Here is a 56,168-nt window from a genome sequence, read left to right as displayed (position 1 = left end):
GAGTGGGGAGAGAATGTGGAGCCGGAAAGCTGAGCAGTGTTCACATTCTGGCCCCGGAAGACGGCACGCTTCAACGCTTCCGCCACATCTGACACGCGAGTAACGCGTATATGGATGACGGAAGTTGAGGGTTGTGCAGGTCAGGAGGGCATCAGCCGGGCAGTCGGGACAGCGAGTTCCCGCCGGCCCGCACGATCGCCTTCGCGATCTTCTCGGCGTCCATCGCGACCTCGCGCAGGGTGCCGCTGATGGGTGTGGTGAACCCGGTGAAGTGCAGGCCGGGCGCCTGTTGCGGGGCGCGGGCGCCGTGCGCCACCGGTCTGCCCCGCTCGTCCAGCACGCCGAGATGGCCGACCAGGCCCTCCAGCGCGCGGACGTACCCCGTGGCGGCGACCACGGCCTCCGGGGAGACGAGGGTGCCGTCGGCGAGAACCACCTTGCCGCTCTCGAAGCCGTCGACGGCGGCCACGACCTCGACCTTCCCCTTGCGCACGGCGTCGATCAGACCGACGTCCTGCACGGGGATGGCGCCCTCCCTGGCGCGGCTGTAGAGCCCGGTGTCCGGGCGGGCCAGCCCCTGCGCGGACAGGTCCGGCACGCTGAGCTTCGCCATCGGCCGGGCCAGCCGGTCCACCAGCCCGACCGGCAGCCGCCGTACCAGGACACCCGTGTACTGGGCGGCCCAGCCCGCGGTGGAGCGGCGGACGATGTGCGGGGTCGTGCGCACGGACAGCCGTACCCGCGCGGCGCCGCCCTCGACCAGGTCCACGGCGATCTCCGCGCCGGTGTTGCCGACGCCCACGACCAGGACGTCCCGGCCGGCGTACGGCTCGGGGTTGCGGTAGTCGCCGGCGTGCACGAAGTCGCCGGTGTACTGGCCGAGTCCGGGCCACTCGGGCACGTACGGCGTGTGGTTGTACCCGGTGGCGACGACCACGGCGGCGCCGGTCAGCTCACGGCCGCCGGTGGCGTGCAGCAGCCAGCCCGTGCCGTCGGGGGTGCGCTCGATCCGGGACACCTCGACACCGGTGACGATCTCCAGCTCGTGCACCTCGGCGTACTTCTCCAGGTAGCGCACGACGTCGTCCCGGGCGACCCAGCGGCCGAAACGGCGCGGTATCGGCAGTCCGGGAAGGGCGGACAGCCGGCGGGTGGTGTGCAGGTGCAGCCGGTCGTAGTGGCGCCGCCAGGCCGCGCCCACCTGGTCCGACTTCTCCAGGACCACCGCACGGATCCCCTTGGCCCGCAGCGCGTACGCGACGGAGAGCCCCGCGGGTCCGCCGCCGACGACGTAGACGGGACGGTCCGAAGGGATCGGGGAGGGTGTGGAGTCGGCCATGAGCGCGAGCGTAATCACCAACCAGGTTGATGGGTCTCGGTCAAGACCGGAATTGGTTGCGGATTGATCACGCCTGTAGGAGGAGTGGGTGGGGCTTGTGGCGTAGGACACCTGGTTGTGGTCGTACGGCGATCGGCCCGGCCCCCGGCCCGGATCCGTGCGGCTCCCGGGTTCCGGGATCATCCCACCTGACGTACCGTCAGATGCATGACCCGTCACGATCTCCCGGAGGCCGACGCCTTCACGCGGACGTACTGGGACGCGGCGGCCGAGGGGCGGCTGCTGGTCCGGCGGTGCGGGGCGTGCGGGCGGGCACACCACTACCCGCGGGAGTTCTGCCCGCACTGCTGGAGCGAGGACGTGGCCTGGGAGCCGGCGAGCGGCCGGGCCGCGCTCTACACGTGGTCCGTCGTCCACCGCAACGACCTGCCGCCCTTCGGCGAGCGCACCCCGTACGTCGCCGCCGTCGTCGACCTCGTGGAGGGGCCGAGGATGATGACGGAGATCGTGGAGTGCGCGGCGGAGCGGCTGCGGGCCGGGATGGAGCTGGAGGCCGTGTTCCGGGAGGGGGTGCCGGTATTCCGGCCGCGTGGCTGAGGCGGGCGCGTTTGAATGGGCGCATGACCGGCATACACGAACCCACCCTCGCCCTGGAATCCACCGAAGTGCTCGGACACGGACTGCGGCTGCGCCCGTGGGAGGCGGACTCCGGCGCCGACGTCGAGACCTTCTTCCGGGGCTGCGCGGACCCGGAGTTCCTGCGCTGGAACACACCGCTCACGCCGGTCACCGACCTCGCCGTGGCCCGCGCCTCGATCGCCGCGAAGACGCAGGACGCGCGGACGGGGACGGGAGTGGCGTTCTGCGTCGAGGACGCGGGCGACGGTACGAGGCTGGGCCACATCAGCGTCAACGACATCCACACCCTCCTCAGTCACGCCCGCATCGGCTACTGGGTCCTCCCCGAGGCCCGTGGCCGGGGCGTCGCCACCCGCGCCCTCGCCCTCGCCGCGCACTGGGCCCACACCGGCCTCCGGCTGCACCGCCTGGAACTGGGCCACGCGGTCGGCCACGAGATCTCCTGCAAGGTGGCCGAACGCTGCGGCTTCCGCTACGAGGGCACCATGCGCGGCCAGATGTTCGAAGCAGACCGCCAGGACGCCTTCCGGGACGCCCACCTCCACGCCCGCCTGGCCACGGATCCGGAGCCACGGCTGGAAATGTGAGCATTCCGATGTGAGGAGCGGAGGGGACACGCTGGGCTGTATCGGAGTCATGAAGGCCATCACGCATCGCGAGTTCCGGAACAACTCCGCCGCTGTCATGGACGCGATAGAGGCTGGCGAGATCTTTCGCATCACGCGGAACGGTATGGAAGTCGCCGAACTGCGCCCACTGGCACGCCGACGCAGGCTGACCGCCGAAGAGCTGGTGGCGCGGCACCGGTTGCTTCCTCGCGTGGACCATGCGGAGATGCGTACGGAGGTGGACGAGTACTTCGGGGACGAGGAGGGGGCGGACGGCGGCCCGTGGGAGCGCTGACCATCCCGGCCAACCGGGATCCCCGCCCGCGCCGAATGGACCTGATGATCGCCGACGCCCCCGTAATTCGGAGGCGCCCCCGGGGGCCTGCACGGCAGCATGAGGTATGGGATCCGATGACTGGTACCGCATCGACGACCTGGGCGTCTTCCTTTCCCGTGCCGGGGACTTCCTGCGCTCCCGGCCCGCCCCGCACACCCTTGCGCTGACCGTGACCGAGCAGTTGCGGACCCGGGGGACGGGGGTCTACGGGGACGAGGCGCCGTACTTCGGAGTGCTGGAGCGGCGGGGGGCGGTCCGGGCGGTGTACTTCCGTACGCCTCCCCACCGCCTCAACGTCACCTCCCTCACCCCCGAGGAGGCCGGCGCCCTCGCCGCGCACCTGGCCGCCGACGGCCGTCCGCTGCCCGGCGTCTCCGGCGAGCGGGCCTCCGTCGGCGAGCTGGCCCGGGCCTGGGAGCGGCGCACGGGCGCGAGGGCGGCGGTGCGCCAGCGCCAGCGGCTGTACCGGCTCGACACCCTGACCGCGCCGGGCCCGGTGCCGAAGGGCCGGGCGCGGGTCGCGGGGGAGGCGGACCGGGAGCAACTGGTGTGCTGGTACGGGGAGTTCATGGCGGCCGTCGGCGAGGGCGCCGGGCAGCGCGCTGAGGGCTGGGCCGACGCGCGCATCTCCTACGGTGGCGTCACGTTCTGGGAGGGCACCGACGGCACCCCGCTCGCCATGGCCGGCGCCACCCCGATGGTCGCCGGGCAGGTGCGGGTGGCGCCCGTCTACACCCCGGCGGAACTGCGCGGCCGGGGCTACGCGGGCGCGGTCACCGCCGAGGTCAGCCGGGCGGCGCGTGCGGCGGGCGCCGACGAGGTCCTGCTCTTCACGGACCTGGGCAACCCGACCAGCAACGCCCTTTACCAGCGCATCGGGTATCGCCCGGTGGCCGATTTCGACCTGTACGACTTCCAGTGGTGAGGCGCGTCAAGGCCGCGGCAGCTCATTGGCTCGTGTCGACCCGCGTGAGTCGCATGCGGCGCACGTGGGCTGCGGTCCGGTTCTGGAAGAGCTGGCGCCTCGCTCCGATAGTGTGAAGAGCTCTGTCGAGACTGGTTGTTGGGAGTGCCGATGGGCAAGGGCGGCCAGGATATGCCCCTTGAGGTTCAGCACATCAAGAGGGCGTTGCTGCGGGAGTTCCAGGACCGGATCTCTATGGACGACTTCGAGAAGAAGGATCCCAAGGAGCGCGAGACGGCCTTGCTGTCGAGAGCCGTGTCCGCGAAGGCCGCCCGTATCCTCGCGGACTGCACTTCGGACGAGGCGGCGGCCTGGGTGATCGATGGCCGGGACGACTTCGGCATCGACTGCGTCGCGTTCTCTGCCTCGGGATCCGAACTCTGGCTGATCCAGGCCAAGTGGAAGGACAAGGGGACGGCCGGCTTCGACACGGAGGCGGCGCTCAAGCTCGTACACGGACTGAAGAAGCTCGACAACCGCGATCTCGACCACTTCAATGAGCGGTTGCAGCTGCTCGCGGACCGTGTGCACGGAATCCTTCGACTTCCCACCTGCAAGGTGAACCTGGTCGTCGCTCTCATGGGAGACGGCCGTCTCTCCTCCGAAACCCGCAACATCCTGGACGAAGCCGCCAACGAGTTCGGCGGACACGGACGGACTGTGGAGTACAGGATCCTGGGCCAGGAGGACTTCCACCGGGCTATCCGGGAGGATCTGGAGCCGCAGCCGATCACCCTCAAGGCGACCATGGACCGGGAGTGGTATAGCCGCGAGACACCGTACAAGGCGGTGATCGGCGAGATCAGCGCCGACCAACTGGCCCGCTGGTACGGCGGCAAGGGCGACGACGAGGGCCACGACAAGGGGCACGGCGAGCGCCTCTACGACCGCAACGTCCGCAAGTCGCTGGGGTTGACCGGGGTCAACCAGACCATGGTCGAGTCGATGCTGGAGGACCCCGAAGGATTCCTCTACCGCCACAACGGCATCACCGTGCAATGCGACACGATCGAACAGGACTGGCATGCCAAGAGAGCGGTCGGCCAGCCCATCACCCTCACCCTGCACAATGCCAGTGTGGTCAACGGCGCCCAGACGGTGTCCTCCGCTTTCCGGGCGTACGAGAGGGACCCCGAGGCCGTTGCGGACGCGTACGTCCTGGTACGGATCATCTCCCTGAAGGGTGCGCCGGAAGGCTTCGGGCGTTCCATCACCAAGGCCACCAACACGCAAAACCACATGGAGCGGCGGGACTTCATCGCCATCGACACCGTCCAGAGCGAGATCCAGAAGGACTTCCGCCTCTCCCTCGACAAGGAGTACGTCTTCCGGCGGGGTGAACTGGACCCGGCTCCCGAGTCGGGCTGCTCGGTCACCGAAGCGGCTACGGCCCTGGCCTGTATGCACCGGGACTCGTCGCTCGCCGTGCGGGTCAAGGGCTCCACGAACGCGCTGTGGGAAGAGGGGCGCGGGGGTGCCTACACCAGGCTGTTTGGTCAGCAGCCGACCGCACAGCAGATCTGGCGCGCGGTTCAGGTGTTCCGGCTGGTCCGGGACCAACTGACGGAAGTGAGGGCTAAGTTCACCGGCCGCCCGGCCGCCGTCGTGGACAGCGGTGGTCTGCTGGTGGCTCACTTGGTGTTCCAGCGCATCGGGAGGGACCGGTTCGATGAGCCGGACGACGAGTGGGCCGCCGTACTCGCCGAAGTGCCCGGTCAGGTCAGCACCGTACTTCTCTGCCTCATCACCATGGTCGACACCCTCTTCACGAAGAAGAGTTACGTCACCAGCACGTTCGCCAACGAGGAGCGCTGCGCGCAACTGGTCTCCGCGGTCCTGGGGGTGCTCGAACGAGGTACTGGTCCGGATTCCCCCATGAACCTCAAGGCTCTCATGTCGGACACCGGGCCGAAGCGGCAGCGGCGGCCTCAGACGGTCCGCCTGCTCGTCGACCATGACGCCATCAGCGAGGGCACCCCGCTCGTCTACGCCCCCAGCGCTGTCGAGGAACTGGCCATCGGCGCCTGGCTCGACGAGGACCCCCGGCGCCGCAGGGCGAGTTGGGTGAACGACCGGAAGACCCCCATCCTCTGGGAGGCAGACGGCAAGCGCTACTCCCCGACCGGACTGGTCTCCCAGATGTGGAACGCGGCCGACTGGAAGGAGCAGTGGAGCGCGGTCCAGGGACCCAAGCAGTGGAAGGTTCCGGGGGAGGGGACGTTGGTGGAGATTGCCGAGCGGCTCTGGCAGGAGATCGCGGGAGCGGGAGTGGGAGAGTCGGAGGAGGAGAGTCCGGCGTAGTCCACGGCTCCGGCTCCGCTGGCCGCCGTCGAGCCGTGGTCAGGCAAGGCTCTCTGCTTCCCTCAGCGCAGGTGGTGGACGAAGGCGGTCCATGCGTTGGGGGAGAAGGCGAGCACGGGGCCGGTGGGGCGCTTGCTGTCGCGGACGGGGATGAGGGTGGGGAGGTTGTCGGCGACTTCGACGCAGTTGCCCTGCCCGCCGCTGTAGCTGCTGGCACGCCACGTTGCTCCCGGGTATACGGGATGTATGTCGTGATCCTGGCTCATGCGAGGTACTCCTTGGCGGTGCGGCGGATCAGCCTGAGGGATTCCGTCGGAGGCAGCGCGGTGGTGCGGGCATCGTCGAACAGGGCGCGGTAGTACGCGACCTCCGGTTCACGCTCCATCCAGATGTTGCCGGTCGGGGTCTCCGTCAGTACGAGGTCGAGCGATGTCACCTGGGGAAAGCTCAACAGCAGGTACGGGCCGAACATACCCGAGTGGGCACCGCGTGAGAACGGCAGTACCTGGACGGTGATGTTGGGGAGCTCCGCCATCGTGGCGAGATGCTCCAGTTGCGCCTGCATCACTGCGGGCCCGCCTACGTGCTGTCGGAGGACTCCTTCTGCCAGTACTGCCCAGAGCGACATGGGGCCCTCGGATGTGAGCCGCTGCTGTCGGGCGAGCCGCACCTGGACGAACTGATCGATCTCCTCCGGCGTCTTCCAGGCCCTGGACGCGACCGTCACCGCGCGGCCGTACTCGGCGGTCTGGAGGAGTCCCGGGACCAGCTGTACCTCGTACGTTCGAACACTGTCACAGATGGCCTCAAGCTCGATCTGATCGCGGTACGAATCACCCAGAACGGAGCTGTACTGATGCCACCACCCCTCCCGGCGGCGGCGGTTGGCTCGCTGTGCCATGGCGGCAAGGCGGTTGCGCGTCTCCGGGTCCTCGACCCGATAGGCGTGCATGAGTGCGTTCAGATCCGGGATGCGGACGGGTACGTGCCCGTTCTCCATCCGGCTGATCTTTCCCTTGGTGCAGTCGAGCAACTCGGCTGCTTCCGCCATGGAGACACCCGTGGCCTCACGGAACTTGCGTAGTTCGTCGCCGAGTTGGCGCCCGAGCACGGTGGACGGTTTGACAGTAGGCATGTGGGACTCCTACCAGAGGCCGGAGGTGTGGAGCGTGGCTCCTACTCAAAAGAGTGAAGCAGGGCCGACAGGCTCCGTGCAATATTGCGCCGATCCATATGCTGCGGAACGCCGTGAGTGGTCGTTCGGCACCTCGCAGCGGCGACTCGGCAACTTGATCAGCGGCTATCGACCCTCAGGGGGCGTCATGGCAGAGAGCCTCAGCTTGGACGAAGTCACCTTCCGGCTGTCCCGGTCTCCTCGAAGCGTGCCGCGGTCCCGGGCCGCCTTACACGCTGTACTGGGTGGTTGGCGAGCTGATCAAGACCTCCTGGAAGCAGCGGAGTTGGTGCTCTCCGAGCTAGTGACCAACGCGCTGCGTGTGCCAGTGCCGAGGGACCGCCAGGTGGGTGTCCGGATCGCGCGCTCGCCGTCGGACGGCCTGCTGCGGCTGGAGGTCAGCGACGCGGGTTCCGGCACTCCGAAGGTACGTGCTCCCGGCGACGAGGAGACGGGCGGGCGCGGTCTGTTGCTCGTGGAGGCGATGGCTCACCGATGGGGCGTCGAGGAGCGCGCGAACGGGATCGGAAAGACGGTGTGGGCCGAGTTGAAAGCGCCAGACATTGTGGCTGAGCCCGTCGGGAGGGAGGTCGCGGCGGCCGTCGTGCGGCCTGGACAGCACGTGCGGGTGTGGGGTGACTGGCGCGTTGTCCATACGGTGCGCACCGAGCCGTACGCGGCGGGTGGTCTCGCCGTCGTACTCGGACTGGACGAGGGCCCGGCGCTACGGGTGCCCGCGGCGGAGCCACTAGCCGTACGGGATGGTGGGCCGCTGTGATCACCGGGTACGGGCAGCCCGACTGGTGAGACGCGGCATCAGCGTAGTCGCAGTACTCCCGTGAGCGGTTCGTTGATCGCTGAAGCCCTGCCCCGATCTCTGTCGTACAGTGAAAACCATGTCGCGTGAGTATTGAGACGCTTCCCGCTGGAGCTTCAGCCAGGCAACGAGAGAGGTGGCACCTTGGGCACCCCGGCTCACCACCCCATTCCCGTCCGTCGTGGGCACCTGCGCGAGGCCGCAGAGAGCATCGAGCAAGCCACGGGCATGAGTGTTGAGATCATCGGAGGAACACTCGTGATGTCCCCCAGCCCGAGCGGCAGGCACGCCGGGATCATCATCGACCTGCGTGACGCCATCCGCCCCGGGCTCTCGGCCCCGTACGAGGCGTTCGAGAACGTGTCCGTCCCGATGCCCGGTGATCCAGACGACTACGCGACCCCGGATCTGACCATCGGCCCACGTGCGTTCAAGGACGACGACGGCTGGCTTCTGGACGCCGACGCGGTCGAGCTGGCCGTGGAGGTCATCTCTCCGACCGAGCGGCTCAAGGGCATCAACGAGAAGACCGCGTGGTACGCGGCGGCGGGCGTCGCTCTCCTCTTGCAGGTCGACCCGCGGACGGGTATGTGGTCGCTGTTCGGCCGCCCCGGGGAAGGCGAGTACAGGAGCGTCGTCCACGGCAAGTACGGCGAAGAGGTACCGTTGCCCCCCGAGCTCGGTGGCGACCTGTCCACGGCTGGCCTGGGCCTGTACGGGACGCGACCGGGTCGCTGAGCGCAGCGTGCCCTCCCCGCGAGAAGTCTGGGAAGGGCACGCCAGGGTGATCAGTCCTTGGCTGGGCCGTTGGGTGCGTGGGTCGTTGTCGACCGGACCGAGTCTTACCGGCGACGCCGCTCTTCTCTTCGGATCACTGTCCCGGCAACGCCTCAGCTACCTGGCGGAAATGGGCGGCTGCCTCGTCGAGGAGGTCCGCCACCTGGAAGGCGATCTCCTTGGGGGAGCCGAAGTCGCCCGGTTCCGGAGCCAGATGGGCCTTGAGGTCGAGGCTCGTCTTCGGGCGGGCTAGGAGGTCCTCCACCGGGTAACGGCGAAAACGTTTCGACTCGGTCCGTGCGGCGAAGCCCTCCTCGGGGAGGCAGGAGGCGACGAAGTCCTCGAAGTCGGCCTCGGTGACCGGGTTTCCGGTGTCGGTGTGGTGGTTGCCCGTCCGGGCGTCGTACACCCAGAGGTCCTTCGTGGCGGGCTCGCCGTTCGGCCTGGGGGCGGACTTCGTGAAGAAGAGGATGTTGGACTTCACGCCCTTGCGGTGGAACAGCCCGGTCGGGAGCCGCAGAAGCGTGTGCACATCGCAGTTCCTCAGCAGGTTCTGACGTACGGTGGCCGCCGCGCCGCCGCCGAAGAGGACTCCGTCCGGGACGAACACGGCCGCCCGCGCGCCCTGGGGCAGGGTGATCGCCAGGTGCTGGAGGAAGTTGGTGGGAAAGTCCCCGTAGGCCCAGAAGTCGTCGCGCATGGTGGCGTCGGGCTGGACACCGTTGCTCTTGAACGGCGGGTTGCAGATGGCCACGGTGGGCACGACACCGGACACGGAACGGACCACCGGGGTCTTGCGCTTGAGCGTGTCCGCGAGCCGGATGGGAGCGGGGTCGGCGAACGGACGGCCGGTGTGCAGAAGAATGTTGAGCATGGCCAGTCGGCACATCTGCGCGTCGAGGTCGGCGCCGGCGAGAGCGGTCGGCACCAACTGACGGTTCGCCGCGAGCATGGCGTTGTACGCGGCGATGAGCGTCGTGCCCGTACCACACGCCGGATCGATGACGATGTCCTCGGGGCCCACGCCGAGCACCTTCGTGATGGCGTTCAGGATGGGGAGAGGCGTGAGGGTCTGGCCAGTGTCGATCTTGAGGTCGATGTCGTCGCGGCAGTCGCGCAGCATCCGGGAGAAGGCACGGCCCAACTCGGCCTGGGGGACCGACAACCACCGGTAGGGGTCGATCTGCTCGACGATCAGTTTGTTCAGCTCGGCCATCCGGTCGAGGTCCCACGGCTGGGCGTCGCGGAAGACGACGCTCGCGGTCTGCCGGTCGGGACGGTCGGAGAGGTTCTGGTCGCCGAGGTCGTCCATGATCTCGGACAGTCCGGTGTGCAGGGCGTCTCCGCTGAGCAGGGCCAGGTGCGGCCAGGCGTCGACGGGGGCGACGGGCGGGTGCGCGAACCGGGCCGAGCGCTGGGCGCGCTCGTGGTCCAGCTTGAGGAACAGCAGGTAGCCGACGTGCTCCAGGAACTGGAGGCGCGTGATGGCGCGGGTACTGGTCTCCTCCCGGTAGAACTTCCAGAAGCGGTCCGCTATCGCGTCGCCCTTCCAGAGCCTCTCCGGCTGTACGCCTGCCGCCGCTGCGCCGTTGCCTCGGCCGAGCCCGTTGGCCATGTGTCACCCAGTCCCTGTGTGAAGTCCCTGGCGGGCCATCGGTGTCCGTACCGTCCGCACGGATACAGAGGCCACGCCTCCCGTTGCCAGGAGCGGGCTCCGGCAGCCCCTCGGGGCACCGGAGCCCGTGGGGGCTTGGCGGGAGGGAGACCGGGTTACCGCTCCTGGGTCGTGCTGTCGTCCGTGGTGCCGTCTTCGGAAGCGTTGGTGGTGGTGCCGGTGGAGCCGTCGGTCGCCCTGGTGTTCGCGGCCTTCTTCAACGCCTGTGCTACGGCGGTAAATTCGGCCAGCGCCGTCTCCAGGTCCTCCACGATCTCCTGCGCGATCACGTCCGGGGGCGCGAGCGTCGCGGCGGAAGCGGAGGCGGACTGAAGCACCGTCAGGTCGAGGTTAACCTTGTCACGGGCGATCAGTTCATCGTACTCGTACGACTGGAAGCGCTCACTTGGCTTTCGGGCCGAGTAGTCCGTGCCGCCGGAGTGGAAGGCGGCCACGAAATCGTCGAGGTGTTCGCGGCGCAGGGCACGTTGCTTGAGCGTGAAGCGCTGGTCGGTGCGGAAGTCGTAGACCCAGAGCCGCTTCGTCGCGGGCTTGCCGCCGGGGCGGGGCGGGCGCTTGTCGAAGAACAGGACGTTCGCCTTGACGCCGTTGGCGTAGAAGATGCCGGTGGGCAGGCGCAGCAGGGTGTGGACGTCGGTGAGGTCCAGGAGGCGGCGGCGGATCTCCGCGCCGGCGCCGCCCTCGAACAGCACGTTGTCCGGCAGGACCAGGGCGGCCCGGCCGTTCGTCTTCAGCAGGGTGTAGATGTGCTGGACGAAGTTGAGCTGCTTGTTCGTGGTCTGCGTCCAGAAGTCCTTGCGGGAGGTGTATGCCTCGCCGGTGACGGAGCCCACGCCGAAGGGCGGGTTGGCGAGCACGATGTCGTAGAACTTGTGCGGCGACTTCGCCAGGGAGTCCTGGATGGTGATCAGAGGACGGGCCTCGGACGTGCCGATGCCGTGCAGCAGCATGTTCATTAGGGCCAGCCGGGCCGTCTCGCGGACCAGTTCGTAGCCGGTGATGGCTCCCGTCTGGAGCTTGCGCGCCTCGTCGCCGTACAGCTGCTCCTCGTAGCGCTCGACGATGTGGGCGTGCGCGGCGATGAGGAAGCCGCCGGTGCCGCAAGCCGGATCCGTGATCGACTCACCGGGGCGCGGCTGCACGCAGTCGACCATGGCGTCGATGAGCGGGCGGGGGGTGAAGTACTGGCCGGCGCCCGTCTTGCGGTCCTCGGCGCCCCGCTGGAGCAGGCCTTCGTACGCGTCGCCCTTGAGGTCCAGGTTCGCTCGGGTCCAGGTGTAGGGGTCGATCAGGTCCTTGATGAGGCGTTCCAGGACGGCGGGCTCGTGGATCTTGTTCTGTGCCTTGGTGAACACCTCACCGAGCATTGTGCCGCCCTTGCGGCCGAGCTCCCGCAGGATGTGCTCGTAGTGGTCCACCAGATCCTCGGCGGACCGGCTCATGAGACTCGACCAGTCCAGGCCCGACGGGACGAGCGGCTCCTCTGGCAGGTTATTGCGGAACCGGGCGGGCCGGGTCGCGCGCTCGTCCGCCATCTTCAGGAAGAGGAGGTACGTCAGCTGCTCGACGTAGTCGAGGGTGGAGACGCCGGAGTGGCGCAGCAGCTCACAGTACGACCAGAGCCGGTTGACGAGCGTGGACGTCGTGTCGCCTGCGGAGCGGCGGGGGCTGGGAGTGGTAGCGCTGTTCATGAGGGAGTGGGTGGTACTCACTGGGGCAGTTCTTCCTGACCGGGTGGGGAGGGACGCGGCCTTCGAGGGGCACGCTTGCGCGGGGCCCTCTTGGCAGTCATGCGGCCGGCGCGGATCCGGTCGAGTAGGACGGAGGCGGGCTCGTCGGCGGGGTCCTGGGGGGCGAGGGCGCCGGTGAAGGCGGCGTTGAGGAGGGTGGCGCGGAGGTCTTGAGCCCGACTGGCCTGCTCCATGAGTGGTGCGCGGAATTCTTCCACCAGTTCGAGGCGGGAGTTTATCATATCCGCGATTTCTTTTTGTTCCGTATTACTTTCAGGAATGGGGATTCTGGCCTGTCGAACGACTTTTTGTGAGATGTTGCGCATTGAGTCGCTCGTGCCAGTGGCCGCTTCCGAGTACTGGGCTCGGACGGGCGGCGAAGCGAGAACATGAATAAGCCAATTAGGGTCCACGGTTCGCTTTGGGATGAGGCGCAAGCTTTTGTCACTTAGGAGTAGCTTACCCCGCGTTGGTCCGACCAGTACGGGGGCGCCCACGTAGTCAACAGTATTGGCTCGGCTGATCAGGATGTTGCCGCTGTGAATTTCGTGATCAGGGTTCGGCTCCCTTTCCGGTGGGATCGCCTTGTTTTCTTCGGGCCGGAACTCCCCCCAAGTCATCGCGCTAACCTTGATGATGCCCCACTCATCAGGATCTGCGGGGCGGGGAAGGCAGGTGAATGACTTTCCCGCTTCGATGTCTTCAAGGACATCGCCGACAGTTCCCCATGACCAGCCCGTTGGAAGGACGGAATTCCTTGGCCAAAGCGCGTCTGCCCGAATCGCCTGAATCAGCCTTGTAATTCGCTCGCACGCCTCGCGGACGGCGTCTTCGCCCGCCTCGATGTGGCTGATCTGCTGCTCAATCTCGGTAACGATGCGGCGCTGCTCCGCAAGTGGTGGGACCACGATCTCCGTGTCAAGTAGTACTTTACTGGCCACGCTTGCCTGGTTAACGTGATTGTTGAGTACAGTCTTAAAATAGCCAACAGCCCATAGGTGGTGGAGTTGAGTCGCCAGAAACTTTCCGTCAAGTCCCTCTGGCGTGCGCAACCGCGTCATGTGATTCGAGTAAGCGACAGGCTCAAGTGAATTGACCCATGCCGTCTTCCCTACCAATGTCGGGCTGTTTGTGTTATTGAAGAGAACATCGCCGTACTCGACTCGCCGGTCTGACTCGTCATTCACATACCGCGCGTCTGACAGATCGATTACGCCGCTGCGCGTGATGTTCATCGGCCGAAGGTGTACGACGCCGTCGCCATCGCGATTGTGCTTGCCGCTTGCAAAGCCCGGCTGTACTTCCACGCCGAGTTCTCCTAGCGTCGCCCGAGCCCACCCCCCAGGCAGCCTCCCGCTGGACCCGCCCGGAAGCTCCCCCCGGCCGTTACCGGAATCCGCACCCAGTCCCAGACCCAGCGTCACGCGCCCAGCTCCCTGTCCAGTTCGTCGAGGATTTCTTCCGCCCTTTCCTCGCCGAATTCGGCGAGGAATCCATCCGTGCCGTTCATCTTCGTGAACGGGGCGTAGTCAAGGTCGGCGGTGTCGAAGCGTACACGCTGGATCGTGGCCTCGGCGATGCGGTCGAGCCACCAGCGTTCGGTGTTGGTGAAGGTCACACCCACCTGCTCCTGCCCGGCCAGCCAGGCCGCGTACCGCTCGCGGACCGCTTCCTCGTGCGGGCGCGGCGGAGTCGCACCCGCTTCCGCGCCGCCCGCCAACTCGTAGCGCATCAGGGCCAGCAGATCAGCCGCGGTGCGTGCGGCGGAGCGGTTCGCTGCCACGGCCTCGCCGAGCTGTTCGTAGGAGCGCCACAACTTCTCCGGCGTCCAGGCACGTGGTGGTCGGGCCACGGCCCGCGCGAGGTCCTTCAGCTGCCGTAGGGCGTCGCGGGGCGACACCCGCGAGTCCACCGAGAACGAGAGGGCGAGAGCCGCCATCTCGTCGCGGTGCTCCTTGATGTACTTCTGCCACTCGCGAACGGTCTCGCGCGCCGTCGACTCGTCCTCCGGGACGGCGCCGGCCGACACGAGGGCGTCGCGGCTGGTCTCGTCGTACAGGATGTCCTTCGCGCGACGCATCTCCAGCAGCCTGGTGCGCAGCTCGGGGTTGGAGGCCAGCGGACGCAGCGCGCGCTCGGTCACGTCCCGTACGGCCTGGTCGGGGTCGAGGCCGAGGCGTTCGGCGGCCTCGCGGGTCTTGCCCTGTTCGTCGATCGAGACGGCGTCGACCATGTTGTGCAGGATGTGCTTCAGCGGTACGCCCCCGGTGAGGCCCTCGATCTCGGCGCGCTCGTCGTCGGTCATCTGGAGGTCGAGCTTGGCCAGACGCGAGGCCAGCGTCGAGACGTGCGTGTCCTCCGCGACTCCCCGGGCGGTCAGGCGGAGGAGCTTCTCAAGGCTGAGGTCCTTCTCCGTGTGCTGCTCCAGCGGACCGGCGTCCACCTTCGGTTTCCGGGTCACGCCCACCGCGTCGACGATCACGAAGTGCGTCTTGGGTCCGACTCCCGGGGTGACGCGCTCGAACTCGGTCAGGGAGAGGGTGCGGGCGCCGCGGCCCTTCATCTGCTCGAAGTAGGCCCAGCTCTTGACGTCCCGCAGAAAAAGGAGGCATTCGAGCGGCTTCACGTCGGTGCCGGTGGCGATCATGTCGACGGTGACGGCGATGCGTAGTTGCGGCAGGTTGCGGAAGTCGGAGAGCCGCTCGGCAGGCTTCTTCGCCGCATGGGTGATCTTCGCGCAGAAGTCGTTGCCTTTGCCGAAGACGTCACGGATGACCTCGACGATCTCCTCGGCGTGGTTGTCGTTCTTGGCGAAGACGAGGGTCTTGGGGACGTACATCTCGTCCCACAGCAGCTCGCCGGTCTCCTTGTCGCGCTTCGCGCGCTCCGGGAAGATCTCCGTGAACAGGCGCTCGCGGAAGGTGCGGACGACCGTGCGGAGCTGGTCCTTGCTGATCACTCCGACGCCGACCTCCGTGGCGCCGTAGGAGACGTCCTCGTCGAAGTCCTCGTAGCGCTGGCGGCGGGTGCGGCGGTCGCGGACGGGAATCGTGCCCCGCGCGATGACGCCCCCTTCGCCCGTTATGCGCGTCAGGATCTCGTACACCTGGAAGTCGACGTTGACGCCGTCGGCGACCGCCTCCGGGTAGGTGTACTCGCTGACCAGGTTGCCGTTGAAGTACCCGAAGGTCTGGGCGACGGGCGTCGCTGTGAGGCCGACGACCGGCGCGTCGAAGTACTCCAGCACGGAACGCCACTTGCCGTAGATGGAGCGGTGGCACTCGTCGACGATGATCAGGTCGAAGGACTCGGGCGGGATGCCGGGGTTGTAGCCGACGCGGATGTCCCCGGCCACCTCGTACGAGTACTCCTCCTCGCCGTCCTCTTCCCGCGTGGCGGGGACGGTGGCGCCCGTCAGCTCCATGTAGAGGCGCTGCACCGTGGAGACGACGACTTTCGCGGAGGCGTTCATGCCCTCGGCGCCCAGGCGCTGCACGTTGAACAGGTCGGCGAAGGTGCGGTTGGTGTCAGGAGTGGTGAAGTTCTCGAACTCGTTCTGCGCCTGGGCGCCCAGGTTGTTGCGGTCCACCAGGAACAGGACCCGCTCGGCCTGGGCGTACTTGAGCATCCGATACGCGAACGTGACTGCCGTGTACGTCTTGCCGGCGCCGGTCGCCATCTGCACGAGGGAGCGGGACTGGCCGGTGCCCTGCTGGCCCTTGCCCAGCGCGACGGACTCCTCCACCCCACGTACCGCCGTGATCTGAGCGGGGCGCAGCGGCCGCTCGTCCAGGTCGGGCATACGCAGGCGCAGCCGGGCACGGTAGGAGGGCGCCTGGGGATCCTGCTCAGCTTGCCGGATCCAGCGTGCCAGCGTGCGGGGCTGGTGGAAGGAGAAGATCCGCCTGCTGCGTGAGTCGGGGTCGAGAGTGTTGCGGAACCGGGTCTCGCCGCCGTCCGAGACGTAGCGGAACGGCAGGGGGGTGCGCCAGGCGATCAGGCGCTGCTGTGCCTCGGTGGGGTGGTCGGCGTATCGGTCGGCCTGTGCCTCGGCTGCTGTGAGATCAGCTCCTTCCCGTTTGGCCTCGATCACGCCGACGAGCTTGCGCTCCACGTACAGGGCATAGTCGGCGCGTCCGGTGGCCGTGGTCGTCTCGCGGACGGCCACACCGCTGCCGCGCCGGTCGCCCTGCACGTACAGGTTGAGGTTGCCGCCCGCGTCCTGGACGCTCCAGCCCGCCTCGGTGAGCATCTCGTCGAGGCGGGTGCGCACCTGAGCCTCGGTGAGCGGCTCGCGGGCCGCCTGCTCGGCGTTCTCCAGGAGACGGGCACGCTCGGCCACGGCCTCGGAGGCGGCGGCGGGGCTTGTGACCTGAAAGCGCAGCAGTTGGGCGTCGGCCGCGGACTGGGCCTGTTGGAGCGCCGCGAGCTGGTCCTGCATGGCGGCAACCTGGCGGGCAAGATCCGCACGCTCTGCAGCCGCGTCGGCGAGCTCCTGTTCCGCTGCGAGGCGGGCGGCTTGCTCCGCCTGAGCCTGGGACGCCTGGCCCTCGTAGGTGAGGCGGGCCTCCTGCAGAGCACGCCGGGTCTCCTCCACCTGCGCGCGCAGGGCCGTGTTCTGGGCGGCCGGGGTGCGGGCCGGGTCCGGCGGAACGAAAGTTCGCTGTTCGCGGGAACCGGTGATCAGGCGGTGGTACCAGACGCCGAGCCGGTGACAGGTCCGCAGAGCCCGGAAGGCGTCGTCAGGGTCGTCGTAGTCGTCGTGGTTGGCCTTGTTGCCGAGCACACGGACCTCATGGAAGGCGGGCCCCACGTCGCCGTGCAGATAACCCTCTCTGTCGAGGGCGGCCAGGCGCTCGATCTGCTTGCTGCCGGTGAACTGGACACGGCCCCGGCGCACCAGGTCGGAAGCGAGGGCCTCACCGAACTGTCGGGACTTGATCAGCGAGGTGTTCGGGTCGGTGAAGACGTTGGCCTCGGCGCCCGAGCCGTAGGCAACGAGCAGCGGCAGATAGTCGTATAGAAATCCGAAGTTGCGTGAGGTGCGGGCGAGTTCCGCCAGTCTCGGGTCCGGCGTCTGCGACGCGCCACCTGCGCTCATCGGAGGGTTACCGCTCTTCCTTGGGTGCATCGAAGGGATCATCGAGCCTAACGCCGGTGGTGTTCGGGCGCCAGGACTTTCGCCGTCACTGGCGGGGGGACGATTTCAGGGGCTTCGATCCGCCCGGGCAGCAGCGCTCCCGCCTTGGCCGGCCCAGCGAGTCAGGACGAGAGAGCCGAGCTGAGCGGCGTCCCTCGGCAACCACAGGGTCTGGATGGTCTCCGAGCCTTGGCGCCTATGTGGAGTTGTTCCCGCTGGATAAACAGTCTCACGGCCACAGCAGCTCGCGTTCCCAACCCGCCCCCTCCCGGCGGTAGTTCAGCCGTACGTGCCGGCGTTGCTCGTCGCCCTGGAAGAACTCCGCCTCTTCGGGGCGCAGTCGGTACAGCGTCCAGGTCGGTACGGGTGCGTCCGGTTCCCGCTGGGCCCGTTCCCAGGCGGCCTGTGAGACCTGCGCCAACTCCTCAAGGGAGCCCAGGGCCTCGCTCTGCCGGCCGGTGAGCGCGGCGGCGAGGGCGCCGGTGGAGCGGGCGTGCAGATCGCCCTGGGACGCGGCGGCCGGCGCGGCGGTGACGGTCCCGCGCAGCCGCACCTGGCGGCCGAGGGCGGCCCAGTAGAAGCAGAGGGCCGCCTGCGGGCGCTGTGCAAGCTGCCGGCCCTTGCGGCTGCTCGCGTGCGTCGCGAAGGTCCAGCCCTCGGCGTCCGCGCCGTGCAGCATCACGATCCGTACGTCGGGCCGCCCGTCCGCGTCGGCCGTGGCGAGGGACATGGTGTGCGGCTCGCGCTGCCCGGCCGCGACCGCCTCCACGAACCACGCCGTGAACAGGTCGAGGGGGTCGGCCGGCGCGGCTGCGGGGTCGAAGGGGCGCAGTTCGGTGACCGCCGGGTCCCACACCCGCAGTGACCTCAGCACCTCGTGAAGATCCGTTCCCATGCCTCAGACGGTACCGAGGTCCGAGGACAGCCACCGTTCGGGCCGCATCCGCAGCAACACCTGCTCGCCGTGGTTCTTCCAGGCGAAGTCGACGTACTCGTCCACCTTCTCGGCCGGCAGATACCGCGCGCTCATCTCCCGCAGCCGCTCGATCGTGCCGGGCGCGGTCTCGATCACCGGGCCCTCCACCGACACGTACCTGATGGTGGGCTCCAGCCGGTCGACCATCAGGGAGAAGCGGCCTGCGGCCTGGATCAGCTCGTTCTTGCGGGAGGTGAGCCCGGTCAGGATCCACACGGTCCCGTCGGCGTCGTCGTACTGGTACCAGATCGGCAGCGTGAGCGGCGCGCGTCCCTCACCCGCGTCCACCGACAGGGCGGCGATGTGGGGCTCGGCCAGGAACTGTGCGCGCTCTTCACGGGTCAGGGCCATACGGGTCTCCTCCGGTGTCTGGACGGTGCGCTGCGGGCCGGGAAGGGGCTCCCGTTGCAGCGTACGACCGCCGTCGCGAAGTCACCCCGGTTCACTCCCGCCCGAGCACCACCGTCCCGGCGGAGCAGAACCACCCGCCGGTCCCGGACGCCACCCCCAGCCGGGGCAACTCCCCGTCCCTCGCGCGTACTTGCCGGGCCCCCGCCTCCCCGCGCAGCTGCCGTACCGCCTCCACCAGCAGGAACAGCCCCCGCATCCCGGGGTGTTGGGCCGACAGCCCGCCCCCGTCCGTGTTCACCGGCAGCTCCCCGCCCTCGACCCGCAGCCGCCCCTTCTCCACGAACGCCCCGCCCTCGCCCTTCTCGCAGAACCCGAGGTCCTCCAGGGTCACCAGCGTCATGTACGTGAACGCGTCGTAGATCTGCGCGAAGTCCATCTCCGCCGGCCGCACCCCGGCCCGCTCGAAGGCCAGCCGTCCGCTCACCGCGGCCGGGGACACCGTGAAGTCCGGCCACTCGGACATCGCCGCGTGCGAGACGTGCTCCCCGGTGCCGAGCACCCAGACGGGGGCGGTACGGCAGTCCCGTACGTACTCCTCCGCGGCCAGCAGCACCGCCGCGCCGCCGTCGGAGCGGATGCAGCAGTGCAGCTTGGTGAACGGGTCGGCGATCATCGGGCCGGACAGGACGTCGTCCACGGTGACCGGGTCGCGGAACATCGCCTCCGGGTTCAGGGCGGCGTTCGCCCGTGCCTGCACCGCCACCTCCGCCAACTGCTCGACGGTCGTACCGTGTTCGATCATGTGACGGCGGGCCGCCATCGCGTACTTGGCGATCAGGGTGTGGCCATAGGGCACCTCGAACTGCAGCGGGCCGCGCGCGCCGAAGGAGAGGTCGCCGGTGCGCCGGCCGGCCCTGATGTCGGCGCGGGCCGTGGAGCCGTAGACCAGGAGCACCGCGTTCGCGTGGCCGGCCGCTATCGCGTCCGCCGCGTGGGCGGCCATGACCTCCCAGGTGGAGCCGCCGACCGAGGTGGAGTCGACCCAGGTGGGGCGCAGGCCGAGGTACTCGGCGACCTCGACGGGGGCGAGCGTGCCGAGACCGGCCGAGGCGAAGCCGTCGACGAGCCCGCGGCCGAGACCCGCGTCCGCGAGGGCGCGGCGGGCCGCCTGGGCGTGCAGGGCGTACGGGGTCGCGTCGTCGACGCGGCCGCAGTCGGACAGGGACACCCCGACCACGGCCACTTTTCGGCTCCCGCGCGTCATGAGAGGCCACCTTCCCCTGGGCATATCGTTCCCGGACTCCTAATATGACGGCCCGTCAGATCCGGAGGGAAGAGCCATGGACGCCCGCTTCACCGCCGAACAGGACGAGATCCGCCGTACCCTGCGCGAACTGCTCACCAAGCGCTGCGGCCCGCGGGAGCTGCGGGCCGCCCTCGACACCCCCGAAGGGCACGACCCCGTCCTGTGGACCGCGCTCGCCGACCAGCTCGGCCTGCCGGGGCTCGCCCTGCCCGAGGCGTACGGCGGTGTCGGCTGTTCGGCGACCGAGCTGGCCCTGGCCTGCGAGGAGACGGGACGGGCGCTGGCCCCCTCGCCGCTGCTCGCCACCGCCGTCCTCGCGGGGCCCCTGATCCTCGCCCTGGGTTCGGACGCCCAGCGCGCCTCGCTGCTGCCCCGTCTGGCCTCCGGCGCCCCCACCGCCGCCCTCGCCGTGCCCGGCACCGCCCTGGCCACCGCCCTCGCCCTGACCGGTGACAACGGCGGGGAGTGGGCCGGTGGCGGACGGGCCGGGGGCGTGCAGGCCAGACGGGCGGGTGAGGGGTGGCGGCTGTACGGGCAGGCCGAGCAGGTGCTCGACGGGCACAGCGCGGGGGTGCTGCTCGTCGCCGCGCACACCGGGGGGTTCGCCCGCTCCCGGACGCTGCTCTTCCTGGTGCCGGCGGACGCGCAGGGGGTGGTGCGGGTGCGGCAGACCGCGCTGGACGCCACCCGGCCGCAGGCCCGCGTCCAGCTGCGGCACGTCGAGGCCGAGTTGCTGGGGGACGAGGGCGGCGACGTACTGGGCGCCCTCGCCGCGCTCGGGGACACCGTCGCCGCCGTGCTGGCCTGTGAGGCCGTCGGGGCCGCGGACCGGGCGCTGGAGCTGACGGTGGAGTACGTGGGACAGCGGGAGCAGTTCGGGCGGGCGATCGGCTCCTTCCAGGCGGTCAAGCACCGGCTGGCGGACGTGTACGTGCAGGTGCAGGCGGCGCGGTCGGCGGCCTACTACGCGGCCTGGGCGACCGCGAAGGGGGAGCGGGCCGGCGGGCTCGCGCTCGCGCAGGCCCTGGAGGCCCTGCGGGTGGCGTCCGCCGAGGGCGTCCAGCTGCACGGGGGCATCGGTTTCACCTGGGAACACCAGGCGCATCTGTACTTCAAGCGCGCATCGGGCGACGAACTGCTCTTCGGGCCGGTGCATCGGTTGCGGGCGCGTGCCGCTCAGACGGCGCGGCTCTTCGAGGGCCGGGAGGTGGCGGTGTGATCGGCGAACGTGTCGTGCAGCGGGTGTCGTCGACGCGGGGTTTCGCGAAGGTGGCCCCGCATGTGATTCCGGCGCTGGACCGCGCCGTCCACCGGCTCACCCGGGGGAAGGTGCTGCTGAGCGCGCAGATGCTGCCGGGGGTGATCCTGACGTCGACCGGGGCGAGGAGCGGGCAGCAGCGCCGTACGCCGCTCGCGTGCATGCCGGAGGAGGGCAGCCGCAGCTGGCTCCTGATCGGCTCGAACTTCGGCCGCACCGACCACCCGGCCTGGACCCACAACCTGCTCGCCCACCCGGACGCGGAGGTCAGCTGGAAGGGCGCGGACATCCCCGTCCGGGCCCACCTGCTGGAGGGCGAGGAGCGGACGGCGGCCTGGAAGGCACTGCTGGCCTTCTGGCCGCCGTACGCCACCTATCAGGCGCGGGTCGAGAGGGAGATCCGGGTCTTCCGGATCACCCGTCGTGATCAGTGAGTCGAGACCTGGGTGCAGGCCACGTCGTACTGGGAGACCGAGGCCGGGTTCTTGGAGTTCTGGGGCTGGGAACCGGCGTACTTGCCACCGGCGACACCGCCCGGGTCCTCGTTGAACGCGGAACCGGGGGCGCTCGAGGCGTGGCCGGGGCTCGCGGGCTCGGCCTGGCAGGACTGGTTGGGCTGACCCGTCGCGAAGGCGGGCCCGGCGGCGATCCCCGCGACGCCGGTGACCAGGGCGACCGAGGCCACGGCGACGGCCGCTCGCTTGAGGAGGATCATGAGCGCGTCCCCTTTCGTGGAGTACCTCCCCATATGTACGTAATCCGGCCAGGCGATGTTCAGCGGGTGCGAGGTCGGGGGCCGGGCGGCGTCCGCACAGCGGAGCAGGCGGTGATCCACGGGAGTCGTCCGTGAACCACCGCCTGCAGACAGGACTTGGGGGGCCTGGAAAAGGGGGCGGGTTACTTCGTCGGTTTCTTGCCCGTCACGCCCAGGTGCACCAACAGCGCCAGGTTCGGCTTGAGTTCGGCCTGTTTGACGCCCCAGGTCTGGAAGCCCTTCTGGTGCGAGGCCACCGCCGCGAGCATCGCGACCAGCGAACCGGCGACCGCGGCCGGGTTCACGTCCTTGTCGACCCTGCCCTTGGACTGCAACTCGGCGACGGAGTCCGCCAGGGAGTTGTTGACCGAGTTCAGGATCTTCATGCGGATCTTGTAGAAGCGTTTGTCGCCCTCGGCGGCCCCGAGATCGACCACGCGCAGGATCGCGTCGTTCTTCCGCCAGAACTCCAGGAACCCGTCCACGAGTTCCTGCGCGGTCTGCCAGCCGGCCTTGCCGACCCATGAGCGGCCCTCGAGCAGTGCGGTCAACTGCCCGCCCTCGGTGGCCATTTGCTCGGCGATCTCCAGGACGGCGCCCTCGACGTCCGGGAAGTACTGGTAGAAGGTCGCGGGCGAAGTGCCCGCCTTCCGGGCGACATCGATGACTTTGACGTCCCGGTACGGGGAGGAGCTGAGCATCTCGCTGAGGCAGTCGAGCAGCTTCTGCCGGGTCGCCTGCCCACGCCGACCCGCCACACGGCCGTCGACGGTACGCACTTGTCCTGTCATGCCGTCAGCTTACCGAGGGGTGATCGGAGCGCGATTCGGCCGACTGCAAATGGGGTGCATGGGGGTGCGGGGACAGGTGTGCCTGGTCCTGCGGGGTGCGCGAGGCGCCGTTAGTTTGGCGGTATGGCCGAAAACAGGGCATCCGCGTACGGAGAGGGCGTCCCCTGCTGGGTGGACGCGCAGCTTCCCGACGTCGAGGCGGGCAAGCGGTTCTACGGTGAGCTCTTCGGGTGGGACTTCGAGGACGCGTACGGGGGATCCGTCTGGGCGCGCAAGGACGGCGAGCCGGTCGCCGCGCTCGCCCGCAAGACGGACGGGCGGCTGCCCACCGTGTGGACCGTGTATTTCGCCACCCCGGACGCGGAGTCCCTGGCCGACCGGGTCTGGGCGGCCGGCGGACAGGTCGTCACCGCGCCCGTCCCGCTCGGTGACCTGGGGACGACCGCGCTGGTCACCGACACCGAGGGAGCCGTTTTCGGCCTGTGGGAGCCCGGCTCCCACCCCGGCTTCGGCAAGCGGCACGAGCCGGGCACCTTCGGCTGGGCCGAGTTGTACGCCCGTGACGCCGAGGCCGCCAACATCTTCTACGGCGAGCTCTTCCACGACGCCCTGTTCGGACCGGACGCCCGACCCGACTTCGGCCGCGCGCCGGTCTCCGAGGTTTTTCCGGCCGAGATGCCGCCCCATTTCCTCGTCCACTTCGCCGTCGAGGACTGCGAGGCGGTCCTGGGGACGGTGAGCCGGCTCGATGGCCGTATTCAGGCACCACCATTCGAGACGTCGTACGGAAAGGTGGCGGTCGTCACAGACAATCAAGGGGCGTCGTTCGCCGTACTGGAGCGGCCCGAGCCCTGAGTCATGCGGTGAAACGCCCCGGTTTGCGGGGAGACACCCCGATTCGGGCCCGGGTTCGCAACCGGTGCTCCGGCCAGGAAGAATCGGGGTGCGTGCCGCCATGGCGGTGCGGTGGTGAGACGCTGCACTTCGGTCGCGTACATATGTGGGTGGCGCGGCTTGTACGGGGAGGTGGCAGGCAAGTGGTGGATCAGCTGACGCAGCACGATCCGCGGCGGATCGGGCCGTTCGAGGTGCTGGGACGGCTGGGTGCCGGCGGCATGGGGCTGGTCTATCTCGCGCGCTCGGCGTCCGGCCGGCGCGTGGCGATCAAGACGGTCCGGACCGAGCTGGCCGAGGACCAGCTCTTCCGCGTCCGTTTCACTCGTGAGGTGGAGGCGGCCCGGGCGGTCTCCGGCTTCTACACGGCGGCCGTCGTCGACGCCGACCCGCGCGCGGCGGTGCCGTGGCTGGCCACCGCGTACGTGCCCGCGCCCTCGCTCGAGGAGATAGTGAACGAGTGCGGGCCGCTGCCGGCCCAGGCCGTGCGCTGGCTCGCGGCGGGCGTGGCGGAGGCGCTGCAGTCGATCCACGGCGCCGGGCTGGTCCACCGCGACCTCAAGCCCTCGAACGTGCTGGTGGTCGAGGACGGCCCCCGGGTGATCGACTTCGGTATCGCCTCCGGCGTCTCGAACACCCGTCTGACCATGACGAACGTGGCCGTCGGCACCCCCGCCTACATGTCGCCCGAGCAGGCCAAGGACTCGCGGTCGGTCACGGGCGCGAGCGACGTCTTCTCGCTCGGCTCGATGCTGGTCTTCGCCGCCACCGGCCACCCGCCCTTCCACGGCGCCAACCCGGTCGAGACGGTCTTCATGCTGCTTCGGGAGGGCCCGGACCTGGAGGGCCTGCCGGACGAGCTGCGCCCGCTGATCGAGTCCTGTATGCAGATGGAGGCCACGGCCCGCCCCAACCCGGCCGACCTCCAGGCCAACCTGGCCCCGCACCTCTTCGGTTCCGGCTCCGACGACAGCGGTACGGCCTCGGCGTGGCTGCCCGAGCGGGCGGTGAGCCTGATCGAGGCGCGCCGCAACGGCCGCCCGGCGGCCAAGCCCGGCCAGCAGGGCGGCGCCCGCAGCGGCGGGGGCCGCCCGCCCCTGCCGCCCCCGCCCTCGCACGACCCGGTGATCCCCACGGCGCCTCCGGTGCCCGTCGGCGCCCCCGACACCGGCCCGGTCCGCCTCGCCGGCGCCCAGGTGCCCATCGGCCCCGGCCCCCGGGTCGCCGACGTGCGCGCCGCCGCCGTGAAGGCGCCCCCGCCGGAGGCCGCCCTGGCCGCCTCCTGGGCCAAGCCCCGCCCCGGCGTCAACGGCGCCGATCCGGCCGTGCCGGCGCCCCCCGCCCCCGCCCCGGAGGCGGCCGGCTGGCGCCCGTGGCGCTTCCGCATGTCCAACGACGTGTGGGGCACCCCCTCCGTCTTCGGCGACCTCGTCTACGTGACCTCCTTCGAGGTGCACGCCCTGGACGTGGCCACCGGGCGGCGGCGCTTCAAGACACGGGACGTGGCCTGGTCGATGGCGGTCGCCGACGGCCGTATCCACGCCTCCGACGGGCCCACGCTGTTCGCCCTGGACTGCCGTGAGGGCGCCGACCTGTGGCGGCTGAACACCGACTCCTGGGTGTACTCCCTGCACGCCGACCGGGGCACGGTCGTCACCGGCACCCGCGGCGGCGGCGTCCAGGCCTGGGAGGCCGCGAACGGGCGGAAGCTGTGGGAGCTCACCGGCGCCCAGACCGACTTCGAGTCGCCGGAGGCCGGGCCCGCCGTGCACGAGGGCACGGTGTACGTCTGGCAGGACGCCCGGCTGCGCGCCCTGGACGCCCGTACGGGTGACGAGCGCTGGTCCTACCCGATCGGCGACGCCGCCTCCTGCGGCGGTGTGCCGATCCGGCTGACGCACGCCCCGGACGGCTACGTCTACGTCTCCGCCGGCACCCGTGTGCTGGCCCTCGACGTCGCCGGCGGCCACGTCAGGTGGCACTTCGAGGCACCGGCGGTGTTCCTCTCCCCGCCCACCTTCGCGCCGGGCCCGGCCGTCACCGGCGGCGGCATCTACCTCGCCGACTACCTCGGCACGGTCTACGCCCTCGACGCCACCGACGGCCGCGACCGCTGGCGCATCGCCACCGAGTCCCGGGCGTCCGTCGACCCGGTCCTGGTGGCCGCGGGCCATGTCCACGTCGGCAGCGGCAAGGGCCTCTACACCCTGGACGCGGTCACGGGCACGCCCAAGTGGCGCTTCCAGGCGGGCGGCGACATCGTGGGGGCGCCGGCCGTGGCGGAGGGCCGTATCCACTTCGGCTCCACCGACCACCTGCTGTACACCCTGAAGGCCGACGACGGCCGGCTGCGCTGGAAGCTGGCGACCGGCGGCGAGATCACCGGGGCGCCGGTGGTCAGGGACGGGGTCGTGTACGCGTGCAGCAAGGACCGCTGCGTGTACGCCCTGGACGCGGAGAAGGGCACGGGCACCGCGCGCACCACCTGAGAGCGAGCGGGGGGACGGCCGTCGTACCAGCTGCACGGAAGGGTGTGGACGGCGGCCGCCCGTGCCGACGCTACGCCCGCTGGGCGATGACCGCCATGCGGTGACCCGATCGGCTCAGCGGGTGCGGTAGGTGCCGCCGCGCCGCGCGAACAGCTCCGCCTGGCGTTCGCCCGGCAGATTCCCGAGCGCGACCAGATGGGCGGCTTGCGCGAACCCGGCGGCCACGGCGCCCTCCCGGGCCGCCCACAGCGCCCGCACGGTGCCCTGGACGCCCTCCGGCGGATACCCGGCGAGCACGGCCGCGCACTCCGTGGCCGCCGCCAACGCCCCTCCCGGTTCGGTGAGTTCGGAGACCAGGCCGATCTCGTGGGCGCGTCTCGCCGAGATCCGTTCCGCCGTGCCCATCAGCATCATCCGCGCGACCTCCCCGTACGGCATTCGCTGGGCCAGCAGCACCGACTCGTAGGCGCTGACCATGCCGTAGGTGGTGTGCGGGTCGAAGAAGGCGGCCGCGGGGTCGGCGACGACGAAGTCCGCCTCGCCGAGCAGGTAGAAGGCGCCCCCGCAGGCCATGCCGCGCACGGCGGCGACGACCGGTTTCCACAGGTCGTTCGACTTCGGGCCCACCCGCAGCAGCGGATCGTCCGCCATGAAGGGCGAGGCGGGCTGCGGAACGACGGCGTCGCGGTCCAGGCCGGTGCAGAAGGCCCGCTCGCCCGCACCCGTGAGGACGACCGCGCGCACGGCGTCGTCGAACCGCAACTCCCGCCAGGCCTGCCGGAGTTCGTCCCGCATGGTCAGGTCGATGGCATTGAGGCGGTCGGGCCGGTCGAGGGTGACGGTCGCGACGCCGGTGTCCTTGTCGACGGAGACGGTGATGGCCCGGGTCGTCGTCACGGCCGCTCCAGTACCCACTGCGGCAGACCGTCGTCGGTGAAGACGACCTGCACCCTCGCCCCGATCCGGATGCGCTCCGGCGCCACCGAGTCCAGCCGCGCGCCGGCCTCGGCGACCACGTTGCCGACCAGCCGGATGCGCGGGGCGTCGGCGAGTTCGACGACCACCACGTTGTACGGGGCCTGCTCGGCGTAGTCGGGAAGGAGCGGCGGGTGCGGCAGGACGTAGGACCAGATGCGGCCCTGGCCCGCCATCCGGCGCCACTCGGCGGCGAAGGACTGGCAGTGCGGGCAGCAGGGCCGGGGCGGGAAGCGCGGCTCGCCGCAGTCGGAGCAGGCCTGGACGCGCAGTTCGCCCTGGCGGGCATAGCTCCAGAAGGGGGCGCCGTCTGCGTCGGTGACGGGGGTCAGCATCTCAACTCCTCAGCAGCAGTGCGGACGTCGGGACTCCCTCACCGGCGGTGACCAGGCAGGTGGCGGCGTCCGGGACCTGGGCGGTACTCGTGCCGCGCAACTGCCGTACGCCCTCGTTGATGAGGTTGAAGCCGTGGACGTAGGCCTCGCTGAGCCCGCCGCCGCTCGTGTTGAGCGGGAGCAGCCCGCCGATCTCCAGCGCGCCCTGCTCGGTGAACGCCCCGCCCTCGCCGCGCCCGCAGAAGCCGTAGCCCTCCAGGGACAGCGGGATCAGCGCGGTGAACGCGTCGTAGATCTGGGCGACATCGACGTCCTGCGGGGTGAAGTCGGCGTGTTTCCACAGGTGTCGGGCGGCGGCCCAGGCGGGGCCGGTGAGCGGGTCGTCGTTCCAGTAGTTGACCATGCCGTGGTGCTGGGCGGGCAGGCCCTGCGCGGCGGAGTGGACGTACACGGGGGGCTGCCGGCAGTCCCGGGCGCGCTCGGCGCTGACGACCACGCAGGCCAACGCCCCGTCCGTCTCCAGGCAGTTGTCGAAGAGGCACAGGGGCTCGCTGATCCAGCGGGCGGTCATGTACATCTCGCGGGTCAGGGGCCGTTCGTACATCACGGCGGCGGGATTCTGGTTCGCCCGGTTGCGGCAGGCGAGCGCGACGTTGAACAGATGGTCCCGGGTGGCGCCGTACTCGTGCATGTAGCGGCGGGTGAGCATGGCTATCTCGTCGGCGGGCCGGAGCAGGCCGAAGGGGCGGGTCCACTGGGCCGGGGTGGGGAGCTGGACGGTGGTGTTGGTCCAGGGGCGGGGGCCGGAGCCGCGCTTGCGGGACCGCCAGGCGACCCCGACGGTCGCCTGGCCGGAGGCGATGGCGGCGGCGAGATGCGCGACGGTGGCGCACGAACCGCCGCCCCCGTAGCCCACTTTGCTGAAGAAGGTCAGGTCCCCGAAGCCGACGGCCTTGGCCAGCTCCACCTCGTCCGTCTCCTCCATGGTGTACGAGGCGAGCGCGTCGACCTCGCCGGGCGCGATCCCGGCGTCGTCGAGGGCGGCGAGGACGGCACGGCAGGCGAGGGTTCTCTCGTCGTCCTCGAGATGCTTGGCGAACGGTGTCTGTCCTATGCCGGCGATCGCGGTGGCGTCCTTGACTCCGCCCATGCTGGTGCACCTCCGCCTGCTGTCCCCTGAGCTGACAGGGCGTCAGGTTACAGCTAATCTGACGGTCAGTCAGCTACTGGTAGGGGGCTGTTGTGCGCGGTGACGTGGAGTGGGGGACGATCCCGGGCCTGGTCCGCTCGGCCGCCGAGCGGTACGCGGACGTCGAGGCGGTGGTGGACGGGCGGGTCCGGGTCTCGTACGCGGAGCTGGGCGCCCGCGTCGACCGGGCGGCCGCGGCCTGTATGGCGAACGGGATCGCGGTCGGCGACCGGGTGGGGATCTGGGCGCCCAACTCCCTGGAATGGATGGTCGCCGCGCTGGGCGCGGTGGCGGCTGGCGCGGTGCTGGTGCCGCTGAACACCCGGTTCAAGGGCGGTGAGGCGGCGGACGTGCTGCGGCGCAGCGGGGCGCGGCTGCTGTTCGTGACGGGGACGTTCCTGGGTACGTCGTACGTGGCCTCGCTGCGTCGGGCGGCGGGGGAGGGACCGGGGTCCGGGCCCCTGCCCGGACTCCCTGACCTGGAACAGGTCGTGGTGCTCTCGGAGGACGCCCCGGCCGACTTCCGCACCTGGAAGGACTTCCTGGCGAGCGGGGAGGGCGTGGGCGAGCCGGAGGTACGGTCGCGCTCCGCGCTGCTGTCCCCGTCCATGCCCTCCGACATCATCTTCACGTCCGGGACGACGGGCCGCCCCAAGGGCGCGGTCATCACCCACGCGCAGACGCTGCGGGGCTACGAGATCTGGAGCGACCTCGCGGGGCTGGTTCGGGGCGACCGCTATCTGATCGTGAACCCCTTCTTCCACACCTTCGGCTACAAGGCGGGGGTGATCGCGTGCCTGATGCGGGGCGCGACGATGATCCCGCAGCCGGTGTTCAACGTGGACACGGCCCTCGCCAACATCGCGGCGGAACGCGTCTCGGTCCTGCCGGGCCCGCCGACCCTGCACCAGTCGCTCCTGGACCACCCCGCCCGGGACGCCCACGACCTGTCCGCGCTGCGGCTGGTGGTGACGGGTGCGGCGGTCGTGCCGCTGCGGCTGGTGGAGCGCCTGCGCGGCGAACTCGGCGTCGGCACGGTCCTGACCGCCTACGGTCTGTCCGAGGCGAGCGGCATCGTCACGATGTGCCGCCGGGGCGACGAGCCGACGGTGATCGCGTCGACGTCGGGTCGGGCGATACCGGGCACGGAGGTGCGGGTCGAGGCGCCGACCGGGGAGCCCGGGGAGGTCCTGGTCCGGGGCTTCAACGTGATGCGCGGCTACTACGAGGACGAGGCCGCGACCGCGGAGGTCCTGACGGAGGACGGCTGGCTGCGCACCGGTGACGTCGGTGTGCTCGATCCGGCCGGCAACCTCCGTATCACCGACCGCATCAAGGACATGTTCATCGTCGGCGGCTTCAACGCGTACCCGGCGGAGATAGAGCAACTGCTCGGCCTGCACCCCGACGTGGCGGACGTGGCCGTCATCGGAGTCCCGGACCCGAGGCTGGGCGAGGTCGGCAAGGCGTACGTGGTCCGCCGCCCGGGCTCCGTCCTGACGGCCGACGACCTGATCGCCTGGGCGCGGCGCGAGATGGCGAACTACAAGGTGCCGAGGGCGGTGGAGTTCGTGGCGGAGCTGCCGCGGAACGCGAGCGGGAAGGTGATGAAGGGGGAGTTGCGTGGAGCTGGTATCACCGGATAGCGAACGTTGGTATCTGCTGATACCATCCCGGCATGGCCAAGACGCAGATCAACATCCGCATGGACGACGAGACGGCGGAGATGGCCCGACAGGCCGCAGCCACGCGGCGGATACCCGTCAACGAGTATGTCGAGCAGCTCATCCGGGACGACAACGAGCACCTTCGCGCCGTGTTCATGGCCGCCGCGCAGGAAGTACTCGACGAGTACGGCGATCTCATCGATGAGATCGAGGGGGAAACCGGGGCGTGAATCTCAACGTGGACCTCGCCTGGATCCTGGAGGTCGCGCAGCGGGCGGGTCAGGAGGACCCTGCCATCGACGACTACGGCGTTCCCGTGGCCGCGGTCGAGCGTCATCGGGCGGTGCTGGTCGGGCAGGAGGTCTACCAGGGGGTGCATGCGAAGGCGGCGGCCCTGGCGCATTCGCTGGGGCGTATGCGCTGGCTGGAGCGTTCGAACCTGCGGGTGGCCGTTGCCGTCGCTCATGCGTATCTGACCGCCGCCGGGGTCCCGGTCAAGCTCGATCAGCAGCGGGTTTCCGCGCTGGCGCGGGAGCTCAACCGGCCGGAGAGCACGGTGCGCAGTGTGGCGGCCGTCCTCAAGGAGTGGACCGTGTGACGACGGGAACGACTCGGCCGCGGCAGCTCCCCTCCGGGCTGCCGCGGCCGTTCCCCGTCGGGGTGGTGGTCGTCAGGCCTTTTCGTCGGTGACGTGGATGTTGTCCGTCGTGACCTTGCCCGAGTCCTTCGCGGCGGCCGCCGTGAGCGGCTCGTCCGTGACGTGGATGTTCGCCGGGGTCACCTCGGCGCCGGCCGGCTCGTCGGTGACGTGGATGTTGTCGGTGGTGTTCTCGTCGCTCATCTGGTGCTCCCCTGAAAGGCTCGTGCGGTGGATGGACGAGATCCGCCCGGCAGCTCCCCCGAGGGCCGCCGGACGGATCCTGAGGCCGGTTCACCTTAGGCCTGTCCGACAATTCCCGTCCGCCGCGCGCCGCCTGGCACGCACGCTCGCCGCGATCCCCCGCTCCCCCGCGCTCGGACAACCTCGCGCGGGGGACCCCCGTGACGTCGCGCGGCCCGCCCTCCGGGAGGACGACGGGAATTGCCGGACAGACCCTGGAGGCCCGCCCCCGTGCCGTTCCGTCTGCCCCCCGACGCGACGGCCCGGCACGAGCAAGACTGCACGAGGGCGATAAACGAACGATGAACGCCCGCTCAGGCGACCGACGCCGGCGTCAGCAGTGCCCGGACCTCGTCCGCCTCCGGCGCTCCCAGCGTCTCGAAGATCTCCAGCGCCTCCCGCCAGCACACCTGCGCCCGGTCCAGCTGGCCGACCCCGTTGAGGGCGCGCCCCAGCACCGTGAGGACGTTGCCCCGCCGCCACTCGCCGCCGATGCCCCGCAGCAGCGTCAGCGCGGTCTCCGCGTCCGCCGCCGCCTGCGCGGGCCGCCGGGCCGCGAGGTCCAGCTCGGCGAGCCGGAAGAGGGTCATCCCCTCCCACAGCCGCTGCCTGCTCTCCCGGAACACCTCAAGCGCCAGCTGCAGGCACCGGGTCGCCTCCGCCAGTTTCCCGCTCCGAGTCAGCGCGAGTCCCAGCGCGTACCGCCCGTTGGCCCCCTTCAGCGCGTGCCCCATGTCGTCGTACATCGCGGTGCCCTGCCGGGCCAGCGCGACGGCCGCGTCCGTGCGGCCGGTGGCCAGATAGGTCCGCGACAGGTTGCACAGCGCGCTCGCCTCGCCGGAACGGTCGCCCACCGAACGGAAATCCTCGATCGCCCGCTTGAAGTACCGCTCGCCGTCGTCATGACGGCTCTGGTACAACGCGATCGCGCCGAGGATGTTGTACGACCAGCAGCCGGCCAGCGGATCACCGGCCCCGTCCCCGGTCAGCTCCCGGGCCCGGCCGGCCTCCTCGTCGGCCAGGTCGAACCGGCCGGTGATGCTGTGCGCGTAGGCCAGCGAGATCAGCGCCCGGGCCTCCGCGCGCGGGTCCCCGGCCTCCCGAGCCGCCTCGCGCAGCGCCGACGCGACCGCCTCGTACTCCTTGGAGTTGGTCCCCGACTCGGCCAGGTCGACCGCCGCCCACAGCACGTCGACGGCGTGCCCGATCATCCCCGGGTGCGCGGACTGCCGTACGCAGGCCAGCAGGGAGACCGCCTCCGCGTACAGCCAGTCCTGCGCCGCATGCCGGTCGGAGAAGGTCAGCCCCGGGTACTCCGGTGTCGCGAGATGGTCGACCAGGCGGTCCCCGGGCCGTTCGATGAGATAGACCCCGCCGACGGTGGCCAGGTAGAAGTCCAGCAGCCGCGACAGCGCCGCCGTCCGCTCGCTCGGCGGCCACTCGTCCCGCTCGGCGCACGCACGCGCGTAGAGCCGTACGAGATCGTGGTACCGGTAGCGGCCGGGCGCCGCCGATTCCAGCAGCGAGGTGTCGACCAGGGACTCCAGCACATCCTCGGTCTCCTCGACCGGCAGGTCCAGCACCGCCGCCGCCGCGGCGAGCGAGATGTCCGGGCCGTCCGCGAGGCCCAGCAGCCGGAACGCCCGCTGCTGGGCCGGCTCCAGCTGGCCGTAGCCCAGCTCGAAGGTGGCCTTGACCGCGAGGTCGCCGGCCTGCAGCTCGTCCAGGCGCCGGCGCTCGTCGCCCAGCTTGGCGGCCAGCACCGAGACGGTCCAGGTGCGGCGGGCCGCCAGCCGCGAGGCCGCGATCCGGATCGCCAGCGGCAGGAACCCGCACGCGGCCACCACGTCCAGCGCGGCCTCGCGCTCCGCGGCCACCCGCTCCTCGCCCACGATCTTCGTGAAGAGCGCCAGCGCCTCCTCGGGGGACATCACGTCCAGGTCGACGAGATGGGCGCCGGCGAGGTCGACCATCCGCACCCGGGAGGTCACCAGCGCCGCGCAGCCCTCGGTGCCCGGCAGCAGCGGTCGCACCTGCGCCGCGTCCCGGGCGTTGTCCAGCAGGACCAGCACCCGGCGCCCGTCCAGCACCGACCGGTACAGCGCCGCGCGCTCGTCCAGGGAGTCCGGGATCGCCGAGTCCGCCGTGCCGAGGGCGCGCAGGAAGGATCCGAGGACCGTCTCCGGTTCGGCCGACCGGGGGCCGGCGCCCTGCAGGTCGACGTACAGCTGTCCGTCCGGGAACGCGGCCCGCGCCTGGTGGGCCACGTGCACGGCGAGGGTCGTCTTGCCGACGCCCCCGATGCCGGCCAGCGCCGAGACCGCCATCACACGGCCCTCCGCCGAGGCCAGTACCTCGCCGAGCTCCGCCACGAAGGCCGCGCGGCCGGTGAAGTCCGAGACAGTGGCGGGGAGTTGGGCGGGGCGTACGGGGACGGCGGCGGGCTCGGCCTGCGGGGCGGAGGGCTCCGCGAGCCCCGGGTCCGCCCGCAGGATCCGCTGCTGGAGTTCGCTGAGGCCCGGGCGGGGGTCGACGCCCAGCTCCTCGGCGAGCAGCCGGCGGGTGTCGGCGTACACGGCGAGCGCCTCCGCCTGCCGTCCGCTGCGGTACAGGGCGAGCATCAGCAGCTCCCGCGGGCGCTCCCGGAGCGGATGCGCCGCCGTCAGCGCCGTCAGCTCGGAGACCGCCTCCGCGTGGCAGCCCTGCTCCAGGTCCATGTCCAGCCGGGATTCCAGCAGTTGCAGCCGCCACTCCTCCAGGCGCACGCGCTGCGCCTCGGCGTACGGCCCCGGCACTCCCGCCAGCGTCTCCCCGTCCCACAGGGTGAGCGCCCGGCTCAGCACCTCGCGCGCGTGGCACAGATCCCCGGCGGCCCGCGCCTTCTCCGCCTCGGCCGCGAGGTCCTGGGCGACGGCCAGGTCCAGCGCGCCCTCGCCGAGCCCGCGCACCGCGTACCCGCCCGACTCGCTGACCAGGACCCCCGGGTCCAGCACCTTGCGCAGCCGGGAGGCGTACGTGCGCAGCGCCGCCAGCGCCTGGGAGGGCGGCTCCTCGCCCCACAGGGCGTCGATCAGCTCGGCGGCGGTGGCCGTACGGCCCTCGCGCAGCAGCAGGGCGGCCAGCAGGGCGCGCTGTTGCGGTGAGCCGGTGTTCAGGGCCTCGTCGCCGCGCCGGGCACGCACCGGGCCGAGCACGCCGAAGCTGAGTGCCGTCGGCTCAGCCGGGCCGGGGCGCCTCTGCTCCGGCACCCGCGGTACATCGTCCATCGCCGTGTCCCCCTAGACCCCTGTGAGCAACCCCGTCAGTTTGCCTTGTTCCCGGCGGATGCGTCAGCTGTGGAGAGCTCCGTCACAGCCCGGCACGCGGGATCTCACCAAGCCCTCACCTCTTCTCCCCGCCCGGCGACCCCCGGCACAGGGAGCTGACGGGTCGTCAGATCGGCGCTACCGTGAGCGCCATGGACTCCGAACTGACGCTCCCTCAGATCATCTCCGTCGACGACCACACCGTGGAACCGCCGGACGTCTGGCAGGACCGGCTCCCGAAGAAGTACCTGGACATCGGCCCCCGTATCGTGCGCGCCCCGCTGAAGGAGATCAGCTTCCTCGGCGGCCGCTTCAAGCCCGTGATGGGCGCCCCCGGCGACGACGGCCCGATCGGCGACTGGTGGCTGTACGAGGACCTCCAGCGCCCGCTGACCCGTCTGGACACCGCCGTTGGCTACAGCAGGGACGAGATCAAGCTCGAGGTCATCACGTACGAGCAGATGCGCCCGGGGTCGTACGACGTCCCCCAGCGGCTGGCCGACATGGACGTCAACCACGTCCAGTCCGCCGTCTGCTTCCCGACCTTCCCGCGCTTCTGCGGGCAGACCTTCACCGAGGCCGCGGACCACGAGCTGGGGCTGCTGTGCGTGCGCGCGTACAACGACTGGATGGTGGAGGAGTGGTGCGGGCCGAAGGCCCAGGGCCGCCTCATACCGCTGACCCTCATCCCCCTCTGGGACGCCGAGCTCGCCGCCGCCGAGGTCCGCCGCAACGCCGCCCGCGGGGTCCGCGCGGTCGCCTTCTCCGAGATACCCCCGCACCTGGGGCTGCCCTCCGTCCACTCCGACGACTGGGACCCCTTCCTCGCCGCCTGCGACGAGACCGGCACGGTCGTCGCCATGCACATCGGCTCCAGCAGCCGTATGCCCTCCACCTCCAAGGACGCCCCGCCGGCCGTCGGTTCGACGATCACCTTCGCCAACTGCTGCTTCTCGATGGTCGACTGGCTGATGAGCGGCAAGTTCGAGCGCTTCCCGAACCTCAGGGTCATGTACGCCGAGGGCCAGATCGGCTGGATCCCGTACATCCTGGAGCGCGCGGACGTCGTCTGGGAGGAGAACCGCGGCTGGGGCGGGGTCGCCGACAAGGTGCACCGGCCGCCGTCCGAGCTGTTCGCCGAGCACGTCTACGGCTGCTTCTTCGACGACGCCTTCGGCCTCAAGAACCTCGACTCGATCGGCCTCGGCAACGTCCTGTACGAGACCGACTACCCGCACTCCGACTCCACCTGGCCCAAGTCCCGCGAGGTCGGCGAGGCGCAGATGGGCCACCTGGACCCGGACGTGGTGGAGCGGATCGTCCGCGGCAACGCCATCGACCTGCTGGGGCTCACCCCCGAAGGGCTCTGGCGGCCATGAGCGCCCTGGCGTACGGGATCCAACTGCCCGTCCAGTCCCAGAGCACGATCTACGCCGAGCCCTGGGAGGCCACGGCCGGCCCCGCCGACCTGATCGCCATCGCCCGCGCGGCCGACCGGGCGGGCTTCGCCTACATCGCGAGCTGCGACCACGTGGCGATCCCGCGCCGCCTCGCCTCCGCGATGAGCACGGTCTGGTACGACCCCGTCGCCACCCTCGCCTTCCTGGCGGGCGCGACGGAACACGTCCGCCTGCTCAGCCATGTGGCCGTCGTGGGCCTCAGACACCCCCTGCTGACCGCCAAGCAGTACGCCACGCTCGACCACCTCGGCGGGGGGCGCCTGATCCTCGGGGTCGGGGCCGGGCACGTCCCGGAGGAGTTCGCGGCGCTGGGCGTCGACTTCGAGCACCGCGGGGCCGTGCTCGACGAGTCGATCGACGCCCTGCGCGCGGCCCTCGGCCCCGAGGAGTTCCCCGAACACCACGGCAAGCTCTACGACTTCGAGGGACTGGGGCAGAAGCCCAGACCGGCGCAGGAGCACGTGCCGATCTGGGTCGGCGGTTCGTCCCCCGCCGCCGTCCGCAGGGCCGCGCTCAAGGGCGACGGCTGGCTCCCGCAGGGCGACCCGCGCGACCGCCTCCCCGAGCAGATCGCCCGGCTGCGGCGGCTGCGCGAAGAAGCGGGAGTCGCGGGCGCGTTGACCATCGGCGCCATCACCGAGCCCCTGTACGTCGGCACGCCCGCCTGGGAGACCGGCCGCCGTACCCTGACCGGCCCCCCGGACGCGCTCGCCGAGTCCCTGCGCGCCTACCGGGCGATGGGCGTGCATCAGATCCAGGTCCGGTTCCGCTGCCGGAGCCGCACCGAACTCACCGACCAGATGGCGGCCTTCGGCGCCGACGTGGCCCCACACCTCTAGGGAGTTACCGCATGGGCAAGCTGGACGGACGTGTCGTCGTCGTCACCGGGTCGGCGCGGGGACAGGGGGAGCAGGAGGCCCGGCTGTTCCGGGCGGAGGGCGCGGAGGTGGTCGTCGCCGACGTCCTCGACGAGCAGGGCGAGGCGCTGGCGCGGGAGATCGGCGCCCGGTACGTCCACCTCGACGTGGGCGAGGAGGCGGACTGGCGGGCGGCGGCCCGGACCGCCAAGGAGACGTACGGCCGGGTGGACGGCCTGGTCAACAACGCCGGCATCCTGCGCTTCAACTCCCTGGTCGACACGCCGCTGGAGGAGTTCATGCAGGTCGTGCGGGTCAACCAGGTCGGCTGCTTCCTGGGGATCAAGACCATGGCGCCGGTCATGGAGGACGGCGGCACGATCGTCAACACCGCCTCCTACACGGCCGTGACGGGCATGGCGGCCGTCGGCACGTACGCCGCCACCAAGCACGCCATCCTCGGCCTCACCCGCGTCGCCGCCCTGGAACTCGCCGACCGGCGCATCCGGGTCAACGCGATGTGCCCCGGAGCGATCGACACCGCGATGTCGAATCCGGCCCAGCTGGACCCGGAGGCGGACGCGGAGGAGACGAGCCGGGCCCTGGACGAGCTGTACCGCAAGCTCGTGCCCCTCGGGCGGATCGGGAAGCCGGACGAGGTGGCGCGGCTGGCGCTGTTCCTGACGTCGGACGACTCCTCGTACATCACGGGTCAGCCCTTCGTCATCGACGGCGGCTGGCTGGCGGGAGTCAGTATCATCTGACGGTCCGTCAACTATTGACCTTTCTGACGGGACGTCAGAAAGTCGTAGGACTCAGCAGACTCACCTGACTTGGGACGGTGAACCGCCGTGGAATTCGGGCTCTTTGTACAGGGATACGTGGGTAAACGCGCCGAGACCGATCCGCTCGCCGAGCACAAGGCGCTGATGGAGGAGACCGAGTACGTCATCCAGGCGGACAAGTCGGGCTTCAAGTACGCGTGGGCGTCGGAACACCACTTCCTGGAGGAGTACTCGCACCTCTCCGCGAACGACGTGTTCCTGGGCTACCTGGCGCACGCGACGGAACGCATCCATCTGGGCTCCGGCATCTTCAACCCGCTGGCCCAGGTCAACCACCCGGTGAAGGTGGCCGAGAAGGTCGCCATGATGGACCACCTCAGCGAGGGCCGCTTCGAGTTCGGGTCCGGCCGCGGGGCCGGCTCGCACGAGATCCTCGGGTTCATCCCCGGGGTGACCGACATGAACTACACCAAGGAGATCTGGGAAGAGACCATCGCCGAGTTCCCCAAGATGTGGCTGCAGGACGAGTACGTCGGCTTCCAGGGCAAGTTCTGGCAGCTGCCGCCGCGCAAGGTCCTGCCGAAGCCGTACGGCAAGTCGCACCCGGCGATGTGGTACGCGGCCGGGTCGCCGCCGTCGTACGCGATGGCCGCGAAGAAGGGGCTCGGGGTGCTGGGGTTCAGCATCCAGAAGGTGTCCGACATGGAGTGGGTGCTGGAGCAGTACAAGACGGCGATCGTGAACGCGGAGCCGGTCGGGGACTTCGTCAACGACAACGTGATGGTGACGACGACGGCGATCTGCGCGCCGACGCACGCGGAGGCGATCGACATCGCGGTACACGGGGGGCTGCACTATCTGCCCTCGCTGGTGTTCCGGTACCACGACACGTTTCCTCGTCCCGAGGGGTTCCCGGTGTGGCCGGAGACGCTGCCGGAGTACACGCCCGAGTTCGTGGAGCTGCTGATCGAGGAGGAGCTGCTGATCTGCGGTGACCCGGACGAGGTGCTCACGCAGTGCAAGCGGTGGGAGCAGGCGGGGGCGGACCAGTTGAGCTTCGGGTTGCCGGTGGGGGTGCCGAAGGAGGAGACGTTGCAGACGATTCGGTTGATCGGGGAGCACGTGATTCCGAAGATCGACACGGATCCTGTACATCGGACGTCCCGGTTCCGGGCTGCCGGCTGAGCGTCGTTGCGGGGTGCGGGTCGTGTGTGGCTGATCGCGCTCGCGCGGCGGAGCCGCAGATCGATACAGCCCCGCGCCCCTTTGGGGCGCCCGTCCCGCCGGAGTTGAGAAGGAGGCTCCATGCTTGATCACCTCATCAAAGGCGCCACCGTCGTCGACGGGACGGGGGTGCCTGCCTTCACCGCTGACGTGGGTGTACGGGACGGCCGCATCGCGGCTGTAGGACGGATCACGGAGGAGGCGCGGACCACCGAGGACGCCTCCGGGCTCGTTCTCGCGCCCGGGTTCGTCGATCCGCACACCCACTACGACGCCCAGCTGTTCTGGGATCCGTACGCGACGCCCTCGCTCAACCACGGTGTCACCACTGTCGCCGCCGGGAACTGCGGTTTCACCCTGGCGCCCCTGAATCCCGCCCGCCCTGCCGACGCCGACTACACGCGCCGGATGATGTCCAAGGTCGAGGGGATGTCGCTGGTGGCGCTGGAGGAAGGGGCGCCGTGGAACTGGAGCTCCTTCGGCGACTACCTGGACGCCCTCGAAGGGCGGATCGCCGTCAACGCGGGGTTCATGGTGGGGCATTGCGCCCTGCGGCGGCACGTCATGGGGCCGGACGCCATCGGGGGGCAGCCCAGTGAGGAGCAACTGGGCGAGATCGTGCGGCTGTTGCACGAGGCCATGGACGCGGGGGCCTGGGGGTTCTCCACCACGCAGTCCTCGACCCACTCCGACGGGGACGGAAAGCCCGTGGCCTCCCGGCACGCGAAGCCGGCGGAGCTGCTGGCGCTGTCGCGGGCCGTGGGGGAGCACGAGGGGACGCAGATCGAGGCGATCGTCGCCGGGTGCCTGGACCAGTTCAGCGACGCCGAGATCGAACTGTTCGCGGAGATGAGCGCCGCGGCCGGGCGGCCGCTGAACTGGAACGTGCTGACCATCGACGCGTCCGTCCCCGAGCGGGTGCCCCGGCAGCTGCAGGCGAGCGAGCAGGCGCGGAAGGCCGGCGGCCGGGTCGTCGCGCTGACCATGCCGATCCTCACGCCCATGAACATGTCGCTGGGCACCTTCTGCGCCCTGAACCTGATACCGGGGTGGGGCCCGATCCTGGGGCTGCCGGTGCCGGAGCGCATCGCGCGGCTGAAGGACCCGGCCGTGCGTGCCGAGATGCTGCGGCGCGCCGAGTCCAAGGAGGCGGGCGTCTTCCGGCGGCTCGCGGACTTCGGGCGGTACGTCATCGGCGACACCTACAGCGAGGCGAACCGCGGGCTGACCGGCCGGGTGGTGCGGGACATCGCGGCGGAGCGGGGGCAGGACCCGTTCCAGTGCCTGGTGGAGATCTGCGCGGCCGACGAGCTGCGTACGGTCCTGTGGCCCATGCCGACCGACAACGACCCGGCGTCCTGGGCCCTGCGCGCCGAGACCTGGCAGCACGAGGACGTGATGCTGGGCGGATCCGACGCCGGGGCGCATCTGGACCGGATGTGCGGGGCGCCGTACACCACCCGCTTCCTCGGCGACTGTCTGCGCGGGCGCAAGCTGGTGGGGCTGGAGCAGGCGGTGAGGATGCTGACGGACGACCCGGCGCGGCTCTTCGGCCTGCGCGGGCGGGGCCGGGTGGCGGAGGGTTTCCATGCGGACCTCGTGCTCTTCGACCCGGAACGGATCGGCGCGGCCTCGGCCACCCTGGTGCACGACCTGCCGGGTGACAGTCCGCGACTGGACGCCAAGGCCCTCGGAGTGCGGGCCGTGTGGGTCAACGGGGTCGAGGCGATCCGGGACGACGTGGTGAGCGGTGCCGTACCGGGAAAGGTGCTGCGCTCCGGGCGGGACACGAGGACGGTGAGCACCCGTTGAATGGCGATGAACAGCGGCTGTTCGTCGGGGGGCGCTGGGTCGAGCCGGACGGCGGGCACTACGCCGTCGTCGACCCGGCGACGGAGGAGACCGTCGGGTGGGCTCCGGAGGCCTCGCGGGATCAGGTGCACGCGGCCTGCGCCGCGGCCCGCGAGGCCTTCGGGCCGTGGTCGAGGACCTCACCGGAGGAACGGGCGGCGATCCTGGGCCGGGCCGCGGACATCATCGGCAGCCGCTTCGTGGCGTACGCCGAGCTGGCGCAGGCGGAGACCGGGGCGACCACCGGGACGGCCCGGGCGATGCAGGTCGGGGTGGGCATGGCCCGGTTCCGGCGCTACGCGCGCGTGGAGCCGGCCGAGTGGGCCATCCCGCCGCAGATCAACGAGGCCGGGCCGATGGGGAAGGCCGGGGTGTTCGGCGCGCTGGCCGTGCGACAGCCGGTGGGGGTGGTCACCTGCATCACGTCGTACAACAACCCGTGGGCCAACCCGGCCGGGAAGGTCGCGCCCGCCCTGGCCATGGGCAACACGGTGGTGGTGAAGCCCGCCCCGCAGGACCCCCTGTCGGTGTACCGGATGGCGGAGGCGCTGGAGGCGGCGGGCGCGCCGGCGGGTGTGGTCAACGTCGTCTCCGGGCGGTCGGCGTCCGTCGGCGAGGAGGCCGTCGCCTCCCCCGACGTGGACATGGTGAGCTTCACCGGGTCCACGACCGTCGGGCAGCGCATCGCCGAGGTGTGCGGGCGGGACATGAAACGGCAGCTGATGGAGCTGGGCGGGAAGGGCGCGGCGGTCGTCCTCGACGACGCGGACGTCGCCTCGGCGGTCGCCGGGATCGGCACGACCTTCTCCTTCTACAGCGGCCAGATCTGCACGGCACCGACGCGGGTGCTGGCGCAGCGCGGGGTGTACGACCGTCTGGTGGACCAACTGGCGGCTTACGCGGGCCGGTTGAAGGTGGGCGACCCGAGGGAGCCGGACACGGTGGTCGGCCCGGTGATCACCGCGGCCCACCGGGACCGGGTGGAGTCGTACGTCGAACTGGGCCGCAAGGAGGGCGCGGTGGTGATGGCGGGAGGCGAACGCCCGCCGCTGGACCGCGGCTTCCACGTCTCCCCGACCCTCCTCGCCGACTGCACGAACGACATGCGGGTGGCCCGGGAGGAGATCTTCGGCCCGGTGGTCGTCGTCATCCCCTTCGACGAGGAGGACGAGGGCGTCGCGCTGGCCAACGACAGCGACTACGGGCTCATCGACTACGTCTGGTCGGGAGACGTGGCGAGGGCGTTCCGGGTGGCTCGGCGGTTGCGGGCGGGGGGAGTGGGCGTCAACACCGTCGGCCGCAACATGGAGGCCCCGTTCGGCGGCTTCAAGAGGAGCGGGGTCGGCCGCGACGTGGGCTCGTACGCCCTGCACGCTTACGGGGAGGTGCAGTCGATCGTTTGGCCGGGGTGAGCTGAGCTCGGCTCAGGTGTCACCGACGGTTTGGTCCTCACTCACGCCGCGCTCCGTCACCCCGTGCCAACGTCTCCCGCATGACGTCCTCGATCGGACTGCCCGGCGAGGCATTCGCCATCCGCTCCTCGACGATGCGCGGTGTCTTTCGACTTCACGTAGGTGTCCCTCCTGGGCGATTCGGTCATTCCCGATCCAGATCGATCCGCACCGTCAGCAACCCCGCCCCGATCGCCCGTACCGCCACGCTGTTCAGGGAGCGGAGGGTGCGCAGGCGGGCGACGGCGTCGTCGTCCGGGAGAAGGTGGGCGGTGCCGGTGTGCCAGCGGCCCCGGATGCGGACGCGCACCCGGGGGTCGGCCTTGATGTTGCGGATGTACTGAGCCCGCTCCCCGAACTCCGACACCAGCCAGAACGAGTCCCCGACCCGCCGGCCGCCCACGGGGGTGCGGCGGGGGAGCCCGGAGGCGCGACCGGTCGTCTCGAGTAGCGTCTGGAGCGGCAGACGGCGCATGATCGGATTGAGGCGGCGCTGGAACGCGGTGGCACGCCGGTACTTGCTCTCGTGGTCACGGGTCATGTGCGCGGATCTCCGTCTCGTCGTGCTGCCGATGCTCTTCAATGTCTCTCACTCGAACTCGAACAACCGCCGGAACCCCGAACGGTTCCGCTATGAGAGACGGTGGCCCGATGCGCATCGTGACCTGGAACCTTTGGTGGCGCTTCGGGTCCTGGGCCGAGCGGCAGAAGGCCATCCTGACCGTTCTGAGCGATCTGTGCCCCGACGTCGTGGGCCTGCAGGAGGTGTGGGCCGTCGGTGACGACAACCTCGCCGGATGGCTCGCCGACGAGCTCGGCATGCACTGGACCTGGGCCCCCTCGCCCGCCTCCGACCGCTGGCAGCGGCGCATCGGCGAGCCGGGCGTCGAGATCGGCAACGCCGTACTGAGCCGCTGGCCGCTGCTGGAACGGGACGTGCTCCGCCTGCCGGCCCCCGAGGACGTGGACGACGGCCGCGTCGCCCTCTATACGCGCATAGCCACCCCCGGCCCACGACTCCCCTTCTTCACAGCTCATCTGACCTCCCGCCCGACCGCCTCGGCGATCCGCTGCCGCCAGGTCACCGCCCTCACCGGGTTCGTCGCCGCGCACCGGGACGGCACCGACTTCCCGCCCGTCGTCACGGGCGACTTCAACGCCGTCCCCGACTCCGACGAGATCCGCCTGTTCCGCGGCACGGATGCCTTCGCCGACGCCTGGGACCACGCCGACGCGTCCGCCCCCTCCACGACCCTGCACCCGGACCGCGGCCCCGGCGCCCGCATCGACTACATCCACGTCGGCGCCCCGGCGGGCCCGGCCGGCCCCGGCACGGTGAGAAGGGCATGGCGGGCGGGCGACGGCCCGGTCGACGGGGTGTGGCCTTCCGATCATGCGGCGGTGGTGGCGGATCTGGCCGGCTCAGCGGCTGCCGGATGACTTCAGCTGCTCGACCAGGGCTCCGAAGGCGACGGGGCTGACCGTGAGGACGGTGCGGGGCGGGTCGTCGTCGGCGATGTGAACGGCGGTGGCGGTGGGGGATATGTGGACGCAGGCCTCTCCCTCTTGGCAGTGGGAGGACTTCCGCCAGGCGTGCGTGGGCATGTGGGCTCCTTCACATGTTCTGGACGATGGCGAGGATCAGATCCCGGGACTTCGCCGGGCCGAGGGACATGGCTTCGACGACGTCGAGAAGCCGCCGGTACTTCTCCAGATGGGCCTCGGCGTCCAAAAGCACGGGACCGTGGAACTGGTCCAACTGCACGGTGTCCAGGGCCGGTACGGGACCGCACAGGTAGTTGATGGACTGACCGGAGCCGGGGAACGCCCCGACGTCGAACGGAAGCACCCGCAGGGTGATGTGGTCCCGTTCGCTCATGTTGAGCAGGTGGCGCAACTGCTCACGGGCCACCCGCCGACCGCCGACCCGCATGTGCAGGGCTGCCTCATGGATCACCGTGCTGTACGGATTCGGGCGCTCCCGGAACACGAAGTCCTGGCGCTTGATCCGGTGCGAGACGCGGTGCTCGACCTCTGGCGGAGTGGGGGCCGGGATCGCGTGGCTGAAGATCTCCCGGGCGTGCTCGCTGGTCTGGAGCATGCCGGGGATGTGCGCGGTGAACGCGGTACGGACGGCTGTGGCGTGGTGCTCCAGTTCGGCGAGGGTGAGCAGTCCTGACGGCAGCACCTCGCGGTACGCGTCCCACCACCGGCCGCGTGCCTTCTCGGCGGCCATGTCGGCCAGGGCGTCGACGTAGGGCTGGTTGGTGCAGGAGTAGACACCGGCCATCGCTCGCACACGGTCCGGACTCACGCCGAACCGGGCCGACTCGACGTTGCTGAGTTGACCCGAACTGGTGCCGAGCAACTGTGCTGCCTCGGTCGAGGTCAGCCCGGCCCGCTCACGGAGTTTGCGCAGCTCCGTGCCGAGCCGGACGCGTCGGGCCGTCGGCGCGGGTCTGGGCGCCATGGGACCTCCTCCTAGCGGCCGTACCGCGAGTTTGTCACCCACACGAGGGAGAAGTCGCCCAGGTTCTTCGAACTCACGCAAAGCAGCTTTGCGATCCCTCTATCGTCTTCTCCGGGCGCCCCGTCTGGAAGCGCACCGTGGGACGCCACGGCATCGACACCAGGCACCTGTCCAACTCCCCTCAGTGACCGGAGACTTCCGATGGCCACCGTATCCCCGTCCTGGAACTACACCCTGCACCTTCCGCGTGATCCACGCGCACCGGGTATCGCACGGGGCACCCTCAGACTCGTGCTCGCCGCCCACGGGATGCCGGAGCTGACCCCCACCGCGGAGCTCCTGGCGGCGGAACTGCTGACCAACTCGCACTGCCATACCAAGGGCCCGTACGCCCTGCGCCTCCTCTCCTCGGAGCCGGGCCGCCTCCGCGTGGCCGTATGGGACACGGACCCCCGAGTCCCACCGGGCTTCACGAACGCGGCCGCCCCCGAACCCCCACCGCACGCCGAACACGGCCGCGGCCTCCCCCTGGTCCGAGCCTGCGCGGACGCCTGGGGCGCGTCGATCCTCCGCGAACTGGGAGCCTCGAAGGGCGGCAAGCTGCTGTGGGCGGAGTGCGGGGCGGGGGCGTGGTGAGCACCGTACGGAGAGCGGAAGCGATGCCGCTGCCCGAGATCCGGACCGTGGACGATCTGCGCAGCGCGCTCAGCCGGTACGGTTTCCCAGGCGACCAGGAGCGGTTCGAGGACGAACCCGCAGCCGCCGTAGGAGCCTCCCCCACCAACGACTTCGCGGGCGCCGCAGCCGTGGTCCGGGCCTACCGGCACCGGGTGCTGATCAGGAACGCGCCGGAGATCATGGCGGCCCTGGAAGACGCACGGGCCGGAGGCTCCTAGTGGCGCCCCAGGAAGATCGGGTTGGTGAACGCCGCCAGCGCCCCCGGTACCGGCCCCGCCGCCGTCTCGTGCCGGAGTTCCGCGCGGACGTACGCCGCGTACGCCGGTGTCGTGTGCCATTCCACCACCCCGGATCCCCCCACCGGGAGCGGGTCGCTCGTGTACAGGACGCCCTGGTCCGTGACCAGGCGGATCGTGCAGCGGGGGGCGCCCGTGGCTTCCACGCGGACGGTGACCGGGGTGTCGGGGGCCACCTGCAACCGCTCCCCGATCCCGGCGTGTTCGCCCCGGGCGCCCGATGCCGTGAAGGTCAGGGAGACGTTCTTCGACTCGGCGACGTAGGAGCGGCCCGCGCGGATGCCGGCCTGGATCGCCTCCCGGGTCAGGTCGTCCGCGAGGACCACCGTCTGGGGCAGGCCCACCGCGTCCGGGTCCCGGTGGGCGTCGCTGTTGCCCATCGCCGGGATCCAGGCACGGCCCTCCCGGACGGAGGCGACCAGCATGTTGTCCCACTCCGCCAGCGTCACCTCGTCGTCCGGCGTGTACGGGCCGTTCCACACCTCCACCGCGTCCGCCTCGCCGAACCCGAACTTCCAGCCGCAGCCGATGCAGGTGGCGTGCGGATGGGCCGGGACCACCAGGCCGCCGGCCCGGTGGATCTCGCGGGCGAAACGGCCGAAGCGGTTGTCGCGGGCCCGGTAGCGCCAGTCGATGAAGGTCCCGGGGTCCGTTCCCAGTGCCACGACATGGCCGTTGCGGGTCGTGACCTCCTCGCCCAACAGAATCAGTAGGTCGTCGGCCGCCTCCTCGGCCCAGTGGGGGTGGGAGGCGTGCGTGTTGTGGTCGGAGGTGTTGATGAAGTCCAGGCCCGCCGCTCGGGCCAGCGCCGCGATCTCGGCCGGGGTGCGGCGGCCGTCCGAATACCAGGAGTGCAGGTGGCAGTCGCCCCGGTACCAGGCTCGGCCCCGACCCTTCGCGTGCGAGGGCGGGTAGATCGGCCGCGGCGTCTCGCCCGGCTCCCCGTACGTCAGCGTGATCGTCAGCTCGTACGACAGGCCCTGCGGCGCCACCGTGTACGGGCCGAGCGCCACATGCCAGGTGCCCTGGCGGACAGGGCCCGGCACATACCCCGGCGTCGCGTCGTCCGCGCGGACGAAGAACTCCGTGCGCGCCCCGCCCGACCAGCCCCGGAAGCCCCGGCCGCCCAGCTCGGTGCCGTGCTCGTCGAAGATGCCGATGTCGAGGGCGCTGCCCTGCGTGCCCGCCGGGACGGGCGGTTTGTCGTAGGTGTACGCGACCCTGATCTCCCGTACCCCGGACGGGACTTCGACGGGTACGTAGACGAAGTCCGGCGAACCCGGGGGCAGGGTGCCGCGTACCGTCCTGGTCTCCTGGTCCTGGCCGTCGGCCGCCGCGAAGCTCACGCTTCCCAACGTAAGGGCGGCGGCCGCGCCCGTCACGAACAGAGCTCGTCGTCCGATGCCGTGCGCGTCCTCACACATGGAGGCCACCTTCCGGTACGGGTGTGAACTGCCGTGGAAGAGAAGGGAATCGGGGATCGACGGTATGTCATGTACGCAGACGGGGGCAGTCTGCATACGGCCACTGTGACCAAGGTGCCGACCGGTCGGTATGGACATCCGCACCCCCGGCCGGTACAGATGGGTCATGCGTATCGCCGTAACGATCTTCCTCACCGACGAGACCATCACCCCGACCCGGCTCGCCCGTGAGCTGGAGGATCGGGGCTTCGCCGGCCTCTATCTGCCCGAGCACACCCACATCCCGGTCGAGCGGGTGACGCCGTACCCGGCGGGCGGTGAGCTGCCGCCCGAGTACGGCCGCACCCTCGACCCCTTCGTCGCCCTCGGGCAGGCCGCCGCGGTGACCGAACGGCTCGGCCTCGGCACCGGTATCACGCTGGTCGCCCAGCACGACCCGATCGACCTCGCCAAGCAGATCGCCACCCTCGACCACCTCTCGGGCGGGCGATTCACCCTCGGCCTCGGCTTCGGCTGGAACGTCGAGGAGGCCGCCGACCACGGCGTGGAGTGGCGCACACGGCGGGAGCTGGTCAAGGACCGGATGGCCTTGATGCGCGCGCTGTGGTCGGAGGAACCGACCGCGTACGAGGGCGAGTTCGGCAGCGTCCGGGCCTCCTCCGCCTTCCCCAAGCCGGTGCAGAAGCCGCGTGGACCGGTGGTCGGGCCCCGCACCCTGATCGGCGGGGCGGCCGGCCCCAAGCTGTTCTCGCACATCTCCGAGTACGCGGACGGCTGGCTGCCCATCGGCGGCCGCGGGCTGACCGAGTCCCTGCCCGTGCTGCGCGCCGCCTGGACCGACGCCGGGCGCGACCCGGCCACCCTCCAGGTCGTCCCGTACGCCGTCTTCCCGACCCCCGGCAAGCTCGCCCACTACGCGGACCTCGGCATCGAGGAGGTCGTGGTCCAGCTGCCGCCGGAGGGGGAGGCGGAGGTGCTGAGGGCGCTGGACGGCTGCGCCGCCTTCCTGGACTGACCTTGGAGTGACCTTCGGCTGACCATGGACTGCCCTCCGGGCGCTGATCAGCTCGACCTTATGCTCGAAGAATGACGACTTCCGCGACCCCCGGAACCGGCCCCACCGAGAACTCCATGCGTCGCGCCCTCAAACGCGCCCGGGACGGCGTCGCCCTCGACGTCACCGAGGCCGCCGTCCTGCTCCAGGCGCGCGGCGAGGCCCTCACCGACCTCGCCGCGTCCGCCGCCCGGGTGCGCGACGCGGGCCTCGAGGCGGCCGGCCGGCCCGGCGTCATCACGTACTCCAAGAGCGTCTTCATCCCCCTGACCCGGCTGTGCCGGGACAAGTGCCACTACTGCACCTTCGTCACCGTCCCCGGCAAGCTGCGCCGTGCCGGGCACGGGATGTTCATGTCGCCGGACGAGGTCCTGGACATCGCCCGCAAGGGCGCCGCCCTCGGCTGCAAGGAAGCCCTGATCACCCTCGGCGACAAGCCGGAGGAGCGCTGGCCCGAGGCGCGCGAGTGGCTGGACGCGCACGGCTACGACGACACCATCGCCTACGTCCGCGCCATATCCATCCGCATCCTGGAGGAGACGGGGCTGCTGCCCCACCTCAACCCCGGCGTGCTGTCCTGGACCGACTTCCAGCGGCTCAAGCCCGTCGCGCCGTCCATGGGCATGATGCTGGAGACCACCGCCACCCGTCTGTGGTCCGAGCCGGGCGGGCCCCACTACGGTTCCCCGGACAAGGAGCCCGCCGTGCGGCTGCGGGTCCTCGAGGACGCCGGGCGGTCCTCCGTGCCCTTCACCTCCGGCCTCCTCATCGGCATCGGCGAGAGCTACGAGGAGCGGGCCGAGTCCCTCTTCGCGCTGCGGAAGGTCTCCCGCGCCTACCACTCCATCCAGGAACTGATCATCCAGAACTTCCGCGCCAAGCCGGACACCGCGATGCGCGGCATGCCGGACGCGGAGCTGGACGAGCTGGTGGCGACGATCGCCGTCGCCCGGCACATCATGGGCCCGGCCGCCAACATCCAGGCGCCGCCCAACCTGGTCGAGGGCGAATACGAGCGGCTCATCGGGGCGGGCATCGACGACTGGGGCGGGGTCTCCCCGCTGACCATCGACCACGTCAACCCCGAACGCCCCTGGCCCCAGATCGAGGAGCTGGCCGTACGGTCGAAGGCGGCCGGGTTCGCGCTGCGGGAACGTCTCTGCGTCTACCCGGAGTTCGTGAAGCGCGGCGAACCCTGGCTGGACCCGCGGCTGCGCCCGCACGTACGGGCCCTGGCGGACCCGGAGACCGGGCTGGCCCTGCCGGACGCCGTGGTCGAGGGGCACCCCTGGCAGGAACCCGAGGAGGCCTTCACGGCCTCCGGCCGCACCGACCTGCACACCGCCATCGACAGCGAGGGCCGTACGTCCGACCGCCGCGACGACTTCGACGAGGTGTACGGCGACTGGGCGGAGCTGCGCGAGGCCGCGGCGCCCGGCATGGCGCCCGAGCGCATCGACACCGACGTCCGGGCCGCCCTGGCGACCGCGGCCGACGACCCGACCCGCCTCACCGACGCCGAGGCGCTGGCGTTGCTGCACGCGGACGGGCCCGCGCTGGACGCCCTGACCCGGATCGCGGACGAGGTGCGCCGGGCGGCGGTCGGCGACGACGTGACGTACATCGTCACCCGCAACATCAACTTCACCAACGTCTGCTACACCGGCTGCCGTTTCTGCGCCTTCGCCCAGCGGCGGACGGACGCCGACGCCTACACGCTCTCCCTGGAGCAGGTCGCCGACCGCGCCCAGCAGGCCTGGGACGTCGGGGCCGTGGAGGTGTGCATGCAGGGCGGGATCCACCCCGACCTGCCGGGGACGGCGTACTTCGACATCGCGAAGGCCGTGAAGGAGCGGGTGCCGGGCATGCATGTGCACGCCTTCTCCCCGATGGAGGTGGTCAACGGCGCCACCCGCACCGGTATGTCGATCAGGGAGTGGCTGACGGCGGCGAAGGAGGCCGGCCTCGACACCATCCCCGGGACGGCCGCCGAGATCCTCGACGACGAGGTCCGCTGGATCCTGACCAAGGGCAAGCTGCCGACCGCTACCTGGATCGAGGTCGTCACCACCGCGCACGAACTCGGCATCCGCTCCTCGTCCACGATGATGTACGGCCATGTCGACCAGCCCCGTCACTGGCTCGGCCATCTGCGCACCCTCGCCCGCATCCAGCAGCAGACCGGCGGCTTCACGGAGTTCGTGACCCTGCCGTTCATCCACACCAACGCGCCCGTCTACCTGGCGGGGATCTCCCGCCCCGGGCCGACCGTTCGCGACAACCGCGCGGTGACGGCGATGGCCCGTCTGCTCCTTCATCCGCACATCCCCAACATCCAGACCAGCTGGGTGAAGCTGGGCACGGAGGGGGCGGCGGAGATGCTCCGCTCGGGCGCCAACGACCTGGGCGGCACGCTGATGGAGGAGACGATCTCCCGGATGGCCGGGTCCTCCTACGGCTCGTACAAGTCGGTCAAGGACCTCATCGCCGTGGCCGACGCCGCCGGACGGCCGGCGAGGCCGCGGACCACGCTGTACGGCGAGGTGCCGGAGGAACGGCAGCGGGCCGCGGCGGTCTCGGACGGGCACCTTCCGGAGCTGCTGCCCGTGCTGGACTGAGGACCGGGAGCCTCACAGTACGATGATCGGACCCCTGTTCCGACGGGTTCCAGGGGTCCTGTAACCGAGGAGATGCGTGCCGTGCCAGCCCCCAAGGTCTGGGTGACCGGTCTGACGGTAGGAGCGATCGCCGCTGTCGCCGTTCTGGCCGTGCAGGCCGACAAGGGAACGAAGCCGCACGTGGCCGCCTCCCGGCCGCACGCGTCGGCCTCGGCGGGCGCGCACCCCTCCGCCACGAGGACCGCGGCCCCGGCCAAGGTGCCGGACGGCTCCGGGACCGGGCGCCGGATCGTGTACTCGCTCGGGCAGAAGACGGTCTGGCTGGTCGACGCGAGCGACGCGGCCCGCCGCACCTTCGCCGTCTGGCCGGGCACGGTGAGCCCGGCCGCGGGCAGCTACACGGTCGGCACCCGCACCGAGGGCCCGATCACCGGATCCGACGGTGTGAAGATCGAGCACATCGTGTACTTCTCCGCCCAGTCCGGCGTCAACATCGCCTTCTCCAACGCGGTCGACGGCTCCTCGCCGCCGCCCGCGTCCGGCGTCCGTACCGGCGGTGTCCGGATGCGAACGGCGGACGGGGCGGCGCTGTGGACCTTCGGGACCGCGGGCACGAAGGTCGCGGTCGTCAAGTAGTGGCGTCCGTACGGCGGTTGTCGCTCAGCAGCACGACGAGCAGCGTGATCCCGGCGAACACGAACACCCGCAGGGCGGCGTCCAGTCCGTTCCAGGTCTTCGACTGCCACATGGAGAACCACTCACCGCCGATGGCGATGAACCCGGCGCCGAAGAGCAGCAACAGCATCAGCAGACCGTAGACGGACAGGCTGCGGGCACGGGCGTGGTCGCGCCGGGCCCAGAGCCAGGTGGCGTAGATCAGCACGAGCGCGGCCAGGGTCTCCCAGACGATGATCAGGACGTAAGCGGTGTTCTGCAGGCCCTTGTTGGTGATCGCCCGCCACATCAGGTCGTCTTCCTTGAACGTGGTGTCCATGGCGAGGACGTGCTGCACGAACGCCTGGTTCGTCCCGAAGTCGGTGATGTTCCCGAAGGCGACGAGCGCTATGTAGAGGGCCACGCCGGCGGTGAGCAGCGCGGCCGTCAGGTCGAGGGCACGGGTGGTGGGGGGTGTGTTGGTGGACATGACAGCAATCTTGCCCGGGATGATCAGCCGTCCTCACCCCCGTAGGCCAGAATGTTGCCGACGCGAGGGGTTCCCGGACGAGAGGACGGACCGGTGGCGCAGGCACGGGGGTCGCGGCCGTCGATGCAGGAGCTGATCGCCCGCCGCAGACGCGCCGGTTTCGTCGGCAGAGCAGCCGAACGGGCCGCTTTCCGCGGCAACTTCGACCTGGCGCCGGAGGACGAGCGGCATCGCTTCCGCTTCCATGTGCACGGCAACGCGGGCGTCGGAAAGACCTTCCTGGTACGGGAGTTGGAGCAGATCGCCCGTGAACGGGGCGCGCTCACCGCGTACGTCGACGAGAGCGTCGCCGGCCTCCCGGAGGCGCTGGAGGTGATCAGCCGTCAGTTCGCCGCCCAGGGACACCGGTTCAAGGAACTCGACCGGCTGCTCGCGGCCCATCGGGAGCGGCGGCACGAGGCGGAAGCGGTGCTCGCCGCCCCGGACACGGACCGCGACGGGCCCTCGGCGGGGAGCCTCGCGGTGACCCGGGCCGGGCTGATCGGCGCGGCGGCCGTGCCGGTGGTCGGCCCCTTCGCCGGCGCCCTCGATCCCGTCCAACTCGCCGAAGGCGTCGACCGGTTGCGGGCCGGGCTCAGCGCCCGCTTCCGTAGCCAGGAGGACGTGCGACTCGTCCTGGACCCGGCCGCCGTGCTCACCCCCGTGCTGCTGGACGCGTTGTCCGAGGCGGCGGACGCGGCACCCTGGACCGTCCTGTTCCTCGACACGTACGAGCGCACCGGACCGGTCCTCGACGCGTGGCTGCACCAGGTGATGACCACCGACCGGTACGGCACCCTGCCGGCGACGGTCGTGGTCGTCACCGCCGGACAGCGCCCCCTCGACACCGCCCGCTGGGGCGGCTTCGCCGACTTCCTCGCCGACGTGCCGCTCGGCCCCTTCACGGACGCCGAGGCACGCGGGCTGCTCGCGGACCGGGGCGTGCGGGACGAGCCCGTCGTCGCGGAGGTCCTGCGGCTGACCGGCGGACTGCCCGTGCTGGTCTCCACCCTCGCCGAGGCCCGGCCGGCCGGCCTCGACGAGGTCGACGACCCGAGCGCGGACGCGGTGGAGCGGTTCCTGAAGTGGGAGCGCGATCCCGTACGCCGGGCCGCCGCGCTGGCCGGGGCGCTGCCGAGATGGCTCGACGCGGACGTCCTGCGGGCCGTGCTCGACTGCCCGGACGACCAACTCGACGCCCTGTACGGCTGGTTGCGGGGCATGCCCTTCGTCGGCGAGCGCGGCGACCGGCTGCGCTACCACGACGTGGTGCGCGCGCCGATGCTGCGGCTGCAGCGCCGCTGGTACCCCCGGACCTGGAGCGAGCGGCACGGCCGGCTCACCCGGGCGTTCGGGCGGTGGCGGGAACGGCTCGAGCAGAACCTCGCCCGCGACCAGTTCTGGCCGGACGGCCAGTGGCGGGACCTGCGCCTCGCCGAGTCCTACCACGCGCTGTGCGAGGCACCCCGCGCCGCGCTGCCCGCGGTCCTGCACGACCTCGTCGACGCCTGCGACCACGGCGACGACGTCGTACGGCGCTGGATCGCCCTGCTCGCGGAGGCCGGGGAGGACGCGGACACGGACGCGGTGCGCGCGTGGGCGGACGACCTCGCCGAGGCGTTCGCGGCGGGCGGCACGGTCCCGCTGCTCGGGCTGCTCCTGGACCGGGCCCGGGGTGACGAACCCTGGCGGGCCCGGGCGTGGAGCGTCAGGGCCGACGCGTTCGCGCGCGACCGGGACGACGGGCGCGCGCTGGAGGAGTACGACCGCGCCCTCGCCCTCGATCCCGACCTGCCGCGGGCGCTGCGGGCGAAGGCGGTCACGCTGAGCCGGACCGGCGACCACCGGGGCGCGGTCGCCCTGCTGGACCGGGTGGTCGCGCTGGAGCCGGACGACGCCTGGAACGTCACCCTGCGCGGCGAGTTCCACCGCCTCCTGCGCGACTCCGGGGCCGCGGAGCGCGACCTGAGCGAGGGCATCCGGCTGGACGCGGCCAACGAGTTCGCCTGGGCGTCGCGCGGGGCCGCCCGGGAGCGGGAGGGCGAACTCGACGCGGCGCTCGCGGACCTCGACCGCGCACTGGAGCTCAAGCCGGACTACGGCTGGGCGCTCGGCCGCCGGGCCCGGGTGTGGCGGGCACTGGGGGAGCCGGCCCGGCAGCTGGCCGACATCGACCACGCCCTCAGGCTGTGGCCCGACTGGGGCTGGGGCCACTGCGAACGCGGGGACGCGCTGCGGGTGGCCGGCCGCGACGAGGAGGCCCTCGCCGACTACGACCGTGCCCTCGCCATCGACCCCGACTACGCCTCGGCCCACGCCAGCCGCGGCGCCTCGCTGAGCAACCTGGGCCGCCACCCGGAGGCCCTCGCGGCCCTGGACCGGGCCCTGGAGCTCAACCCCGACTACCCGTGGGCACGGGCGCAGCGAGAGGCCGTCCTCGCCCGGCTCGATCATCAAGGCGACGGCACATCCGCTCAAAACCGTCCATGAACAGCCATGAACGGCCACTTCCGTCACTCCTCCCATACACGTATGCCCCCTGAACGCACCGTCCCCGTTCGATTACAGTGCTGGACTGTCATGCGTCGGGCGGTGCCGCAGGGGAGGTCTTGGTGACTGTGACTACCGGGGCCGTGTGGGGCCGGGTCGAGCAGCAGGACTTCCGCAGCCGGGTGCGCGGGACGCTGCTCGGGGCGGCCGTCGGGGACGCGCTCGGCGCGCCGGTGGACGCCCTGGACCTCGACCAGATCCGCGAGACGTACGGCGCCGAGGGGCTCGTGGACCTCGCCTTCGCCTTCGGCAGGCGGGGCGCCGTCACCCACCTCACCCAGCTCACCCTGTTCTCCGTCGACGGGCTGATACGGGCCCAGGTACGCCGTGACACCGGCGCCTGGCATCCGCCGACCGACCTGCACCGGGCGTATCTGCGCTGGGCGGCCACCCAGCGGGACTGGGGGCCCGACGAGCGGCGCAAGGACGACGGCTGGCTGGCCCGGGAGGAGTGGCTGTACGCGCGCCGGGACCCGGCCCGTTCGCTGCTGATCGGGTTCGGCGACGACACCATGGGGACGCTGGACGCCCCCAAGAACCCCGCCGAGGTCGGGCCCGAGGCGGTCGCCCGGTCGGCGCCCTTCGGGCTGCTGGTCGGCTGGGAGCCGCAACTGGTCGTCCAGCTCGCGGTGGAGTGCGCGGCCCAGACCCACGGCCACCCCACCGCCTACCTGTCGGCGGGGGCGTACGCCGTGATCGTGCACGCGCTGGCCCGGGGCGACAGCCTGGACGGCGCGGTGCAGCGGGCCCTGGCGCTGCTCGCCGCGCGGCCGGGGCACCAGCCGGTGTCGGGCGCGCTGCAGCACGCGCTGGGCGCGGTACGGCAGGGCATGCCGACACCGCTGCGCGTGGAGGAACTGGCCGGCGACGGCTCCGCCGAGGGCGTGCTGGCCGCCGCGGTGTACTGCGCCCTGGTCGGCGAGGACGTACGGCACGGCCTGTGCCTCGCCGTGAACCAGGACGGCCCCTCCGGCCCGACCGGAGCCCTCACCGGCGGCCTGCTGGGCGCCCTGCACGGCGAGACGGCGCTGCCCCCGGCCTGGCTGGCCGAACTGGAGGGCCGCCCCACCCTCCTCGAACTCGCCGACGACTTCGCCATGGAGATGACCCAGGGCCCGGCCCTCCACGGCCCGGCCGGCTCCTCCCCGGGCTGGCTGGCGCGCTACCCGCGGGCGTAGCCACCCCGGCCGTCGCCTACCGGCGGTACGAAAGGGCGGTGGCCCGGGCTCGTCAGGAACCCGGGCCACCGCCCGCCGTACGTCCGCCGGCTCAGTCCTTCACGGGCGTCTTGCCCAGGGTGTCGTCCACCCCGCCCGCCGGGACCGGGACCGCGGCCGCCGTGCTGTCGTCGTCGGTGTTGATGCGCTCGATGACGGCCAGCCGGTCCGGGGTGTCCTCGGGCTTGAGGTAGCCGATGAGGATGTACAGGAGCAGGGAGACCGCCAGCGGGACCGAGACCTGGTACTGGAGCGGGACGCCGCCCTTGACGTTCCAGTTGATTGGGTAGTTGACCAGCCAGAAGGCGAGCAGGCCCATCGACCAGCTGGTCAGCGCCGCCGTGGGGCCGGAGCGGCGGAACGGGCGCAGCAGGCCCAG

Annotated in this window: 50 protein-coding genes and 1 pseudogene; 28 read left to right on the top strand and 23 right to left on the bottom strand. The window is 70.9% G+C overall.

The annotated features are described in order from the left end of the window. Window positions 1-151 precede the first annotated feature (151 nt). Window positions 152-1,339 carry an NAD(P)/FAD-dependent oxidoreductase gene (locus tag ABZ453_RS17735; RefSeq protein WP_359015875.1) on the bottom strand — a complete coding sequence of 396 codons (1,188 nt, stop codon included), beginning with the start codon at window positions 1,337-1,339 and terminating at the stop codon, window positions 152-154. A gap of 207 nt (window positions 1,340-1,546) precedes the next feature. On the opposite strand from ABZ453_RS17735, the gene ABZ453_RS17730 reads away from it, so the two are divergent. The 5 genes from ABZ453_RS17730 to ABZ453_RS17710 all read left to right on the top strand — a co-directional run bounded on the left by ABZ453_RS17730 (window position 1,547) and on the right by ABZ453_RS17710 (window position 6,188). Further along, a complete protein-coding gene (locus ABZ453_RS17730; protein WP_359015874.1) occupies window positions 1,547-1,936 on the top strand; it encodes a Zn-ribbon domain-containing OB-fold protein in 390 nt (129 codons plus the stop codon). A gap of 23 nt (window positions 1,937-1,959) precedes the next feature. Continuing rightward, a complete protein-coding gene (locus ABZ453_RS17725; RefSeq protein ID WP_359015873.1) occupies window positions 1,960-2,565 on the top strand; it encodes a GNAT family N-acetyltransferase in 606 nt (201 codons plus the stop codon). Window positions 2,566-2,614: 49 nt separating this feature from the next. Beyond that, entirely contained in the window at window positions 2,615-2,881 is a 267-nt protein-coding gene (locus ABZ453_RS17720; RefSeq protein ID WP_359015872.1) for a type II toxin-antitoxin system Phd/YefM family antitoxin, read from the top strand. Window positions 2,882-2,987: 106 nt separating this feature from the next. Further along, the gene (locus tag ABZ453_RS17715) at window positions 2,988-3,848 is read left to right on the top strand and encodes a GNAT family N-acetyltransferase (RefSeq protein ID WP_359015871.1); all 861 of its coding nucleotides are present in this window, start codon (window positions 2,988-2,990) and stop codon (window positions 3,846-3,848) included. Between the two features lie 171 nt (window positions 3,849-4,019). After that, entirely contained in the window at window positions 4,020-6,188 is a 2,169-nt protein-coding gene (locus ABZ453_RS17710; RefSeq protein ID WP_359015870.1) for an AIPR family protein, read from the top strand. 62 nt (window positions 6,189-6,250) lie between these two features. On the opposite strand, the gene ABZ453_RS17705 is transcribed toward ABZ453_RS17710, so the two are convergent. Then, entirely contained in the window at window positions 6,251-6,454 is a 204-nt protein-coding gene (locus tag ABZ453_RS17705; protein WP_359015869.1) for a DUF397 domain-containing protein, read from the bottom strand. Then, window positions 6,451-7,323: a helix-turn-helix transcriptional regulator gene (locus ABZ453_RS17700; protein ID WP_359015868.1), complete on the bottom strand. Its 873-nt coding sequence runs from the start codon at window positions 7,321-7,323 to the stop codon at window positions 6,451-6,453. The genes ABZ453_RS17705 and ABZ453_RS17700 overlap by 4 nt, the downstream gene beginning before the upstream one ends. On the opposite strand from ABZ453_RS17700, the gene ABZ453_RS17695 reads away from it, so the two are divergent. Continuing rightward, the gene (locus ABZ453_RS17695) at window positions 7,238-8,140 is read left to right on the top strand and encodes an ATP-binding protein (RefSeq protein ID WP_359015867.1); all 903 of its coding nucleotides are present in this window, start codon (window positions 7,238-7,240) and stop codon (window positions 8,138-8,140) included. The two genes, ABZ453_RS17700 and ABZ453_RS17695, sit on opposite strands and share 86 nt — an antisense overlap. 183 nt (window positions 8,141-8,323) lie before the next feature. After that, entirely contained in the window at window positions 8,324-8,917 is a 594-nt protein-coding gene (locus tag ABZ453_RS17690; protein WP_359015866.1) for a Uma2 family endonuclease, read from the top strand. 133 nt (window positions 8,918-9,050) lie between these two features. Here ABZ453_RS17690 and ABZ453_RS17685 read toward each other — a convergent pair whose 3' ends face one another. From ABZ453_RS17685 to ABZ453_RS17655, 7 genes are all read right to left on the bottom strand, one after another. Beyond that, window positions 9,051-10,571, bottom strand: coding sequence for an N-6 DNA methylase (locus ABZ453_RS17685; protein ID WP_359015865.1), 1,521 nt, complete (start codon window positions 10,569-10,571; stop codon window positions 9,051-9,053). Window positions 10,572-10,726: 155 nt separating this feature from the next. Continuing rightward, window positions 10,727-12,322 (bottom strand): class I SAM-dependent DNA methyltransferase, encoded by a 1,596-nt coding sequence (locus ABZ453_RS17680; protein WP_359015864.1) that lies wholly within the window; start codon window positions 12,320-12,322, stop codon window positions 10,727-10,729. 17 nt (window positions 12,323-12,339) lie between these two features. Beyond that, complete coding sequence (locus tag ABZ453_RS17675; protein WP_359015863.1) at window positions 12,340-13,668, bottom strand: restriction endonuclease subunit S; 1,329 nt, start codon at window positions 13,666-13,668, stop codon at window positions 12,340-12,342. A gap of 113 nt (window positions 13,669-13,781) precedes the next feature. After that, window positions 13,782-17,462, bottom strand: coding sequence for a DEAD/DEAH box helicase family protein (locus ABZ453_RS17670; RefSeq protein ID WP_359015862.1), 3,681 nt, complete (start codon window positions 17,460-17,462; stop codon window positions 13,782-13,784). Window positions 17,463-17,730: 268 nt separating this feature from the next. Beyond that, on the bottom strand, window positions 17,731-18,396 hold the full coding sequence (locus ABZ453_RS17665; RefSeq protein ID WP_359015861.1) for a pyridoxal 5'-phosphate synthase: 666 nt from the start codon (window positions 18,394-18,396) through the stop codon (window positions 17,731-17,733). Window positions 18,397-18,399: 3 nt separating this feature from the next. Beyond that, complete coding sequence (locus tag ABZ453_RS17660; protein ID WP_359015860.1) at window positions 18,400-18,828, bottom strand: pyridoxamine 5'-phosphate oxidase family protein; 429 nt, start codon at window positions 18,826-18,828, stop codon at window positions 18,400-18,402. Between the two features lie 91 nt (window positions 18,829-18,919). After that, window positions 18,920-20,092, bottom strand: coding sequence for an acetyl-CoA acetyltransferase (locus ABZ453_RS17655; protein ID WP_359015859.1), 1,173 nt, complete (start codon window positions 20,090-20,092; stop codon window positions 18,920-18,922). A 76-nt stretch (window positions 20,093-20,168) separates the two neighbouring features. On the opposite strand from ABZ453_RS17655, the gene ABZ453_RS17650 reads away from it, so the two are divergent. Both ABZ453_RS17650 and ABZ453_RS17645 read left to right on the top strand, forming a co-directional pair. After that, window positions 20,169-21,353 (top strand): acyl-CoA dehydrogenase family protein, encoded by a 1,185-nt coding sequence (locus ABZ453_RS17650; RefSeq protein ID WP_359015858.1) that lies wholly within the window; start codon window positions 20,169-20,171, stop codon window positions 21,351-21,353. Continuing rightward, window positions 21,350-21,826, top strand: a complete 477-nt coding sequence (locus ABZ453_RS17645; RefSeq protein ID WP_359015857.1) for a nitroreductase/quinone reductase family protein — start codon at window positions 21,350-21,352, stop codon at window positions 21,824-21,826. Before ABZ453_RS17650 ends, ABZ453_RS17645 begins: the two co-directional genes overlap by 4 nt. Here ABZ453_RS17645 and ABZ453_RS17640 read toward each other — a convergent pair. Both ABZ453_RS17640 and ABZ453_RS17635 read right to left on the bottom strand, forming a co-directional pair. Next, the gene (locus tag ABZ453_RS17640; protein WP_359015856.1) at window positions 21,820-22,107 is read right to left on the bottom strand and encodes a hypothetical protein; all 288 of its coding nucleotides are present in this window, start codon (window positions 22,105-22,107) and stop codon (window positions 21,820-21,822) included. The genes ABZ453_RS17645 and ABZ453_RS17640 overlap by 7 nt on opposite strands. Before the next feature lie 182 nt (window positions 22,108-22,289). Beyond that, window positions 22,290-22,925, bottom strand: a complete 636-nt coding sequence (locus tag ABZ453_RS17635) for a TetR family transcriptional regulator (protein ID WP_208781408.1) — start codon at window positions 22,923-22,925, stop codon at window positions 22,290-22,292. A gap of 135 nt (window positions 22,926-23,060) precedes the next feature. Here ABZ453_RS17635 and ABZ453_RS17630 point away from each other — a divergent pair, with 135 nt between their 5' ends. Beyond that, a complete protein-coding gene (locus tag ABZ453_RS17630) occupies window positions 23,061-23,792 on the top strand; it encodes a VOC family protein (RefSeq protein WP_359015855.1) in 732 nt (243 codons plus the stop codon). Between the two features lie 182 nt (window positions 23,793-23,974). Further along, window positions 23,975-26,320, top strand: coding sequence for a serine/threonine-protein kinase (locus ABZ453_RS17625; RefSeq protein WP_359015854.1), 2,346 nt, complete (start codon window positions 23,975-23,977; stop codon window positions 26,318-26,320). 114 nt (window positions 26,321-26,434) lie between these two features. On the opposite strand, the gene ABZ453_RS17620 is transcribed toward ABZ453_RS17625, so the two are convergent. Genes ABZ453_RS17620 through ABZ453_RS17610 form a run of 3 tightly spaced genes read right to left on the bottom strand, consistent with a single transcriptional unit; the run spans window position 26,435 to window position 28,780 of the window. After that, complete coding sequence (locus ABZ453_RS17620) at window positions 26,435-27,217, bottom strand: enoyl-CoA hydratase/isomerase family protein (RefSeq protein ID WP_359015853.1); 783 nt, start codon at window positions 27,215-27,217, stop codon at window positions 26,435-26,437. Then, window positions 27,214-27,630, bottom strand: a complete 417-nt coding sequence (locus ABZ453_RS17615) for an OB-fold domain-containing protein (protein WP_359015852.1) — start codon at window positions 27,628-27,630, stop codon at window positions 27,214-27,216. Before ABZ453_RS17615 ends, ABZ453_RS17620 begins: the two co-directional genes overlap by 4 nt. A gap of 1 nt (window position 27,631) precedes the next feature. After that, window positions 27,632-28,780: a lipid-transfer protein gene (locus tag ABZ453_RS17610; RefSeq protein WP_359015851.1), complete on the bottom strand. Its 1,149-nt coding sequence runs from the start codon at window positions 28,778-28,780 to the stop codon at window positions 27,632-27,634. A gap of 92 nt (window positions 28,781-28,872) precedes the next feature. Here ABZ453_RS17610 and ABZ453_RS17605 point away from each other — a divergent pair, with 92 nt between their 5' ends. Genes ABZ453_RS17605 through ABZ453_RS17595 form a run of 3 tightly spaced genes read left to right on the top strand, consistent with a single transcriptional unit; the run spans window position 28,873 to window position 31,084 of the window. Further along, complete coding sequence (locus ABZ453_RS17605; RefSeq protein ID WP_359015850.1) at window positions 28,873-30,465, top strand: FadD3 family acyl-CoA ligase; 1,593 nt, start codon at window positions 28,873-28,875, stop codon at window positions 30,463-30,465. Between the two features lie 32 nt (window positions 30,466-30,497). Further along, window positions 30,498-30,716, top strand: a complete 219-nt coding sequence (locus ABZ453_RS17600; RefSeq protein ID WP_356763006.1) for a hypothetical protein — start codon at window positions 30,498-30,500, stop codon at window positions 30,714-30,716. Continuing rightward, entirely contained in the window at window positions 30,713-31,084 is a 372-nt protein-coding gene (locus ABZ453_RS17595) for a fic family toxin-antitoxin system, toxin component (protein WP_359015849.1), read from the top strand. The genes ABZ453_RS17600 and ABZ453_RS17595 overlap by 4 nt, the downstream gene beginning before the upstream one ends. Window positions 31,085-31,156: 72 nt before the next feature. Here ABZ453_RS17595 and ABZ453_RS17590 read toward each other — a convergent pair whose 3' ends face one another. Then, on the bottom strand, window positions 31,157-31,327 hold the full coding sequence (locus ABZ453_RS17590) for a hypothetical protein (RefSeq protein ID WP_359015848.1): 171 nt from the start codon (window positions 31,325-31,327) through the stop codon (window positions 31,157-31,159). Between the two features lie 353 nt (window positions 31,328-31,680). Then, a complete protein-coding gene (locus ABZ453_RS17585; protein WP_359015847.1) occupies window positions 31,681-34,632 on the bottom strand; it encodes a BTAD domain-containing putative transcriptional regulator in 2,952 nt (983 codons plus the stop codon). A gap of 191 nt (window positions 34,633-34,823) precedes the next feature. Between ABZ453_RS17585 and ABZ453_RS17580 the strand changes: the two genes are divergently transcribed. The 6 genes from ABZ453_RS17580 (at window position 34,824) to ABZ453_RS17555 (ending at window position 42,260) form a co-directional block, all read left to right on the top strand. After that, window positions 34,824-36,050 carry an amidohydrolase family protein gene (locus ABZ453_RS17580; RefSeq protein ID WP_359015846.1) on the top strand — a complete coding sequence of 409 codons (1,227 nt, stop codon included), beginning with the start codon at window positions 34,824-34,826 and terminating at the stop codon, window positions 36,048-36,050. After that, window positions 36,047-36,970 carry an LLM class F420-dependent oxidoreductase gene (locus tag ABZ453_RS17575; RefSeq protein WP_359015845.1) on the top strand — a complete coding sequence of 308 codons (924 nt, stop codon included), beginning with the start codon at window positions 36,047-36,049 and terminating at the stop codon, window positions 36,968-36,970. The genes ABZ453_RS17580 and ABZ453_RS17575 overlap by 4 nt, the downstream gene beginning before the upstream one ends. A gap of 11 nt (window positions 36,971-36,981) precedes the next feature. Continuing rightward, the gene (locus ABZ453_RS17570; protein ID WP_359015844.1) at window positions 36,982-37,752 is read left to right on the top strand and encodes a glucose 1-dehydrogenase; all 771 of its coding nucleotides are present in this window, start codon (window positions 36,982-36,984) and stop codon (window positions 37,750-37,752) included. An 87-nt stretch (window positions 37,753-37,839) separates the two neighbouring features. Next, a complete protein-coding gene (locus ABZ453_RS17565; RefSeq protein WP_359015843.1) occupies window positions 37,840-38,958 on the top strand; it encodes an LLM class flavin-dependent oxidoreductase in 1,119 nt (372 codons plus the stop codon). A 120-nt stretch (window positions 38,959-39,078) separates the two neighbouring features. Continuing rightward, window positions 39,079-40,809, top strand: a complete 1,731-nt coding sequence (locus ABZ453_RS17560) for a D-aminoacylase (protein WP_359015842.1) — start codon at window positions 39,079-39,081, stop codon at window positions 40,807-40,809. Continuing rightward, window positions 40,806-42,260, top strand: a complete 1,455-nt coding sequence (locus ABZ453_RS17555) for an aldehyde dehydrogenase family protein (RefSeq protein ID WP_359015841.1) — start codon at window positions 40,806-40,808, stop codon at window positions 42,258-42,260. Before ABZ453_RS17560 ends, ABZ453_RS17555 begins: the two co-directional genes overlap by 4 nt. Before the next feature lie 184 nt (window positions 42,261-42,444). Here ABZ453_RS17555 and ABZ453_RS17550 read toward each other — a convergent pair whose 3' ends face one another. Next, on the bottom strand, window positions 42,445-42,840 hold the full coding sequence (locus ABZ453_RS17550; protein ID WP_359015840.1) for a nitroreductase/quinone reductase family protein: 396 nt from the start codon (window positions 42,838-42,840) through the stop codon (window positions 42,445-42,447). Window positions 42,841-42,950: 110 nt separating this feature from the next. Between ABZ453_RS17550 and ABZ453_RS17545 the strand changes: the two genes are divergently transcribed. Further along, window positions 42,951-43,739, top strand: coding sequence for an endonuclease/exonuclease/phosphatase family protein (locus ABZ453_RS17545; RefSeq protein ID WP_359015839.1), 789 nt, complete (start codon window positions 42,951-42,953; stop codon window positions 43,737-43,739). Here the strand turns inward: ABZ453_RS17545 and ABZ453_RS17540 are convergent. Next, window positions 43,722-43,904, bottom strand: a complete 183-nt coding sequence (locus ABZ453_RS17540; protein WP_359015838.1) for a DUF397 domain-containing protein — start codon at window positions 43,902-43,904, stop codon at window positions 43,722-43,724. The two genes, ABZ453_RS17545 and ABZ453_RS17540, sit on opposite strands and share 18 nt — an antisense overlap. A gap of 10 nt (window positions 43,905-43,914) precedes the next feature. Further along, a complete protein-coding gene (locus ABZ453_RS17535; RefSeq protein WP_359015837.1) occupies window positions 43,915-44,769 on the bottom strand; it encodes a helix-turn-helix transcriptional regulator in 855 nt (284 codons plus the stop codon). 201 nt (window positions 44,770-44,970) lie between these two features. Here ABZ453_RS17535 and ABZ453_RS17530 point away from each other — a divergent pair, with 201 nt between their 5' ends. Continuing rightward, window positions 44,971-45,405: an ATP-binding protein gene (locus tag ABZ453_RS17530; protein WP_359015836.1), complete on the top strand. Its 435-nt coding sequence runs from the start codon at window positions 44,971-44,973 to the stop codon at window positions 45,403-45,405. Between the two features lie 23 nt (window positions 45,406-45,428). Beyond that, entirely contained in the window at window positions 45,429-45,665 is a 237-nt protein-coding gene (locus ABZ453_RS17525; RefSeq protein ID WP_359015835.1) for a hypothetical protein, read from the top strand. Here the strand turns inward: ABZ453_RS17525 and ABZ453_RS17520 are convergent. Next, a complete protein-coding gene (locus ABZ453_RS17520; protein ID WP_359015834.1) occupies window positions 45,662-47,167 on the bottom strand; it encodes a CehA/McbA family metallohydrolase in 1,506 nt (501 codons plus the stop codon). The genes ABZ453_RS17525 and ABZ453_RS17520 overlap by 4 nt on opposite strands. 166 nt (window positions 47,168-47,333) lie before the next feature. Here ABZ453_RS17520 and ABZ453_RS17515 point away from each other — a divergent pair, with 166 nt between their 5' ends. From ABZ453_RS17515 to ABZ453_RS17505, 3 genes are all read left to right on the top strand, one after another. Beyond that, complete coding sequence (locus tag ABZ453_RS17515) at window positions 47,334-48,182, top strand: LLM class F420-dependent oxidoreductase (RefSeq protein WP_359015833.1); 849 nt, start codon at window positions 47,334-47,336, stop codon at window positions 48,180-48,182. Between the two features lie 71 nt (window positions 48,183-48,253). Further along, window positions 48,254-50,839 (top strand): bifunctional FO biosynthesis protein CofGH, encoded by a 2,586-nt coding sequence (locus ABZ453_RS17510; protein WP_359015832.1) that lies wholly within the window; start codon window positions 48,254-48,256, stop codon window positions 50,837-50,839. A gap of 72 nt (window positions 50,840-50,911) precedes the next feature. Next, the gene (locus ABZ453_RS17505) at window positions 50,912-51,475 is read left to right on the top strand and encodes a hypothetical protein (RefSeq protein WP_359015831.1); all 564 of its coding nucleotides are present in this window, start codon (window positions 50,912-50,914) and stop codon (window positions 51,473-51,475) included. Here ABZ453_RS17505 and ABZ453_RS17500 read toward each other — a convergent pair. Then, on the bottom strand, window positions 51,468-51,983 hold the full coding sequence (locus tag ABZ453_RS17500) for a DUF2165 domain-containing protein (protein ID WP_359015830.1): 516 nt from the start codon (window positions 51,981-51,983) through the stop codon (window positions 51,468-51,470). The genes ABZ453_RS17505 and ABZ453_RS17500 overlap by 8 nt on opposite strands. Before the next feature lie 93 nt (window positions 51,984-52,076). On the opposite strand from ABZ453_RS17500, the gene ABZ453_RS17495 reads away from it, so the two are divergent. Both ABZ453_RS17495 and ABZ453_RS17490 read left to right on the top strand, forming a co-directional pair. Then, on the top strand, window positions 52,077-54,512 hold the full coding sequence (locus ABZ453_RS17495) for a tetratricopeptide repeat protein (RefSeq protein ID WP_359015829.1): 2,436 nt from the start codon (window positions 52,077-52,079) through the stop codon (window positions 54,510-54,512). 122 nt (window positions 54,513-54,634) lie between these two features. Beyond that, the gene (locus ABZ453_RS17490) at window positions 54,635-55,750 is read left to right on the top strand and encodes an ADP-ribosylglycohydrolase family protein (protein ID WP_359015828.1); all 1,116 of its coding nucleotides are present in this window, start codon (window positions 54,635-54,637) and stop codon (window positions 55,748-55,750) included. A gap of 91 nt (window positions 55,751-55,841) precedes the next feature. On the opposite strand, the pseudogene ABZ453_RS17485 reads toward ABZ453_RS17490, so the two are convergent. Beyond that, window positions 55,842-56,168: pseudogene (locus tag ABZ453_RS17485) on the bottom strand (Na+:solute symporter); the annotation flags it as partial.

Origin of the sequence: Streptomyces sp. NPDC005799 (assembly GCF_040630525.1) — a bacterium.
In the GTDB taxonomy this organism is placed as follows: domain Bacteria; phylum Actinomycetota; class Actinomycetes; order Streptomycetales; family Streptomycetaceae; genus Streptomyces; species Streptomyces griseorubiginosus_B.
Note: the sequence above shows the minus strand (reverse complement) of the source record. Positions and strands in the feature narration are given on the sequence as shown.

What these genes read in the sequence shown, in the direction of transcription:
- ABZ453_RS17660 (WP_359015860.1), bottom strand. Translation starts at nt 18,828, where the DNA reads ATGGCCCTGACCCGTGAAGAGCGCGCACAGTTCCTGGCCGAGCCCCAC.
- ABZ453_RS17670 (WP_359015862.1), bottom strand. Translation starts at nt 17,462, where the DNA reads ATGAGCGCAGGTGGCGCGTCGCAGACGCCGGACCCGAGACTGGCGGAA.
- ABZ453_RS17515 (WP_359015833.1), top strand. Translation starts at nt 47,334, where the DNA reads ATGCGTATCGCCGTAACGATCTTCCTCACCGACGAGACCATCACCCCG.
- ABZ453_RS17575 (WP_359015845.1), top strand. Translation starts at nt 36,047, where the DNA reads ATGAGCGCCCTGGCGTACGGGATCCAACTGCCCGTCCAGTCCCAGAGC.
- ABZ453_RS17685 (WP_359015865.1), bottom strand. Translation starts at nt 10,571, where the DNA reads ATGGCCAACGGGCTCGGCCGAGGCAACGGCGCAGCGGCGGCAGGCGTA.
- ABZ453_RS17650 (WP_359015858.1), top strand. Translation starts at nt 20,169, where the DNA reads ATGGACGCCCGCTTCACCGCCGAACAGGACGAGATCCGCCGTACCCTG.
- ABZ453_RS17505 (WP_359015831.1), top strand. Translation starts at nt 50,912, where the DNA reads ATGCGTGCCGTGCCAGCCCCCAAGGTCTGGGTGACCGGTCTGACGGTA.
- ABZ453_RS17640 (WP_359015856.1), bottom strand. Translation starts at nt 22,107, where the DNA reads ATGATCCTCCTCAAGCGAGCGGCCGTCGCCGTGGCCTCGGTCGCCCTG.
- ABZ453_RS17725 (WP_359015873.1), top strand. Translation starts at nt 1,960, where the DNA reads ATGACCGGCATACACGAACCCACCCTCGCCCTGGAATCCACCGAAGTG.
- ABZ453_RS17570 (WP_359015844.1), top strand. Translation starts at nt 36,982, where the DNA reads ATGGGCAAGCTGGACGGACGTGTCGTCGTCGTCACCGGGTCGGCGCGG.
- ABZ453_RS17735 (WP_359015875.1), bottom strand. Translation starts at nt 1,339, where the DNA reads ATGGCCGACTCCACACCCTCCCCGATCCCTTCGGACCGTCCCGTCTAC.
- ABZ453_RS17655 (WP_359015859.1), bottom strand. Translation starts at nt 20,092, where the DNA reads ATGACGCGCGGGAGCCGAAAAGTGGCCGTGGTCGGGGTGTCCCTGTCC.
- ABZ453_RS17665 (WP_359015861.1), bottom strand. Translation starts at nt 18,396, where the DNA reads ATGGGAACGGATCTTCACGAGGTGCTGAGGTCACTGCGGGTGTGGGAC.
- ABZ453_RS17710 (WP_359015870.1), top strand. Translation starts at nt 4,020, where the DNA reads ATGCCCCTTGAGGTTCAGCACATCAAGAGGGCGTTGCTGCGGGAGTTC.
- ABZ453_RS17590 (WP_359015848.1), bottom strand. Translation starts at nt 31,327, where the DNA reads ATGAGCGACGAGAACACCACCGACAACATCCACGTCACCGACGAGCCG.
- ABZ453_RS17540 (WP_359015838.1), bottom strand. Translation starts at nt 43,904, where the DNA reads ATGCCCACGCACGCCTGGCGGAAGTCCTCCCACTGCCAAGAGGGAGAG.
- ABZ453_RS17705 (WP_359015869.1), bottom strand. Translation starts at nt 6,454, where the DNA reads ATGAGCCAGGATCACGACATACATCCCGTATACCCGGGAGCAACGTGG.
- ABZ453_RS17520 (WP_359015834.1), bottom strand. Translation starts at nt 47,167, where the DNA reads ATGTGTGAGGACGCGCACGGCATCGGACGACGAGCTCTGTTCGTGACG.
- ABZ453_RS17615 (WP_359015852.1), bottom strand. Translation starts at nt 27,630, where the DNA reads ATGCTGACCCCCGTCACCGACGCAGACGGCGCCCCCTTCTGGAGCTAT.
- ABZ453_RS17535 (WP_359015837.1), bottom strand. Translation starts at nt 44,769, where the DNA reads ATGGCGCCCAGACCCGCGCCGACGGCCCGACGCGTCCGGCTCGGCACG.
- ABZ453_RS17525 (WP_359015835.1), top strand. Translation starts at nt 45,429, where the DNA reads ATGCCGCTGCCCGAGATCCGGACCGTGGACGATCTGCGCAGCGCGCTC.
- ABZ453_RS17695 (WP_359015867.1), top strand. Translation starts at nt 7,238, where the DNA reads ATGGAGACACCCGTGGCCTCACGGAACTTGCGTAGTTCGTCGCCGAGT.
- ABZ453_RS17730 (WP_359015874.1), top strand. Translation starts at nt 1,547, where the DNA reads ATGACCCGTCACGATCTCCCGGAGGCCGACGCCTTCACGCGGACGTAC.
- ABZ453_RS17580 (WP_359015846.1), top strand. Translation starts at nt 34,824, where the DNA reads ATGGACTCCGAACTGACGCTCCCTCAGATCATCTCCGTCGACGACCAC.
- ABZ453_RS17545 (WP_359015839.1), top strand. Translation starts at nt 42,951, where the DNA reads ATGCGCATCGTGACCTGGAACCTTTGGTGGCGCTTCGGGTCCTGGGCC.
- ABZ453_RS17700 (WP_359015868.1), bottom strand. Translation starts at nt 7,323, where the DNA reads ATGCCTACTGTCAAACCGTCCACCGTGCTCGGGCGCCAACTCGGCGAC.
- ABZ453_RS17630 (WP_359015855.1), top strand. Translation starts at nt 23,061, where the DNA reads ATGGCCGAAAACAGGGCATCCGCGTACGGAGAGGGCGTCCCCTGCTGG.
- ABZ453_RS17510 (WP_359015832.1), top strand. Translation starts at nt 48,254, where the DNA reads ATGACGACTTCCGCGACCCCCGGAACCGGCCCCACCGAGAACTCCATG.
- ABZ453_RS17610 (WP_359015851.1), bottom strand. Translation starts at nt 28,780, where the DNA reads ATGGGCGGAGTCAAGGACGCCACCGCGATCGCCGGCATAGGACAGACA.
- ABZ453_RS17720 (WP_359015872.1), top strand. Translation starts at nt 2,615, where the DNA reads ATGAAGGCCATCACGCATCGCGAGTTCCGGAACAACTCCGCCGCTGTC.
- ABZ453_RS17550 (WP_359015840.1), bottom strand. Translation starts at nt 42,840, where the DNA reads ATGACCCGTGACCACGAGAGCAAGTACCGGCGTGCCACCGCGTTCCAG.
- ABZ453_RS17680 (WP_359015864.1), bottom strand. Translation starts at nt 12,322, where the DNA reads ATGAACAGCGCTACCACTCCCAGCCCCCGCCGCTCCGCAGGCGACACG.
- ABZ453_RS17560 (WP_359015842.1), top strand. Translation starts at nt 39,079, where the DNA reads ATGCTTGATCACCTCATCAAAGGCGCCACCGTCGTCGACGGGACGGGG.
- ABZ453_RS17500 (WP_359015830.1), bottom strand. Translation starts at nt 51,983, where the DNA reads ATGTCCACCAACACACCCCCCACCACCCGTGCCCTCGACCTGACGGCC.
- ABZ453_RS17585 (WP_359015847.1), bottom strand. Translation starts at nt 34,632, where the DNA reads ATGGACGATGTACCGCGGGTGCCGGAGCAGAGGCGCCCCGGCCCGGCT.
- ABZ453_RS17530 (WP_359015836.1), top strand. Translation starts at nt 44,971, where the DNA reads ATGGCCACCGTATCCCCGTCCTGGAACTACACCCTGCACCTTCCGCGT.
- ABZ453_RS17715 (WP_359015871.1), top strand. Translation starts at nt 2,988, where the DNA reads ATGGGATCCGATGACTGGTACCGCATCGACGACCTGGGCGTCTTCCTT.
- ABZ453_RS17600 (WP_356763006.1), top strand. Translation starts at nt 30,498, where the DNA reads ATGGCCAAGACGCAGATCAACATCCGCATGGACGACGAGACGGCGGAG.